The organism is Collinsella sp. AF23-2, assembly GCF_003459245.1.
Taxonomy (GTDB): Bacteria; Actinomycetota; Coriobacteriia; order Coriobacteriales; family Coriobacteriaceae; genus Collinsella.
On the sequence record NZ_QRVG01000006.1, the window covers coordinates 30,943 to 88,613 of the forward strand.

A 57,671-nucleotide genomic window follows, 5' to 3' on the forward strand; every position below is an offset into this window, starting at 1 on the left:
GGCCAAGCGGAGCGACTAGCGCTCGCGAGCAACGATGAGCTGGTCCATCTCCTCGACATGCTCGCCAACGGAGCCCTTGATGCTCGAGAACTCAACAGAGTTGCACACCAAGATGGGAACCGTCACATCGTAACCCTCGGCAGCAATTGCCTCGCGATCGAACTCGATGAGCACGTCGCCCTTATGGACGACATCACCCACCTGTGCATGCACGCTAAAATGCTTACCCTCAAGCTGGACAGTGTCCAAACCAACATGGATGAGCACGTCTAGACCATCGACCGTGTTGAGCGCAACGGCGTGACCCGTGGGAAAAATGGCCTCGACCTTGGCGTCTGCCGGCGCAATCACACGCGTGCCGGTAGGCTGAATCGCCACGCCCTGGCCCAAAAGGCCGGTAGCAAACGTCTGGTCTTTGACCTCGGATAACGGAATGACGTCGCCCGAGATGGGAGCATCCAGCGTAAGGACTCGACCACGCATACCAAAAGACCTCAGGACTTTAGTGAACATGCTCCCCCTCGGACATACCAATCAATCAAAATAACTTTAACAGTTTACCACTTGGCACCCGTTTTTGACCATTAGGGAAGTTCGCGCTTGACAACCTCGACGATGTCGTCAACCACACGCTGGGTCAACTCGTGCGTCTCGGCCTCGGCCATCACACGGACCAGCGGCTCGGTGCCACTCGGACGTACCAGAATGCGGCCGCGACCGTTGAGCTCCTTCTCGGCGGCAGCGACGGCGTCCCAAATGGGCTGACAATCGTCCAGGCCGGCCTTATTGTCGGAATGTACGTTGACAAGTACCTGCGGGTACTTCTTCATGATGCCGGCAAGGTCGGTGAGGGTGCGGCCGGTGCGCTTGAGCACGGCCAGAAGCTGCAGGGCCGTCACCAAGCCGTCGCCGGTGGTGTTGTGCTCCAGGAAGATGATGTGGCCGGACTGCTCGCCGCCGATGACGGCACCGTCCTCGAGCATACGCTCGAGAACATAGCGGTCGCCCACGGCGGTCTGGACCATCTCGAAGCCCTGCTCCTTCATGGCGATGGAGAAGCCTAGGTTGCACATAACGGTCGAGACGATCTCGGAGTTGGCGAGCTTGCCGCGAGCGGCCAGGTCGGAACCGCAGATGGCCAGGATGTAGTCGCCATCGATCTCGTTGCCCTCGCTGTCCACGAACAGCACGCGATCGGCGTCGCCATCGTGGGCCAGGCCGATGTCGGCGTGGGTACGCAGTACGAGCTCACGCAGGGGCTCAAGATGAGTGGAGCCGCACTCGACGTTAATGTCGGTACCGCAGTAATCGGTGTTGATGGCATGGACCGTAGCGCCCAGGCGCTGCAACGCGGCGGGCGTGGTCTGACAAGAAGCGCCGTGGCCGCAGTCGACGGCAACAACCAGGCCATCGAGCTTAAGGCCGTCGAGCGTGCTGATGGCATGATCGACATATGCCTTGCGGGCGTCCTTCATCTTGATGATGTGGCCCACGCCGGCACCGGTCGGCAGCGTATCGGCAGCCATGGCCTCCTCGGACATGACCCAAGCGCTGATCTCTTCCTCGACAGCATCGGGAAGCTTCATGCCCTTGCGGCTAAAGAACTTGATGCCGTTGAACTCCGGCGGATTGTGCGAAGCAGAAATGACGATGCCGCCGTCGAGCTCGTTTTGGACGGTGAGCAGCGCCACGGCCGGCGTAGGGATAACGCCGCAGCAGTGCGGGCGGCCGCCCTCGGCCATAATACCGGCGGTCAGAGCACTCTCGAGCATGGTGCCCGAAAGACGCGTGTCACGGCCGATGCAAATGTCCGGACCAAGGAACTTGGTCGCCGCACGGCCAAGACGAAACGCGAGGTCGCACGAGAGGTCGGCGTTGGCGACGCCGCGGACGCCATCGGTACCGAAGATGTTCTGGGGCATAGGATCGCTCCTTCCCAAGTGGGCAAAACGCAGTCGCCCACCCTAGTCGAAAAAGAAAAGCGGGACCCGCCGAGCAATCGGCAGGCCCCGCTTGTACATTGTATCTCGTAAGGAGATAAAACCTTAGCGCTTGGAGAACTGGGGAGCGCGGCGAGCCTTCTTGAGGCCGTACTTCTTGCGCTCGACCACGCGAGCATCGCGCGTAAGGAAACCGGCCTTCTTGAGGTCAGCACGGTAGTCGCCAGCATTCAGAAGAGCGCGAGCGATGCCCAGGCGCAGAGCGCCGGACTGACCGGAGATGCCGCCGCCATCGCACAGAGCGATAACGTCGAACTGACCGGCGGTGTCGGTCACCTTGAAGGGAGCAAGGGCGTTCTCAACGAGCTGATGACGGCCGAAATACTGCTCGGCGTCACGCTTGTTGATGGTCACCTTGCCGGTGCCGGGGACGAGACGGACGCGGGCGACGGCGTTCTTACGACGGCCGGTACCCTGGTAGACAACGGTGTTCTCAGCCATCTTTAAGCCTCCAGCTCAATCTTCGTGGGGTTCTGGGCAGCGTGCGGATGCTCGGCACCAGCGTAGACCTTAAGCTTGGTCATCTGGGCACGGCCGAGGGTGGTCTTGGGCAGCATGCCGCGAACGGCGCGCTCGATGACCTTCTCCGGGTGCTTCTCCATAGCCTGGCGGAAGCTCTCAGCCTTGAGGCCGCCGTTGTAGCCGCTGTGGCGATAATAGGTCTTCGTGTCGGCCTTGTTACCGGTAAGCTGGACCTTATCGGCGTTGATGACAACAACGAAGTCGCCGCAGTCGCTGTTGGGCGTGAACTGGGGCTTGTTCTTACCGCGCAGAATCATTGCGATCTGGGTGGCAAGACGGCCCAGGACAGCACCATCGGCGTCGACGAGAACCCAGTTGCGCTGGACCTCGCCCTGCTTGGCGTAGTGAGTCGATTTCGAAATCACTTAGACTCCTCCATGTACAGTACGTGTTGTTACAGAGATTCACGGGGCTCTGCAAGTAACCCGTCCATATTACCCCGCTCGCCGCCCGAGTCAACAGGTATTTTGGTTCTGACCAGACTTTCTGCACATGTCGTCCATGGGTCATGACGTCGCGACACTAGCGCTCGACAAATGCCTCGATATCTCCCAGCAAGCGCTTTGCCTCCTGGCGGCCCTGAATATACAGGTCGAGGAGCTTTGCCGGATCGTGCTCAACGTGGCCGACCTCGACCGGCTTTTGCGGAGCAACGACCAGTGCGCGGCCCTCGCGCTCATACTTCCACAGATGCATGCGCTGGATGTTATAGCGCTCGTGGCGCGTCTCGATAGCCTCGAGCAGGTAGGGGTAGTCGGCATAGCGGGCGCGCGCGGCGGGCATAAACTCGTAGGGCTTTTTCTCGTACGAGCGGTCCTGCGTGACAATGACAACCGCGCGATCGAAGCCCGCCTCCTCCAGCACGTGCTCGATGGGAACCGAATCGGCTACGCCACCGTCGACGTATTTGTGCCCGTCAATCTCGACCGGCGGCGTCACCAGCGGCAGCGACGTCGAGGCGCGCACGGCATCGAGGTCGAGCACGGCGCTTTTGACCGGCAGGTACGCGGCGGTTCCAAAGAGCATGTCCGTCGCGACGGCGTACATCTCGATGGGGCTCGCATCAAACGTCTCGTTGTCAAAGGGATCCAGGCGGTCCTGGACATCGTTGAAGATAAAGTCGTAGCCCACAATAGAACCCGTGGACGCAAACGATGCGGCACCCATGAAGCGGTTGTCGTTGCAGAAAGCCAGGTTGATGCGGTTGGCACGGCCGATCTGGTGCGACTTGTAGTTCACGCCGTTGAGGGCGCCGGCCGATACGCCATATACCGCCGGAATCTCGACGCCGGCCTCCATGAGAACGTCAAGCACGCCTGCAGTAAACTGCCCGCGGAAGCTGCCGCCCTCCAAAACGAGCGCGACTTTGCCGGCGTTCTTTGCCCTATCTTCTGCAGTCATATTGACCTCCTGCGATTGCGTTTTGGCTTTCTTCTACCCAGTTTTACGGAGGAGAGCGCCCGGGTTTTGGAGCAGAGTTCGATTCTCCGCGGTTTGGGGGATCCGCTGATGGGTTGAGGCCGGGGCAAGACGCCCGATCGGCATCGCATCTATATCTAGCTGGGACTTTGCGCGGAGAATCCGCGTATTTGCTTCGCAAATCCGCACCGGCTTCGGGCGCCTGCCGGCGCCCTCGCCCGCGGGCTAAAAACGCTCACGCGTTTTCTTTACGCCCGCGCCCTGCATAGAGTTCGATTCTCCGCGGTACGGACAAGAAATAAAAAGGCAGGTAGATATAAGTATCTACCTGCCTGTAACTATTGGTGGAGGCGCGGAGAATCGAACTCCGGTCCACGAAAGCCCCCTGATTGGCATCTCCAAGCTCAGTCGCTGGTTTAATCTCGGACGCTTTGCGCGCAGCGACACGCTCGCGGCATCCCAACCGGTTCGGTCTTAGCCCGCGCCATACCGATTACGTGCGCAGGAGCATTCCCCTAACATGACGTCGCGCCGGTGTCGGGGAAATCACCGGGTTGACGCGCCGCTATAAACTAAGCAGCGAGAGCCATAGGCTCAAAAGAAGAGTTGTTGTCAATTCAATTTGACGGTACCCCTGTTTAACGAGGCGAGGAGACCTCGGCTTGCTTCCTCTCTCAGAGCTATCGTGTCGAAACCAGTCGCCCCCGAATGTCGGGAAAGTCTGGATGGTATCGGGCCTGCAAACACCCGATAACCGTCGACTTTTCAAGGAACACGCGGGGCGAACCCCGCTCGTGGATAGCTATCTTACCACGTTCTAAAGGCAGAAAGCTGCTCTATGCACGAGCTGTGAAGACCCCAATGTGCGCTGCACTTCGCACTTTTGCTACCGATCGCGTCACGTATATTTTCGCCAAGCACAATTGACCCTTCGAAAGGACCGTTATGGATACCAAGCAGCAACTCGTCAATGCCCTCGCAGGCCTGGGCTCAACCATTACCGAAGCTATGGATGTCATCGAGGGCTTTGTCCCCTGCGGACATCCCGCCCTCGTGGTCACGGGCGCCCTCAACGCGCTCACCGACGGCGCCGATGAGGCCACACTCGCCGAGCACGTTGAAACCGTCCGCGGCTTCATCGACCACGTAAGCGAAAACCGCGGCGTCACCGCACATCACGACATCGAGCTTGGCGAGCTCACGGGTGCAAAGGCCGAACTCTTTGCCGAAATCAGCGCTATAGCCATCCTCACCAAAACCGCTGGCGTCAAGAACACCCAGGTCAACGAATGGCTCTACCGCAGTCTCGCTGCCCTCAATCAATCCGATGTCACAGCAGCAGATAAGCTCGCCGAAGCCGCTGCCATAAAAACGCGGCTTTAAGACTTAGTTCTCATTTCGAGCCATAATTGAAGAGCAAGCCAGATACAGCACATAGTCACATGAGAGATTTGAGAGATCCAGCTTGCTCTTCGACTAAAAATGATATCTGTCCAGGCTAATTAACGCTTTGCTTTTCGCACAATCCAACGTACCAGCCTAAATCCGAGCACGATAAGCGCAATTAGTATCGCAAGTAAGACGATTTCGGGACCGCGCACAAAACCACCGCCCTAGTATGCATAGGTGTGCAGAGTCGTTCCCTGCATTTCTGCGCCCAAGAACACATTTCCAGTATACAAGCCTGGTATAGACACATTCACGCGCTGTAGCGCTCGTGTACTATTCCAGGTAAAGGAATCAGATGCCGTTCCCAGGGGAACAGAATAATTCGAACCCCATGCACTCGTTATCTTATGATTGCCGATTTTAATGTAGAACTCCTGAAATATCACCGAGTTATAGTAAACCCTCCATGTGCCAGAGGCGTTTTGATAATAAGAATCCCACGCGTTACACGGCTCAATAGTCGGAATATATTCAATTCCAATTTTGCCTTCAGTTCCATCCGGCAAAATAACGGTATATTCCTGACTCGCACGATCTTTCAGTTGAAATGAAACACTCACTGGATATTCGCTATTGTCATTAGTCAGGAAATCATCCGCAAACCCTATTGAGGGCGTAAACAGCGATAGGGCAGCCACTAACAGTAGTAATGCAACAGGTAAAGATAGGCGCTTGTTCATAATGCTCGCTCCTAAAATAAATTCAGCTCCATCAACTAAGCACATCTAAGACGCTTATTGCCAAATATGGTTCCGAATCTTGATAGCATCATGAACCTCCATATGTTTCTTTTAGCGTATCGCTTTATGTACCCGTACGCAAGCACTCTAACTTTGTTATTTGGGAGCCAGCCGGCGAAAGGATAGAAGTAAACTGTCCCTGGAACTTGCCGAGATAAACGCTTTGGTTAGAAGCACTTGGCCTCATCAATCCATCGGAGGCTCCCCCAACAAAGCACATCTCCGAAACAGATTTCCGACCATCTGACCCAAAATATCGAGTCGACAGGACTGAGAAGGCTTCTAGAGGGGCGGCGTATTTAAGAAATTAGGCAGTCCATGGCAAAATAGTGTGCACCCTTTGGGGTGACGGAGCTCCAGGGGACGCACATATAGGTTTACGTTAGCGGGACACCCGCCCACCGCGTTCTGCCAGCGCGAGAATCGGCATCATTTGGCGCGGGGTCTTCGCTGCAAGATCGGCATGTTCGAGCAGCTTGCGATTGTTGGTCACCAAGTAATCGACCTGGGCGCGTTTGCATGCGGCGAGCACCAAGTTGTCCTCGTAATCGCGATGGAGCGTCAGGTATTTGTCGGCCAGCCAAAGGTCCGACGCATCTGCACCCACGGCCGTGGCGTTTTCGGTCATGTCCCGAACAAACGCCAACGCTGCATCGCCAATTGCACGGGCAGATGTCTCGTCAAGCGCTCCCCCGCTGGCAAGAACGCTACGCTTGAGCTCGTGTTGGACAACGTACAGCACGTCCTTAGCGATATGCACCGGGAAGAACAGCAACGCCCCTGCCTCCGTCGCCTGTCCAATAAACGTACGCGCAGCAAGCGACTCGGCATGGTCGGCGCAAAACGAATCAACCCATACGTTGGCGTCCACCATGATCTTGAGAGGCGCCCCACTCACTGGATCATCCCCTTTTGGCGATAGCGCTCGTCCATGGCTTCGGAATAAATTGTGTCCCAATCGCGGTCGTTGGATACGGGCGACGTAGCGATGCCCAGGTCCGCGTAAAGCTGATCCGCCGCCGCCCATGATGCGGCGAACGGAGTATCGGGCGCGACGGACTGCTGCCGGTCGTCGACGGCCGCAAGCACTTCCTCGCACTGCCCGCCACCCTGCGCGACCTTAGCCACCACCTTTTTGATGAGCTCGGGCAGTGACCCGCCCGAAAGCCGCAGCGCCTCCTCGGCACGGTTCTTGACCTGGCGATCCACGCGAACGTTCACCTGCGCCATGCCGCTAACAGCACCCACGTTGACCCGCTCCCTTCAATTGCTAGCCTTGCTAGCAACACTATATTAATAAGCTAGCAGATGGTCAAATGCAAAAGGCCTGCGCCCAGACGACAGCCGTCTGGGCGCAGGCCAGATAACGTGGGCGAACACGTCTGCTAACGCAGGTAAGCCTTCGCGTTGCTCAGGCTGTAGGCAATCGTCGAGCCGTTGTGCAGCAGCGACGACGCCTGCGGGGTAATCGCGCCTGTAATGCCCAGCGCCAGGAGCGCTGAGTTGGTGAGCATCACCTTAGAGTAGGAGCTCGTCAGACGATCAATGAGGCCCTGGCTCATGCGGCGTAGGCGCACGATTGCAGCGAGATCGGTATCCGCCAGGATGATATCGGCGACCTCCTTAGCGATGTCGCTTCCTCCACCCATCGCCAGGCCCACGTCGGCCAAACCGAGCGCCGGCGAATCGTTGACGCCGTCGCCCACCATGGCAACATGGCGCCCCTCGCTCTTAATGCGCTCCACATAGGCGTACTTGTCCTCGGGCAGCAGCTCGGCCTTAAACTCGTCGACCCCTGCCTCGCGCGCAATGCGCTCGGCCGTGCGTTCGGAGTCGCCCGTAAGCATAACGACATGTTTGACGCCCAGCGCATGCAGGTCGGCGATGGCCTCGCGGACCCCGGGCTTAAGCGGGTCCTCGATACCGAGCACGCCCACAACGGTGCCGTCGACCGCCAGATACAGCGGCGACAGGCCCTGCATCTGGGACTCAATGCGCTCCTTAATGTCGGAATCGAGCTGCGCGCTCTCGTCCTCAAACACAAAGTGTGCCGAGCCGATAATCGCGCGACGCCCTTCGATGGACGAAGCGATGCCGTGCGCCACAATATACTCGACCGCAGCGTGACGCTCGCGGTGCTCGAGCCCGCGCTCGCGGGCGGCGTTGACCACGGCACGCGCCACCGGATGCGGGAAATGCTCCTCCAGACAGGCAGAAAGGCGCAGGACCTCGTCCTCGCTCCAGCCGTCGGTCGTGAGCACGCAAGCTAGGCGCGGCTGGGCCTCGGTCAGCGTACCGGTCTTGTCAAAGACAATGGTATCGGCCTTGGCAAACGACTCAAAGTACTTAGCGCCCTTGACCATAACACCCATCTTGGCAGCGTCGCTCATAGCGGTCATGACGGCGACGGAACCCGTGAGCTTGAGTGCGCACGAGTAGTCGACCATCAGCGCCGCCGAGGTCTTGATGAGGCTGCGGGTGGTAAGCGCTACTAGGCCCGCGAGCAGGAAGTTCCACGGGACGATCTTGTTGGCAAGGTCCTCCATGTGCGACTGGCCCTCGGACTTGAGCGAGTCGGCCGTCTGCACGAGCGAGACGATCGAGCGCAGCTTGGTCTGCGCCGTGTTGGCACGCACGCGCACCAAGATGCTGCCGTCTTCCACGACGGTACCGGCGAACACGTCATCGCCCACGCTGCGCTCAACGGCCAGTGGCTCGCCGGTCAGGGTCGCTTGGTTGACCATAGCGCTCCCCTGCTCGACAACACCGTCGATGCAAATGGACATGCCAGTGCGCACGGCCACCAAGTCGCCGGGCTCAAGCTCGGTGGCGGCAACGCTCACCTCGGTGTCACCGACGACCTTTTGCGCCTTGTCGGGCACGTCGAGCAGCGAGTTGATGAGTTCGTTTTCGCTCATGGCGCGCGTGTAGTCCTCGAGCAGCTCGCCCACGTTGAGTAAGAACATCGTCTGGCCCGCGGTATCGACGTCGCGCTTGGCAAACGAGATACCGATGGCAGAGGCGTCGAGCACGGGAACAGTCAGGCGCGGCTGCGCGAGCTCACGGAAGGCGGCGCGCAAAAAGGTCATGTAACCGGCCACGACAAACACCGCGCGCAGGGGCGTGGGCAAAAACCATCGGCGCGCATAGTGAGCGCCGACAAGTGTGGCAAGATCCATGACGAGCTTGCGCCTGCGTGGCTCAAGCTGCATCACGTAACCCGTCTTTGCGTCGGCAATGGCCTGGGAGTCGAGTGCGCCCAGGGCATCGAGCACGCCCGCACGACGTTGCTCGTCATATTCGAGCGCCATCTGGCCAATACGGCCGTAGACGCGCACCTTGTGCACGCCGTCGATGTCGCCGCTGAGCTTAAGAAGCGCATCGAGATCGCCCTCTGGCACAGGACCCGCCAACTGGAGGCGGGTCCTGCCGGGGATCTCGTTGATAATCGAGAATCTCATTGTTTATGCCCGGGAGCGCTACTCAGCTGCGTTGTCCACAGCGGCCTCGCTCTGGGTGATGTAGGCAGCCTCGGCAACCATGTCGTCGACCTCGGCCTTGGCCTGCTCGACCATGTCCTGGTAGCCGTTCTTGATGCGCATGCCGCACGCGATACCTTGCACGCAGGCATTCTTTACCGGAGCGCTGGTGAGCAGCTTGATGCCAGCCGTACCAAGCAGAAAACCGCCACCGACAAGCAGGGTGTTAAACGTCGACTTCTTCATGTTGCTTCTCCCTTTTGCCGCATCGGACGCGGCACGGTGCCTCAGCACTCGAGTAAATAAGTTTGCTCGAGCACACTTTTGGAAAATAGTTTAGTTTATCTAACTATTGAGGTCAACACAGGTTAACTTTTTGGAAATCTTATGGTGCGGACCAGCCAGCTTCTGGCGATCCGCCCGCCGCTATGTACATCCGTTACGCCAAAGAGGAGGCCCTATCCTCTCCAGCAAATTGAAGGTGAATAGTTTTCCGCGAAGTGAACGAGCAAAATTGGACCCCCGAAGCATCCGCATTTTTTCGCAGCAAAACCGCAGGAAACACTCGACAAAACCGCAGGAAACCGAGCCAAAAAAGCATTGATGTTTCAGGGGTCCAAAATAGGTCGTTCACTTCGCGGAAAAGTATTCACCTTCGTTTTCAACATCCACAAAAAATGAGGGCGCCACCGGCGCCCTCATTCACCAAATTCCATTCAGCCCACCTGACCCGGAAGGCCGAGTCGTCAGGGCGGAGAAAACCCCCGGAACGGCGGGGCGCTTGCTCAAAATGAGTTCCGCACGCAAAGAAGGCCACTTAATGTGGCCTTCGTCTTGCGCAGGACTGTTTGAAATTTTGAGGAAGCACCCGCCCTGCCGGGGCTCCCGGGTTCCCGCTTACGAGAGCGACGTTCTCAGCAACTCGTTGAAGAGCTTCGGGTTGCCCTTGCCGCGGCTCGCCTTCATGCACTGGCCCACCAAAAAGCCGATGACCTTCTGATTGCCGTCACGATACTGCTGCGCCTGATCGGCACAGCTTGCCAGCACCTCGTCCACAATCGGCTGCAGCGCGCCGGCATCGCTCACCTGACGCATACCGCGCTCGTCGACGATCTTGTTGGGATCGTCGCCGGTCTGGGCCATGGCCTCAAAGACCTCGTGCGCCTGGTTGGAGCTGATGGCATCGGTCGCCAGCAGCTTGGCCAGCGCCGCCACCTGAGCCGGTGCAATACCGGACTCGGCCAGCGAGACGCCCGCGCCCTTAAGGTAGGCGATCATCTCGTTCACCAGCAGGTTTGCGACCGTCTGGGCCTCTTTGCCAGCCATACCGGCAGCGGCGGCCTCAAAGAACTCGGCAAACTCCGGATCGCCAGCAATCTGCTCGGCGTCGGCCGTCTTAATGCCAAAGTCGGCCTCAAAACGAACGCGCTTGGCATCGGGCAGCTCGGGAATCTCGCCACGGCAGCGGTCGATGAACTCGTCGTCCAGATCGAACGGCGCCAGATCGGGGTCGGGGAACAAACGGTAGTCGTCAGCCGTCTCCTTCACACGCATGACCACGGTACGCTTACGGCTAGGCTCCCAGTGGCGGGTCTCCTGATAGATGATGCCACCCTCCTCGAGCACCTCGGCCTGGCGGCAGATCTCGTAGGCAAGGCCGTCGTGTAGGCTCTTAAACGAGTTGAGGTTCTTGAGCTCGGTCTTGGTGCCCAGCTTGGTCTCGCCGCGGCGGCGCAGCGACACGTTGCCGTCGCAGCGCATGGAGCCCTTCTCCATGGAGCAGTCCGAAATGCCCAGCGTCACAAAGATGCGACGGAGCTTTTCCATAAACAGGCGAGCCTCCTCGGGCGTACGCAAGTCGGGCTCAGTCACGAGCTCAATCAAAGGCGTGCCGCAGCGGTTGTAGTCGACGAGCGACTCGGCCGCGGCGGTAATGCGGCCCTCGGCACCGCCCACGTGCACCATCTTGGCGGCGTCCTCCTCCATGTGGATGCGCAGGATGCGGATGGGCACCGTGTAGGAACCGTCCTCGCGACGCTCGGGCATCTGCAGGTTGGACGCGTCATAGCTGGCCAGATGGCCGGCGCGCTGATTGCCTTCGCGCATGGTCGACGTCATGGACGTGGACAGGCCCTCGGCGTTGGCCGAGGCGCTCGCCAGACTCTGGGCCTCGGCCTCGCCAAACGCGCAGTCGGGGCGCTCGGCGGCACCGCGACCGGTCACATCCAGATCCAGGTGACCGTACATGGCAAAGGCGACCGGACCCTGCGTGGTCTGGAAGTTCTTGGCCATATCGGGATAGAAGTAGTGCTTACGGTAGAACATCGAGTGGCGTTGGATCTCGCAGTTGGTGGCGAGACCTGCCTTGACGATGCTCTCGATGGCGCGCTTGTTGGGCACCGGCAGGGCGCCGGGCAGGCCCAGGCACACCGGGCACACATTGGCGTTGGGCTCGTCATCGTGGCTGAGTTTGCAGTTGCAGAACATCTTGGTATCGAGTGCGGTGAGCTCGGTATGGATCTCTAGGCCGATCACGGCCTCCCAATCCTGCAGGACCTCGGAAAGCTCCTTCATTACAGCTCGCCTCCCTTCCCGGCAAAATCGGGCGCGACGGAAAGCGCGGGCGCACCCGTGGCGGCATCGGCAAAGCCGCGCTCCAGGGCGCGGGCAAATGTGAGCAGCTGACGGTCCTTAAAGGCCGGACCAACCAGCTGGGCTGAAACGGGCAGCTTGCTGTCCTCGCCCAAGCCCAGCGGCACCGAGATACCGCCGTTGCCGCAAATGTTGAGCGAAATGGTGTACAGGTCGGAGAGATACATCTGCGTGGGGTCGCTGATCTCGCCAAACTTAAAGGCCGTACGCGGCGAGGCGGGCATGAGGATGGTGTCCACCTTGGCATACGCGGCGTCGTAGTCCTGCGTGATGAGCGTGCGGGCCTTTTGCGCGGCATAGTAGTACTTGTCGTACACGCCCGAGCTCAGCAGGTAGGCGCCGAGCATCTGACGGCGCTTGGCCTCGGCGCCAAAGCCGTGGGCGCGCGAGAGCGAGCTCTGGTCGGAAAGGTTGGCGCAGCCCTCCTCCTGATAGCCGTAGCGAATGCCATCGAAACGGGCCAGGTTGGAAAACGCCTCGGCCGGACCGATGACATAGTAGGCGGCGATGGCGGCGTCCAGGTGCGGCAGGTCGACCTCGACCAGCTCGGCACCCTGGTTCTGCAGTTCCTGGGCGGCACGCTCAACAGCGGCCTTGACCTCCGGCGTCAGGCCCTCGGCCTCCATAAACGCGGGAATGATGCCCACGCGTTTGCCCTCGATGCTGTCGTTGAGATGCTCGGTAAAGTCGACGGCGCAATCCTGGCTGGTGCAGTCGTACGGATCGTGGCCCGCGCCGGTAAGCGCGTTCATAGCCAGCGCGACGTCCTCGACCGTGCGGCCAAAGGGGCCCACCTGGTCGAGCGACGAGCCAAAGGCAACCACGCCGTAACGGCTCACTGCGCCATACGTGGGCTTAAAGCCCACCACGCCGCACAGCGACGCCGGCTGGCGAATGGAGCCACCGGTGTCCGAGCCCAGCGAGAGCGCGACCTCGCCCGCGGCGACGGCTGCAGCGGAGCCGCCCGAAGAGCCGCCGGGCACGCGCTCGGTATCCCAGGGGTTGTTGGTGCGGTGGAACGCCGAGCTCTCGGTGGAGCTGCCAAAGGCAAACTCGTCCATGTTGGCCTTACCCATGGGCAGGCAGCCGGCGTCGAGCATGCGCTGGACGCAGGTGGCGGTGTAGACGCTCTGGTAGTTCTCGAGCATGCGGGAAGCGCAGGTGGTGCGCGTGCCCACGAGGTTCATGTTGTCCTTGATGGCCAGCGGCACGCCCGCGAGCGGGGGCAGCGGCTTGCCTGCGGCACGGTCGGCATCCACGCGCGCGGCGGCCTCGAGCGCAAGCTCGGGCGACACCTGCAGGAATGCCTGGACCCCGCCCTCGCGCGCCTCGATGGCGGCAAGGGAGGCCTGGGCCACCTCAGTGGCGGTAAAGTCGCCGGCGGCAACGCCCGCGGCGATCTGAGCGGCGGTAAGGGAATCGAAGCTCTGCGCCATTACTCGCTCTCCCCCTCTCCCAAAATGGACGGCACGCGGAAGTAGCGGTCGCGCGCGCTGCCGGCGTTTTCGAGCGCAACGTCGAGCGGCAGGTCGCGCTCGGGCTCGCGCAGGTCATCGCCCATCACGTTGGACAGGCCTCCGATAGGATGGAACGTGGGCTCCACGTCGGGCAAGTCATATTGCAAGACGGGCTCGAGCATCTGGACGGCGTCGTTCATGTAGGACGTCATCTGGGTGAGCTCGTCATCGGTCAGTGCGATCTTTGCGTACTCGGCGATACCGCGCACGTCTTTCTCGCTGAGTGCCATAGGCGCTCCCTTCCGCATAACAGTTAAACCGCTCTAGTATACAAGGCAACGCCGGCTTGGGCAGGCGCTTTACCCAAATGCAGCGAAAACGTAACGAGGACGGCGGACTGGCAGGCGGCGGGCTGGCGGTTCTGCAGCGAAACCGCACCGTCCATAGCGAAAACCGTCTCGCCCACAACGAAAAGCATCACAACATTCGATGTTTTTCGTCAAAATCGCGATTTTCATCGAATGTTGTGATGGTTTGGAAGTCCCGACCACCACAAAGGTGCCTGTCCCCATTGTGGTGGTTCTGAAGAATGTCTTATGCCGAGGCCTTGGCCTTGCGGCGCTTGCGGACCGCGTGAATCACGATGTCCAGCAGCAACAGCACAATGGCCACGACCACAATGAGCACGGCAAACTCGCGCTTGCCCCAGTGGCGGCCGGCCAGCGACTTTTGCTTGTCGACGTCCTTCTTGTTGTACTTGGTGCGCACGCAATGCACCAGCAGGCGATGGTCGTTCACGCCGTAGGGTGTGCAGGTGACGAGCGTCACCTTGTCGGCGCCCGGCTCGATGGTCAGCGACTCCATCTCCTCGGGCAGCACGACCTCGGAGTCCACCATCTTATAGGCGAGCGTCTTGTTCATGGTGTGCAGCAGCACCAGGTCGCCGGGCTCCAGCGAGTGGATGTCGTCGAACATGCTCAGGTTGCGCATGCCCGAGTGCGCGGTGAGCACGCAATGCGTTGAGGTGCCGCCCACCGGCAGGCTCGTGCCCTCTAGGTGGCCGACGCCCGCCATAAGGACCTCCTCGCTCGTGCCGTGGTAGATAGGCATGCTCACGTCAATGGAGGGAATCTCGACCCAGCTCATCATGGGGTCGCGGTCAAAGATGAGCTGCTGGGCGTAGGGCTCAATCTGGTCGGCGGGAAGCTCGGTGGCCTCGCCGGCAAGTTGCTCGTTATAAGAGCGCGCCTGGAGCAAGATGCGCTCGCGCTCCTCCTCCGAGAGCGCATCCACGGTGCTAGACACGGTGCTGATCTGGTTGAACACGCCCGAGGCCTCGAGCCGGTCCAAGATCCACGGCCAGGTCATAAGGCCCACGCCAATAAGGATGATAACGATGGTGATGAGCCGGTCGGCCCAACGCGGCAGCCGCTTGCGACGACGCTTGGGCTTTGGTTGAGGTTTGGGTTGAGGGCTTGAGCCACCGTTGGCCGCGGCGTTATTGCTCTTCATATGTTTGGCGCCCTGCACCATCGCCGGTCACTCCTCTATAGCTCAGGTTGTCTAAACAAATAATAGCCGATTCGCGAGCTCGTACGCCGGACAACGCAGCTAGGCAGCATTGCGCAGTGCGAGTATGGGCCAGCATTTGCGTTTTCAAAATGTCCCGGATCGGCGGGGCGATTCGGGATACAATATCAATAGAGAACGACGCACCCCGCGTAAATGTTTGGGAGCGCGGGCGGCCTAGTTTTCTGGTTTTGTTAAATGCCCGGGATCCTACCCCCGGGCATTCTTATTTGCGCTTGCGGCGCAAATGCCTTCTACCGTCCGCACCGCGCGTGCGCCTACGGACCTTAAACCGAACCTCATACGAGTCAAGAAACGCGATGACGAACGTGCCCACCGCCGCGAGGGCGGCGAGCGCGTTAAGGAATTTCAGCATTTGGGGACCTCCGATCGAGTCGTCGGCCGCCCGCGCACGGGATGCGTCGCAAGGGTATTTTACTGCGAGCACTCGCACTTACAGCTGGTAAACGCAATATTTGCAAACATTTGTTCGCTAATCATACACTCGATCATACAAGCGATGGAGGCTGGCTGCGTTATCCAAAAAACGGGGCAGACTCCAGCGCGGAGTCTGCCCCGAAAAGAGAATGGCAAAGCAAGAACGTGGATGGACGAGAAAAGTGTCCGCAAGTCTCATGGCCATCACATCCCACCTGCCAAAGGGATGGGTGAGCGAGCGTTACTCCTGCTCGGACTCCTCAGCCTGCTTACGGCTGCGGATGAGGTGCGCCACGCCGATGCACAGCACCGCGCCACCAGCAATCCAAGTGAAGGTCACGCCGTTGAGGCCGGTGAGCGGGAGGCCAACGGACTTGGTGTTGCCGACGGTGATGTTAATTTCACCGGTTTCGACATTAGCAGCAGTATCATTCTTGGCGGTTAGTTCGTTGTCGCCCGGAGTGTTGTCGAGCGCGCCGAAAGCGACATCGGAACGATGGTCGGCATTTTCAGAGGGAGCGATCGTAATCTCATCAAGCTCCGTCGGATTATTCTTATACGTTGCCGTGATAGTAAATGTGAAGGGTTTAGCGACGGTATATTTGTCGTTCGGTGCCTTAATCTCAGTCACTGTGTAGGTACCGGCATCGAGACCTTTCACAGCAATCTTGCCATCGTCCGTAGACGTGAACTTTACATGCTCGGGAAGGTCGTTGTTATCGGTAACGTCCACAAGTTGGCCTGCGACAAAACCATTCCCGTCTTCTGAAGCAACATATTTGTTGTTAGACTTGATGGTAAAGACGGCACCCTTAAGGCCCTTTTCGGTGCCTTGGTCAACCTTATTGAGGTTGAGCTTGAAGGTAAAATCTCCAGCGCCGCTCTCGACAGACGTGCCTGTCCCCTCGGTAGAAGGGTTGTTGGAGTATTCGAGCTTTACAGTGTTGTAATTGCCTTTCTTTCCCTCACTGTCACCATTGCCGGTAACGGCATTCTTATTGAGCTTTGCCCTGTAAAAGACAACAATCTGTGTGTCGGCGTCTACGCCCTGAACATCCTTGAGGCCCTTTTTGTTGTTGTCCTTGTCAACGGCAAAGTTAACTGTCAAAACGCGGCTGCTCTCATTTGGAGGAGTAACTTCATAGCCGTGCTCGATGAGCGTATAAGCGCCCTTGTTCACCGCATAGACCTTAAGCGAACCAGCTACGTAGTCGAGGCCATCCGAAAGAGTATCCGTAAACTTATATGCATAGGAATCGTAGGTGGCATAGTTATCGGCGACCGATCCGGTAAGCTTGTAGGTCACTTCCTGGCCGATTTGGGAGTCGATAACGCCAGCCCAATCAGTTTCGCTCTTGGGATCATCCGGCGCCGAAGCAAGTACCTGCTTGCCGACGGTAGGGATACTGGTCTTCTCAGTTACAGTTACAGCACTACCGCCAACAACAGCAAAAATCGGGGACGTGCCGGTATCCTTCTTGGACGAATCGCTGAGAGCATTGGTCACAAACAGGTAATAACCGCTACCGTTCGAAGTTTCGGGAGTCCAAGCGGTGCCAGCGACGATATCCGAGTTGACCGGCGCCTCATCCCTGATGGCATTCGCAACTGCATAGAGAATATTATCGGTCGCGATTCGTGTTCCTTTGGTCGATTCCGACCCCGCGGTGCAGTCTCCCGCATGCGCAGTGATGAAATCCGCGACTTCCTGAGGCGTAGGCTTGTTAGGCAGCTTATCCTCAGCCTTCAAGTTGTGATCATTCTCCCAGCTATTAATGGCATTAATCACCTTCGTGTCAACCGTATCGCTTGCCCACGTAATGTTCTGAGCGGTCTTGCCGCCGTTTTTAGAGTCGGTCACCGTGGCCTTAAAGATCTGGTACGCCTTGAACGTAGTGTTCTCGTTACCCTCAACTTGGCTGATCGTGATACTGCCCGTGCCGCCCTCAGCAAACGCCATCGTGACGGGCGCCATGACGCCACCAAAGCTCAGCGCTGCCGTGAGGCCTGCCGTTACTGCCAGGCGTGCGATGTTCTTGCTCATGCTCATCTTCTTTTCCTCCGTTTTCCGGTTGGTTCTCATTCGATCGGTCATCATCTGTCTGTGTCTTAGCATCTGCTTCGCTACGTCTCGCCCCGCTCTCTGTGGGGCTGCCAGCTACTCTTTATGGCTGCCACCTCCCCGCTTGACCAGGAGCGCAACCACGATGAGCGCGGCTCCGACGACCGCTGCGGCGGCCGCGGCGTACATTGCCATATCGCCAGTCGAGGGCATAAAGCCTCCGGTGGTAATGCTAGGGGGTGTGCCGGTGGGCGTGTTGATGAGCGACGCCTCCAGGCTGCCCGTCGACCCGTCCGCGCTGTCGGCGCGCAGGGGCGACTCGGCCGTGATGGTGAGCTTGGGCTTGGCGGCGGCCACCTGGTCGACGTCCAGGCCCTCGGCCTTGACCGTCACGGAGCGCGTGCCCTCAAAGGCGGTGTAGCCCTTGGGCGCCTTGGGCTCGCGGACCTCCAGCTTGCCCGAGTCCACGCCCGAAACGGTCACGCGGCCGTCCTCGCCCGTGGTGACGGTGGCCTTGCCCTCCGCGTCCCACGTGCCATCGGCCGCCAGTGTGCGACCGCGGTCGTCGGCGATGCTCAGGACCGCCCCAGCAAGCGGCTTGTCGCCGTCGCTGCCGCGCTTGGTGAGCGCGAGATCCCAGGTGTAGACGCACGCGTCGTCGCTCGGCGTGCGGGTGAAGCCGGCGTCGCCGGACTGGTCGGCAAAGGGAGAGCGCGGGTAGCGCAGGTAGACCTCGTTGGGGTTGCCCTTCGCGATGCCGTGGTTGCACGCGCTGTTGAGCGGCGCGTTGTACACGGCGACCACGCGGGCGCCCGCGGCGAAGGCGTCGGCCCCGCCGAGCGCGGCGATGAGGTCGCCGGTGCGCGCGGTGAAGGTCTTGCCGTCGGCCGCTACCTTGGTGGCGCACTGGGCTGTGATGTCGGTCCAGCCCTGCGCGGGCTCGGCGCCGACGCGACCGTACTTACCGGTCGAGACGGCGTCGAAGCCGCCGTCCGCGCCCGCCGCCACGTACACGCGCATGCTCGCGGCGACCTTGGAGGGGTCGAGCCCCGCGCTCATGGTGTCGACGAACTGCACCGCGTAGGTGTCGTAGGCGGTAAGACCCGCCGGGACCGTGGCCGAGAGGCGCCAGTACAGGTCGTCGGCGACCGTGGCGTCGGCGGCCTTCTGCCAGGCGGCGGTGCCGTCCTCCAGCACGTGCTTGGCGACCTTGGGGGTCGCGGCCTTGGGCTTGACGGTGACGGCGCTGCCGCCGACCAGGGCCATGATCGGCGCGGTGCCGGCCTCGCCCTGGGCGATGGCGTCGTCGTCGGCGACCATGAGCCAGTAGCCACAGGGCAGCTCGGACGCCTTACCCGCGTTAAGGGCCACGGACACGGCGTCAGAGCTCTGGAGGGAACGAGCGAGCCGTGCGCTCAGCGCGCCCGTAAGGTGGGAATCGGCGTTGAGCCATTCGGCAGCTTCCTGCGCGGTGGTCTTTGAATTGGGCATGCCGGCGCTGTGCAGCACAGGCAGCGCGGCGTCGCGCACGGCGTCGCTTGCCCAGGCGAGGTCGGTGGCAATCTTGGCGTCGTTGTCGCCGTCGACGACGTTGGCGCTAAAGATCTGGTAGGCGTCGTAGCTGCGCGCCACGGTGCCTCTCACCGTGATGGAACCGGTCGAGGTCGGCGCGGCCTGCGCGGAAGCGGGGAACACAACCGCGCAGGTGCCGATCAGGAGGGCAAGCAGCGCAAACAAGATCGGGAAGGAGCAAACTTTCTTATTCACGACGCTCGCCTCCCTTCGCATTCGCCTTGCGACGAATGTGCATCCAAGCCGCAGCAGCGCAAAGCACCGCCGCGCCGGCAAGGTACGTCAGAGTGACGCCCGACATACCAGAAAGGGGCAAAGAGGTGGAGAAGGTGTTGGTGAAGGTGGGGATGGAGGTGTCGGTGGAGTTGGGGGTGGAGGTGTCGATGAACGTCCGTTCTTTGGCATTGGGGTCTGCTGTCCAATTGCCTTCGGAGTCAACGGTTCCCTTCTTGTAGGTCACCCTACAGTTGATCTCTCCTGTTTTGGTGTCATACGTTGGCTTAACCGTGAACCCATAGACCGAGTGGTCGTACGTGTAGTGCGAGAACTGCGAACCGTCGGTTTTCTCGCGCACATAGTACGTAAAGGTCTTGAAAGAGCCACCCGTGAAGCCGCCCGGGTCGTCGGGATTATTGCTGATATCAGAGAGCGAGTACTTGAACTCAACCGTATTATCTCTGGTGTCCTTGAACGGAAGCGTCTGCGTCTTATCAGAACCAGAAGTCACGGCAGTACCGATGATGTCTTCGTCTTTAAAATGGCTGTCTTTCGCGAGCTGAAGTGTAAACTTCTTCATCTCGCCACCCTTAACGACCTTAGTCGCCTTAGGAGTCCAGGAAACCTCAGGGTCGTACGTGTTGGTGAAGGTCTTTTCCCCGTCGGGGCCGCCAATCGAATAATAGCCCCCAATAGCATCTAGTTGCACATCAGCGTTCCGGTGGTCAGTTTTGCCCTCGGAATGCTCGACCGCGCTCACATTTTTGATCTCGTAGTTATGGATTTTGATCTCTATGGTCTTGTTCGGATCGTTCCGAGTCGGAACAGTCATGAGCACAGTCGAGTGGTCTTCGACTGTCACCTTAATCTCGTACACGGCGGGGTCGTATGTGATGCCGGAAACCTTTCCGGCATTTTCGACTAGGTAGTATGTAATCGTGCCAGCCGTACCGTTCGCTGCAGACTGCTCACCCAGGTTAAACGTGATGTTGCCTCCATCAACATTACTTGCAGTTCCAACCGGGGTGCAAACGTCATGATTGAATACCCCGCTAGCGAAAGGATCAACCGAATCCTTGCGGTAGACCGTAAAGGAGAACTCCCCCTTATTGATCTTGCGGCCGGACAGCGCCTTGGTCGCCTTCAGCTTAAGGCTCGGATAGACATACGTGTCTGCTGGCTGACCCAAGTACAGGTCGCCATTCGACATGATGCCGCCACCATGGTTCCAGGAATAGTTGTCCGTGATGAAAGTTGTCACTTTATTTTTCTGTACTGCCTCAGTCACCGCTTTATCCGTGGCACTAACAGCCGAAGTCAGACCGATGCTATTTTTTACCTGAGCAACACCCTTGGCGGGGATGGTAATGGGATCATTTAGCTCAATGCTTCCCGAATACTTGGCGTCTATATCGCCAAGCATCTTGCCGCTTACCACTGCAACCGGCGTTGTGTGACCTGTCGCTGCGAGGAAGAAATCGGCATGACCGTACGTGCGAAACGTCTCCGAATCGTATGCATCTCTATCTTCAGTCTTATTAGTACCTTCAGCACCACCAGCTGAAAGATGGGGCGTACCATCATTACCACTACCATCTACCCGATTGTATTCTTTGAAATTTTGATCACTGTCAGCAGACGAATTGCCAAAGATTGCCGTGCCCTCAGTGTTCGTTACCAACGTCTTGCCCGTGGGGCAGACTGCTACGCCGCCGCCATAGCCGCCAGCGGTATTGCTGCTAATGTACGAGTTGTATACAAATAATCTACCAGCGGTCTTTTCCATACCCTCATTCGAGTTTCCCTGGACGAAGATACCGCCACCGCCCCAGTCAAAGCGAGACATGCAGCGGTTGTGAGTGATGTAGACTTTGCTGTTTGGAGTGCCGTTAATCATCGCGTCAACTTGCTGGCCCACTCGGATACCGGCACCTTCAGATCGGTAGCTCACGTTAGAGGCAATAATTCCTCCCGTAATGTCGAGCCATGCCATACCTGATTGATCTTGATTGGTAACGTAAACGCCGCCACCAGCTTCTTCAGAATAATTGCCAGTAATCTTGCCACCAGAAATGGTGACATGGGCGCCGTTATTGGCAGCAAGCCCAGCGCCGCCATGGTTACCCCAGCCATCGTGGCCGCAAAACTTAGCGTATTTATTGTTAGTGATGTAGCCACCAGAAACGGTCACACTACCGCCCGAAACCAAGATGCCGCCACCGAGACCATCCGCCTCGCCGTACGTAGCGTTGCCAGAGATGATTCCACCCGTAAGCTTCAAGGTGGCTCCGTTGTCAGCATAGACGCCGCCGCCAGAAGCTGCCTTGTTTCCCGCGACCACGCCGTCTGTCATTTCGAGGCTGGCATTCGCGCCCGTTATGCACAGACCACCGCCCCAGCCACCGCGGTTGCCGTTGGTGACGTAACCGCCTTCGATTTTGACCTTACCCGTAGAAAGAATCACATGGCCGTTATCGCTCAGATTGGCGGCCGTGGTAATCATGCCGCCCTTGAGATCGAGCATGCCGCCCTCATTAACGGTGACCACTTGCTTTACGGAACCGTGGTCCGATGCCGCAACGATAGCGCCAAAGCCCGTAACGTCATGCCTGTACGTAGTCTCGGTGGTGCAAAGTCCATCTGTATTGGGCGTGCTCTTAGTCTCATAGTAAGTAAGACTCTTAGGAGCGCCGTTATTAGAGCTAGACTCGTCTCCCCTTTCCCATGTCATAATCGCAGGCTGACCCGCCGGCGCATTGTCGACCGGAGTCTTTTCGTCTTTTGTGCTATCTGAGCCCTCGATAATGTTCTCGATGGTGAGCGTGACTCCGTTTTCGACCACAAAGAAGGAGTCTAAGCCGCCGGAGCGGTTGTAGAGCATGTTTCCCGCAAGATTAATGGTGGTGTTTTTTTTGATGTCAATCTGCTGACTCGAATAGGCGGGACCCGTCAGTTGAAACTTGCCGCCGTTGTCGAATTTCCCAGAAACATCACCATTTACCTTGTCATAGTCATCGTCACTGACGCTGGCGGGAGCAATTGCGTTTTCGTCGCTATTTTCATCATCAGAAGTCTGTGCGTCGGAAGGCTGCGCGGCGCCCTCGGCCTCCGCGTCATCGGCTGTCGAGTCTGGTGCAACGGTATCCTCGTTCGCCTCATTCTCGGCATCGCTGCTATTCTGCTTTTCGGTATCCCAGTTGTTGGTGTTGTCTACATCAGTAGACTCACTTGAGGAACCCCCCCCCATCACAGTTTCCTCGGCAGAAACCGTCTGGGCATCGTTGGCAATAGCCTGAGAGATCGGGGGCATGACGAGCGACAGTACCAGGCTCAAAACGGAGGCTCCGCACAAGACGCCTGCCAGTACACGGCGCGTCGCTTTATTACTCTGTTTAGATTTGTCTGAATTTGCTTTCATCGATGTCTCCTCCCCAAGAGACCGCGATCTTGCTCTTTCACTATCAAACGTATCTGCGCAATCTGTAATTGCGCACGCTTAGTGATCCATATTGTAGCGATTGTTTGAACATCTGAACAAGATAACCGATTGTTTTGTAGCGAATTCTCAATTCTCTTGACATTTGCTCAGATTTACCTTCGTTTATTCGCTATCTTTTTTTTGTTTCTGCTGGTAATATAGTTGTCAATAATTTTTTAATGGCATTAGATTTATTTGCACAACATTTTGCTCAAGAGTAAACATCCTGTAAACAGTCGAAAATCGACCATGAGCGGTAGGTCATTTACCGGGAGTAATACCCTGCCAAGCTGATGAGAATATCTTTAGCCCATCGGTGGTTGGAAGCGTAATGTTCAGACAACCAAATTTGAATTTGCGCGCAGATTGTAGGCATCAACTCGCCCAAATCGCCTGAGGCCACCACGAAGGTGCCCGTCCCCTTTGTGGTGATTCTGCCCCGGCACTACAGCAGATGTTCCTCGATAAAGATCGCAATGCCGTCTTTGTCGTTGCTGGCGGTTACAAAATCGGCGGCGGCACGGGTGGCGTCGCTGCCATTTGCCATGGCCACGCCCACGCCGGCGTCGGCCACCATGCAGGTGTCGTTATCGGCATCGCCAAACACGCAGATATTCTGCAGCTCCATGCCGTTGAGCTCCGCCACGCGCACCAGGCCGCGCGTCTTGGACACGCGCGGATCCATGAACTCGTAGAGTCGCTGTGTGGTTTGCAGAGCAGCCGCCTTAACGGTGTCATCGCCGAGCGTCGACGCCCGCTCGATAACCTGCGGCATCACCTCGGGCGCCATGGTGAACATCACCTTGGCCTGCGGATCGCGCAGGAACTCGGCAAAGTCGACCACCTTGTAGGGCACGCCGTCGACACGCGACAGGTGCTCGACGCACGCATTGCTCTCGGGCACATAGAGCACGCCGTTCCGAGGGCAAACGGGCGTTGCCGGCAGGTCTGCCATATGCTCGCAGATGCGCGCGATGGTCTCGCCCGGCAGCGGGTAGCTCAGCTCGTTGATGCCGTGCGCACGGTCGATGACCTCGGCGCCGCCACAGCCCACCAGCACGTCTACCAGGCCGTCGATGCCCCAGAGCTCAAACATAGCCTCGGTCGCCTGGGCGTCGCGCCCGGTGCACAGGCCAAACAGCACGCCGCGCTCGCTCAGGGCGCGGATCGCCGCCACGGTGCGCGGGGACACCGTGTGCTCGCTCGTGAGCAGCGTGCCGTCAAGATCGCAGAGTACGGCTTTGATGTGGCTGAAGGTGGCGTCCATGGGGGCCTTTCTGGGCAGTGCATTGGTGTGGAGTGTATCTGGAAGTGGCGTTCATGGTATACCAAGGCTCGGTCGCGGCCTGCCAAAGCAAAAACCACCACAAAGGTGCCTGTCCCCTTTGTGGTGGTCGGATCCACGATGCAAACCGTCCCAACATTCGACGTTTTTCGGCAAAATCGCGATTTTCATCGAATGTTGTGATGGTTTTTACTGCTTTGCGGCACAATCCAGATGCCGACGTCCAAACAGCAGCAGCGCCGCGGGAACCGCCGTCACGACCATACCCGCTCCCACGAGTGTCCGTTGTACGCCAAATGTTGCCGCCAGCCACGGGGCAATCGCCAGAGGGGCCACGCCGGCGAACATATTGCCAAAGCCCATGACCGAGTTCACACGGCCAAGCTGCTCGAGCGGTGCCGTCGTCTGCACAATGGTGTTGTGGAGCGGGTTGACGACACCCCAAGCTATGCCCAGGGCGATCTGGCCGACGAGGGCCACGCCCACGTACGGCGTCCCCACATAGAGCAGACTTCCCAGGCCCACGGACATAAGTGCCACGAGCAGCGTTTTTAGGTTTACCAAGTGCAGCGGCAAGCGGAGCGCGAGCACGGCACCCAGCACCGCGCCCACGCCCGAGGCCGACGAGAGCCAGCCCATCCATTCGACACCGACATGCAGAATATCGCGGTAGAAGAACGACTCCAGCGGGTCAAAGGCGCCATAGCCAAAGTTCGAGAGAAAGATAATGCAGAACAGCAGGGCGAGGACGCTGTTGGTAAAGACCGTCTTGATGCTGATCGCGAAGGTAACGCGGGAAGATGTGTTGGGGTTGGGGCTTTGTCCCGCACGCTCCCCTTCCTCTGCCGAATCGGCATCTGCATGCCCGGCGATATGGCTGGTCTGCGGCCCAAAGCCCCAACCGACGACGAACGCCAACACGGTAGAGAGCATCATGAGCACGAAGACCGCGCGCGACGATGCAGCCGCCGCGACAAAGCCGCCCAGCATGGGGCCAACAATGATGCTCACGTTTGAAAACATGGCGATGGCGGAGTTGATGTCTTTGAGCTCGACAGGATCGTCGGTGAGGTAGGCCGGATAGGACGTGGCGATGGGCTGGGCGAACCCCATCACAAAGCCCAGAAACACCGCGCCGAGTAGGACGACGCCGGTCGCGCTGCCAAAGGCGATGATTGCCGTGCCGGTTGCCAGCGTGCCCACAATGCTCAGCAAGAAATGGCGGCGCGGACCCCAGGCGTCGAGCGCCGCGCCGCCCGCAAAGGATCCCAGGATCACGAAAACGTTCATGAACAGGACGGCCAGCGATGTCGCGACGACCGAAGCGCCGTCCGCATAGGTGAGTGTTCCGATAACGCCGATAAAGTAGCTGGTCTGAAAACCGGTGTAGATGAGAAAGCGCATCGCCACCAGGCGCTTGGCCTGCACGGAAAGCGATGATTGAGGCTTTGAGAAAAGAGATGTGAGCATGGAGACTCCTTGTTTCATACGAATACGGGCGGTGGGTATTCGCCACCGTCTGTCAAATCAATCTATCCGCATGAAACATTAAGGACGCATCGAGCCCCTTCTCTCCGTTTTTCGCCCGTCATGAACTACTTGGTAGATTGTAAGGCATGTTCCACACATCTACCAAAGCAAAAACCACCACAAAGGCGCCTGGCCCCTTTGTGGTGGAAATGACGTTTGCCCAGATAAACCTGCCAAAATAAACCTGTCCCTTGTTGGCAGGTTTTAGGCCAGATGATCTTGGATGAGGTCGCAGATGGCTCGGGCATCGTTGATGTTGATGGCTCGGGTCGCAAAGCCGGCATCGAAGGCCTGACGCGCCAGGGCTTCATTGCAGGCAAGGGCCAACGTGCGACCGTCGACTAGGTCAAGCGAGCTCTTGCCGCGCAGACGGTCGACACCGGAGCGCGCGACCACGATGTTGTCGAAGCCCTCGGTCTTGTAGCCCTCGATGATCACCACGTCGACATCGTTGTAGCGCGACAGCAGCTCACGCGCGAGCATCTCGTCCTCCTCGCGCGTATCGGCGTACTCCGCCCAGCGCGTGGCGCAGATGAGGCCCACGTGCTTGGATCCGGCTTGGTGATGGCGCCAGGTGTCCTTAGCGGGCACATCGATATCAAAGCCGTGATGCCCATGATGCTTGAGCGAACCCACGCGCAGGCCGCGGCGGGTGAGCTCGGCGATAACTTTCTCGACGAGCGTGGTCTTGCCCGAGTTTTGGTAGCCGATAAACGCGATCGCGGGGACGGCCGGAGTGGGAGCTGCGGGCGTGACGGCGACGGGTGCGCTCGCGAGCGCGTTGCCCGCGGCTCCCACGGCCTCAACAGCTGCGGCCTGGCGTTCGGCACGATCCCACACGCCCGAGCGGCCGCCTTCCTTGTGCAGCAGACGTACGTCGACGATCTCCATGCCGCGATCGACGGCCTTGCACATGTCGTAGATGGTCAGACACGCGGCACTCGCGCCGGTCAGGGCCTCCATCTCGATACCCGTCTTGCCCGTCACGCCGGCCGTAACCAGTACGTGAAAGCCAACCTGCCCGTCCGCGCGCGCCGGCGCCCAGCCCTCGGGCACGTCCTCGGCCGGCGTCCCCGCCGCAGCGATGGGCGCAATGTCGCACTTGCTCTTGGTAATGAGCAGCGGATGGCACATGGGAATGATATCGCTCGTGCGCTTGATGGCCATAATGCCCGCCACACGCGCGCAGGCAAGCACGTCGCCCTTTTTGGCGCGGTCCTGCAGCACCATGGCTTGCGTCTCGGGGTGCATGAGGATGGTGCCCTCGGCGATGGCGATGCGATGGGTCTCGGCCTTGTCGGACACGTCGACCATGCGTACCTCGCCCTTGGCATCCACGTGCGTCAGCTCGTCGCGGCGGGCGTCGCGGGCGGGCTCGGTGGCAGCGCCGGCAGACGGCTGTGCGGGCGCGGACTCGGCGGCATTGCCGGCCGCAGCCGTAGCTTTATGGGCAGACATCGCGGCCCTGCGAGCGGCCTTGGTGGCATCGGCGTACCTGCTCTTGGCCATATGATCATCCTCCGATTTGGGACATAAATCGTTGCGTGCCCTCAATTATCGCGTGTTCCTGCGGTTTGTGGGCCACGGCATCGCGCCAAATCGAAAGTACCTGCATATCATCACCACGGCGCAGCGCCTCACGCACCGAATACTCGGCATCGCTGAACAGGCACGGACGCACGTTTCCGTCAGCCGTCAGGCGCAGACGGTTGCAATTCGCGCAAAAATGGTTGGACATGGCGCTAATGAAGCCAACCGTTCCCGCCGCGCCCGGAAAATGCCAATAGCGCGCAGGGCCCGCGCCGGCAGGAGCGTCGTTGATGTCGAGCGGCTCGAGCTCGCCCAGACCCACAGCGGCGGCCCCGGCATTGATGCGCGCCCGCAGCTCGTCGCTCGGAACGGTGTCACTCGCATCCCACAACTCGGGATTGAGCGCGGGCGCGTGAGGGTCTACGGCACAATGCGAGCTCGTGCGCTCGTCGCCGATGGGCATGTATTCGATAAAGCGCAGGTGGATGGGGCGGTCGACGGTCAGTCGTGCGAGGGCCGCCACATCCTGGTTGAGCCGGCGCACAACAACGCAGTTGACCTTAACGGGCTCAAAGCCCCAAGCCAGCGCCGCGTCGATGCCAGCCATGGTCTGCTCGAGTCGACCCAGGCGCGTGATCTTTCCAAAGAGCGTAGGGTCGAGCGTGTCGAGCGAAATGTTGACGCGGTTAAGCCCCGCGTCCTTGAGCTGCGGCGCCAGCTTGGGCAGCAGGGCTCCGTTGGTGGTGAGCGAGATGTCCTCGATCCGCGGAATCGCGCGGATGTCGCGAATGAGCGGGATGATACGGCGGCTGACCAGCGGCTCGCCGCCCGTCAGGCGTACGCGGCGAATGCCCTCCCCCGCCACCAAGCGCACAAAGCGGGCGATTTCCTCGGCGCTGAGTAGCTCGTCGTGTGCACGGGGCGCCACGCCATCGGCCGGCATGCAGTAAATGCAGCGGAAATTGCACTTGTCGGTAACGGCAATGCGCAGGTAGTTGATATCGCGGCCAAAGCCGTCATGTTGCACGTGCCCGTCCACGCAGCCCTCCCCTCACGCGGCGTTTTATTCTTCGGAAAACATAATACCCCACGAGAGAATCATGCCGACACCCGTACGACAGGACAGGTCGCTTCGAGCAAAACGGACTTCCCAAGCCCATCCTCAACACACAGACCATCACAACATTCGATGCTTTTCCCGTTTTTGGCATAAAACGTCGAATGTTGTGATGGTTTGCCTGCCCACGGCACCCCGTAGAAAGACCAAAGCGCCCCTAGAGGCCGCCGTCCCAGTGGCGAATCACGAATTCTCGAAGGTCGTTCTGCCGCTTTTGGAACGCTTCGCTTCGGTCGCACTTGAGGCCCATAGCGAGCGCAATGGCGTTCATCGCCCGGTGCAATTGCAGCTGATGGGCAAACTGAGTCCCGGTGAGGACGATCATCCTAAAGCCCAGCGCGCTCAGTACGGTCATACGCTCCGCATCCGACGCGCTGCGCTGTTTATCAAGATGGTCCGAGCCGTTGTATTCAATCCCCGTACCGCTCGCAGGCGCATATACGTCGATCTCGAAATACCCGGCCTTTGCGAGACACTTGAACTCGTTGGGAACATCGACCCTATGGTTGAGCTCGATTTTGGCGTATCCCAGCCCGCCCTGGAAACGTTTTGCTACGACCATGATTGCGGTGGCCGTCTCCATGGGCGACCGCGCGCCATCGTGCACGCGCTTGAGCACGGCGGCCGCGCGTATAGCCCCCTGACGAGATCGGTTCTCATTGCAATAGGCAATCAAGTCGGCAACGGTATACCTCTGCCCCATCTCGATATAATCGCCTGTCGACAGATGATTCAAATGGTATCGGGCGCAGATTTCGTAGCCATATTCCAGCTGCTCGGGCTCACTCATCCACGAACCCGCCTGGACAAAGCACATGGCCTCATCAACCACCAGAAGGCCCTCTGCCACCTCGATAAGATGGCCTGGAGGTACCGGCGCCCCAAACACGTGGCACCTAAATCCAGCCGGCGTCGAGCGCTCAAAATCGAAGTTGACGAGCGTGTCGATATGATCGAGCTCTTCTCGTGGAATACCGAGCGCAACCAGATAGTCGGTAACGATCCCAACTGCCGTTGAAGCCCTCAGCCCCTTGGCATCGAGCCCCAATTTGGGCAGGCTCGCGGTCGGCTCCGCCTCGTTAGTAAGCGAGTCCTCATCGTATAGGCTGCTTGCTCGCGAGAGCGGCTCGGACGGGCGCGCCACGTTGTGGTACAGCCAGGCAGTCTTATGGGACAGGACGATCGGCAGGTCCATGAGCCCTCCAATGGAGTCGGATAACCAACCTTATTCCCCTGCCCACGGGTCCGCACACCTTCGTGCGCAAGAAAGCGATTCCACCCGGTCGAGTGGCAGAAAAACCATCACAACATTCGATGCTTTTCCCGATTTTGGCAAAAAACGTCGAATGTTGTGACGGTTTGAGGCGAGGTGAGGGGCACGGAGGAGTCAAAGTATCGTGCTCGAACGGGTTAATCCAGCTCTTTTAAGCCATGCGCCAGCTGCCAGTACTCGCCGTGCTGGGCGAGTAGCTCTTCGTGCGTGCCGCGCTCGATGATGCGGCCGTGTTCGAGGACCATGATGGCGTCGGCGCCGCGGACAGTGGACAGGCGGTGCGCGATCATAAACGTGGTGCGACCGCGCATGATGCGGTCCATACCGCGCTCGATGAGCTTTTCGGTACGCGTGTCAATGGAGCTCGTGGCCTCGTCCAGGATGAGCACCGGCGGATCGGCGACGGCCACGCGCGCGATGGCGAGCAGCTGACGCTGACCCTGCGACAGGTTGGCGCCGTCGGCCGTGACCGGTGTGTCGTAGCCCCGCGGCAGACGGCGGATAAACGAGTCGGCGCAGGCGGCCTCGGCAGCGGCGCGTACCTCCTCGTCGGTCGCGTCGAGCTTGCCAAAGCGGATGTTCTGCGCAATGGTGCCGCTAAACAGGTGCGTGTCCTGCAGCACAATGCCGAGCGACCCGCGCAGGCTGGCCTTGGCAATGTGCTTGACGTCGATGCCGTCGTACGTGATCTCGCCGTCATCGACCTCGTAGAAGCGGTTGATGAGGTTGGTGATGGTCGTCTTTCCGGCGCCCGTCGAGCCAACAAAGGCGATCTTTTGCCCCGGCTTGGCGAACAGGTTGAGGTCCGTGAGCACGCGCGTGCCCGGCACGTAGGAAAAGTCCACGGCGTGGAAACGCACGTCGCCGGCGAGCGGGACCAAGCCGCACGTGAGCTCGGTGCCGTCGGCAGCCACCGCACGGCCCGACTCATCAACGGCAGCCACATCATGCAGGTGCCCGTACGCGCCCACGCCCTGGCCCTCGGGAATCTTCCACGCCCACGCGGCGTCGCCCGTCTGCACCAGCTCCACGCAGCCCTCGTCCACCTCGGGCTTAAGGTCCATAGCCGCAAACAGGCGCTCGGCACCGGCCAACGCGTTGAGCAAGAAGTTGCCGAGCTGCGTAAACTGGTTGATGGGCATGGCAGCCTGACGCACAAAGACCAGGTAGCTTGCGAGCGCACCTACGTCGGCGAGTCCCTTGATGCAGAGCATGCCGCCCGCCACGGCAACGATGGCATAATTGACGTAGCCAATCACGACGGTCATGGGCACCATGGAGTTGGCATAGCTCACGGCGGCGGTGCCGGTGCGGCGCAGTTCTTGGTTGCGCACGTCAAAACCAGCCACGTTGGCCTGTTCGTGATTAAAGACCTTGATGACCTTTTGGCCCGAGACCATCTCTTCGATATATCCGTCCAGGTCGCCAAGCGATGCCTGCTGGGCGGCAAAGAAACGCTTAGAACGCGCGCCCGAGTAGCGCGCATACAGCACAATGGCCGCATCGCACACGAGCGTGATAATCGTGAGCTGCCAGTTAAGGATGATGAGCATAGCCGTAGTGCCCACAACCTGAATGGCGGCCTGAATCACGTTGGCAAAACTGTTGTTGAGCGCCTCGGAGACGGTGTCGACGTCGTTGGTAAAGAAGCTCATGATGTCACCCGAGCGCGTGCTGTCAAAATAACTGAGCGGCAGCATCTGGATGTGCGCAAACAGGTCGCGGCGGATATCGGAGACCACGCGCTGGGCCGCGCGCACCATAATCTGTGAGTAGCCCAGAGCCGAGAGCACGCCCGCGGCGTAGATGGCAGCGGTAAAGATAACCTGCCTGGTGAGCAATTCCTCGCCGCCCGTTGCCAAACCGTTAACGATAGGGCGCACCATGTAGGTGCCGGCGAGGCTCGCGATGGCGGCGACGGAGGCGAGCACGCCCACCGCGAGCAACGAGAACTTGGCGTGACCCATGTAGGAGAGCAAGCGGCGAAGCGTCTGCGTCAGATTGGTGGGACGGGCCTGAGCGGATGTCTTAGGCATGGCGCTCACCCCCTTCCGTGGCTTGAGGTGATCCACTGGGGCCAGAGGAAGACAGGGCATTTGCGCCGTCCGCGACGCCCGCATCCCCCGCAAACTCCATCTGCGAGGCATAGATCTCCTGATAAATGGCGTCGCCCGCCAGCAGCTCCTCGTGCGTGCCCACACCGTGGACACGGCCGTCGTCCAGCACAATAATGCGGTCGGCATCCATGACGCTCGCAATGCGCTGTGCAATGACAATCACCGTCGTGTTGGGAATCTGAGCGATATGCTCGCGGATCTTGGCGTCGGTCGCCATATCGACCGCGCTGGTCGAATCGTCAAAGATGAGCACACGCGGATGCTTGAGCAACGTACGCGCGATGCACAGGCGCTGCTTCTGCCCGCCCGAGACACCGGCACCGCCCTGGCCCAGATAGCCGTCAAGACCGCCGATGCGATCCAGGAACTCGTCCACGCATGCCGCCCGGCAGGCCGCGAGGAGCTCATCGTCCGACGCCTGCGGATTGCCCCACTGCAGGTTCTCGCGCACGGTACCCGTAAACAGCACGTTCTTTTGCAGCACGATACCCACGGCGTCGCGCAGGGCAACCAGGTCGTAATCGCGCACATCGCGCCCGCCCACGAGTACGGCGCCTTCGGTGGCGTCGTACAGGCGCGCGATCAGCTGCACAAGCGAACTCTTGCCCGAGCCCGTACCGCCGAGCACGCCCACCGTGGAGCCCGCCTCAATGCAAAGGTCGATATGCTCGAGCACGTCCTCGGCAGCATCCGCGCGGTACTTAAACGACACGTCGCGAAACTCGATGCTTCCGTCGGCCACTTCGCGCACGGCAGCGGCAGCGTCGGGCGCTTGGATAAGCGAACGTTCGTCGAGCACCCGCGAGATGCGCTCCACGCTGGCAAGTGCGCGTGTGAGCAGCAAAAACACGTTGGAAATCATCATGAGCGAGTTCATGATCAGCAGCACGTAGCTCATAAAGCCCGTGAGCGAGCCCACGCCGAGCTCGCCGGCAAGAATCATGCGCCCGCCGATCCACAGAATGGAAAGCGCCGCCACGTACATCGACAGCTGAAACACCGGCAGGTTGAGCACAGCGTTGCCAAAGGTCTTCGTCGCGGTGCGCGCAAGCTCGGTATTGACGGCATCGAACTTGGCCTCCTCGTGCTCGGCGCGCACGTACGCCTTGACGGCGCGCACGGCGGTGAGGTCCTCCTGCACCACGCCGTTGAGATGGTCCATCGAGGTCTGCAGCTGGCGGTAGAGCGGACTGACACGGTAGGTAATAACGCCCAGCACGATCGCCAGCACCGGCAGAATAATTGCGAATACCGTAGCGAGTGGACGCGACAGCACCAGCGCATAGGCCAAGCCGACGATAAGCGTCACGGGGCCGCGCACCATGGGGCGAAAGCCATTGCCGATAGCGTTTTGAATCACGGTGATGTCGGTGGTCATGCGCGTGACGAGCGAGCTGGCGTCGTAGTTGTCCAGATTGCCAAAAGCGAGCGTCTGGATCTTGCGATACTCCGCCTCGCGTAGGTTAGCGCCCAGCCCCGAGGCAACGCGGGCGGACGTGCGCGCATAGCCTAAGCCAAGTACCAGCGAACATGCGGCGCATGCCAACATATACGTGCCCTGCAACAGCATGTAGTTGATGTCGCCCGCGGGCACGCCCACGTCGATGATATTTGCCATGATGACCGGGATAAACAGCTCGAGCGCCGTTTCGGCCGTCACAAAGAGCACGCCGAGTATGGCATCGCGGCGGTATGCCCCCAGATAGGAAAACAGAATCTTGAGATTGCGCACGCAGGTTCATCCCCCATCAAACGTTGTTCGCAAACCCACGTATTATGGCGCGCCGTGCGGCGGTGTCAAGTGTTCCGAAATCGATTTCTGCAAGGCTAGTGCAGGCGCTAAGCTCGCAAGGTGCATCTCTGCATTCAATTGGAAATGAACGCGAGCGCGACTTTTTTCGCCCCGCTGCCAACATAAACCTTGACTCTACAATCGTTGTAGGGTTTTCACTACACTGGTAGCAAAACGAACCCAGCCAGAAAGCCCCGCCCATGGAACACGACCTCACACGCGGCAATGTCCTCAAGACCATCGCGGTCTTTGCCCTGCCCTATATGCTCTCGTACTTTTTGCAGATGCTCTACGGCATGGCCGACCTGTACATGATGGGGCAGTTTAGCGGCGCCGCCGGCATCACCGCCGTGGGCAATGGCGCGCAGACGCTCTATATCATTACCGTAACGCTCGTGGGCCTGGCCATGGGAACGACGGTCATCGTCGGCCACGCCGTGGGCTCGCGCCGGTTTGACCGAGCCGAGACCGCCATCGGCAACACCATCACGCTCTTTATGGGTGTCTCGGTGGTGCTGGCCGCTGTCCTGCTCGCACTGTGTCCGCAGATTGTGGCGCTCATTGGCACTCCCGCCGAAGCCGTCGAAGGCACTGCCGCCTACCTGCGCATCTGCTTTGTCGGCATTCCCTTTATCGCCGCATACAACATCCTCTCGGCCATCTTTCGCGGGCTGGGCGATTCGCGCTCGCCCATGTACGTGATTGGCGTGGCGTGCATCATCAACATCGCGCTCGACTTTCTGTTTATCGGCCACATGGGGCTCGGCCCCGTAGGCGCCGCACTCGGCACGGTGACCGCCCAGACAGCCAGCGTTGCCCTCGCGCTCGTGTGGCTCAAGAGCCGCCGCACGAACATCCACGTTAAGCGTAGCGACCTGCGCCCCCAGCCCGAGGTGCTCGGCAGCATTCTTAAGATCGGTGTGCCCGTGGCCGTGCAGGACGGCTGCATCCAGGTGGCGTTTATGTTCATCACCGTCATCGCCAACCACCGCGGTCTGGTCGACGCCGCCGCCGTAGGCTTGGTCGAAAAGATGATCAGCTTTTTGTTTATCGTGCCGAGTTCCATGGGCGCTACCGTCAGCGCGCTCACGGCGCAAAACGCCGGCGCGGGCAAGGGTGACCGCGCGCGTCAGGTACTCAAGGACGCCATGACCATCTCGGCGGTGTACGGCTGCCTGATCACGGTGCTGATGTGGCTGGTGGCGCCGGCGTTTATCGGCTTTTTTGCCAAGGACGCTGCAGTAGTCGCCGCCGGTACCGGCTATATGCGCAGCTATATTTTCGACGCGATTTTTGCCGGCATCCACATTTGCTTTAGCGGCTTTTTCGCCGCATACGGCAAGAGCTACATCGGCTTTGCGCACAACGTGCTGGCCGTGGCCCTCATTCGCGTGCCCGGCGCTTGGCTGCTGTCGAACGCCTATTCCGACACGCTGTTCCCCATGGGTATCGCCTCGCCGTGCGGGTCGATTCTGTCGGCGGTCATCTGCGTGATTGCATTTACCGTGCTCAACCGCCGCGGAACTTTTGACAAGCTGGTGGCGTAGCGAGGCGACGCATGCCTAGCACCTCTCCCCTGTTTTTACCGAAAGGAGTGGTCCTGTGACCGACATGCCAAGCGAACACACCGAGGGCCTGCTCCGCATTGGCGAGGTGGCGCGCCTGCTCAATTTGAGCGTGGGCACACTGCGCCATTACGAACAGATGGGGCTGTTGGAGCCGGCATATGTCGATCCGGCAAGTGGGTACCGCTACTACGGATCGCGGCAGCTCTCCACCCTCAACACCATCGGCAACCTGCGCGTTCTCGACTTGCCGTTGACGCAGATTCGCGAGTTTGTCACTACGCGCGATATGGATTTGATACAACGGCAACTGACCAAGCAACAGGAGTTAATTGAGCACAGGCGACGTGAGTTGGAGCGCATGTCGCGCAAGATTGACCAGCGGCTTGCCTTGCTTCACGGCGCTTTGAATGCTGATCTCGACACCATTAGCGAAATCGAGGAACCCGAACTTCGCTGCGCCGCGCTGCACGAGCGCGTCAATCCCACCGACGCCTATTCGCTGGGATGGCATATCCGCCAGCTTCAGCAGGGACAGCACGAAACCTTTGCCTATCTTGGCAATCTAGGTGTGGGCATCGCGCCCGAACGCCTGGCCGCCGGCGACTTTGATGGCTACGACGAGGTCTTTCTGCTGCTCGACGACACCGACGACTACCTGGGTGAAATCGAGACGCGGCCTGCCGCGCACTGCCTGACCATAAGTTTCCGTGGCACGCACGGACAAGCAGCCCCGCGCTACGAGCGGCTGCTCGGCTACATGCACGAACACAACCTGACGCCCGCCGGCCCCTCGCGCGAGATCGCCCTCATCGACGATATCATCAGCGACGACCCGACAACCTACGTAACGCAGATCACGGTGCCGGTTGCCCCAGCAAAGTAAGAACCGCCCGGAAGGCATCATGCTTCCCGGGCGGTTCTTCAATTAGGCTATCAATGCGCTAAGCCTGGGGCACCTGACCAGTCGCCAAGATCTGCTCGAGTGCGTCCTCATCCAATACAGGCACGCCCAGCTGCTCGGCCTTGGTGAGCTTGGAGCCCGCTTTGGGGCCGGCGACCAGATAGCTCGTCTTCTTTGACACGCTACCCGAAACCTTGGCGCCGAGCACCTTGAGCGCCGCGCCCGCCTCGTCACGCGTGCGGTTGACGAGCGTGCCGGTGAGCACGAAGGTCAGACCCGCGAGCGGCTGCGCGTCGGCGAGCTCGTCCGCCACGCCAGCGTCGGCTGCGGCCTGCGCGTGCGCGGCGCCCAAGTCGACCTCAAGCGACAGACCCGCCTGGCGCAGACGCTCCAGCACGGCAAGGTTCTCGGGCACAGCCAAGAACTGCTTGACGCTCGCCGCAATCTTGGGACCGATGCCCTCGCACTCGGCGATGTCCTCTTCGCTCGCCAGGATGAGCTTGTCGATCGACAGGAATCGTTCGGCGATGACCTCGCCCACACTCTTGCCCACGTGGCGGATTCCCAGGGCAAACAGTACGCGACCGAGCGGCTGGCTCTTGGACTTGCTGAGCTCGGCGATGATTTTTTCGGCCGTCTTGAGGCCCACCGGGATGGGGTCGCCCTTCTTGACGCCCTTTTTGCTGTTGGAGCTGGCATAGGTGCGCCCCGTGTCGAGCGCCGCGATGTCGTCGACCGTGAGCTGATAGAAGTCCGCGACATCGTGGATCAGACCGGCGGCGATCATCTTGTCGACGATCTCATCGCCCAAGCCGTCCACATCCATGCAGCCGCGGCTCACCCAGTGGAGCAGGCGCTCCTTGAGCTGCGCGGGGCAGTCGATGGACACGCAGCGATAGGCAACCTCGCCATCCTCGTGCACCACGAGGCTGCCGCACACGGGGCAAACCTCGGGCATTTGCCAGTCAACGCTGTCCGCCGGGCGCTTGTCGAGCACCGGCCCCACAACCTCGGGGATCACGTCGCCGGCCTTGTGCACGATGATGGTGTCGCCCTCGCGCACGTTTTTGCGGCGGATCTCGTCGATGTTGTGCAGCGTGGCGCGTGCGATGGTGGAACCCGCGACTGTCACCGGGTCAAACTCGGCGACCGGCGTGAGCACGCCCGTGCGGCCCACCTGGATGCGAATCTCGCGCAGGACAGTCTGCTTTTCCTCGGGCGGAAACTTAAAGGCGATGGCCCAGCGCGGCGCGCGGGCGGTAAAGCCCAGGTCGAGCTGCTGCTGGAAGCTGTCGACCTTTACGACCACGCCGTCGATGTCGTAGTCCAGGTCGCCGCGATGCTCGAGCGCCTGGGCGCAGAACTCGTGGACCTCGGCCGGCGTGGCGCAGCGAGCCACGTTGGGGTTGACGCTAAAGCCGGCGCTGCGCAACCAGTCGAGGAACTCGCGCTGGCTGTGGACATGCAACGGGTCGGTATCGGCGATGGCGTAGATAAAGGTTGCCAGGTCGCGACGAGCCGTGACTTTGGGATCCTTTTGGCGGAGACTACCTGCGGCGGCGTTGCGCGGGTTGGCGAAGGGGTCGCGGCCCTCGGCATCGGCCTCATCGTTTAGGCGTACAAAACTGCCCTTGGGCATGTAAACCTCGCCACGTACCTCGATGGTACGCTCTCGGTCGGCGCCCATGTGGGCGAGCGCCGGCTCGGACAGGTGCATGGGCACATCCTTGATGGTGCGCACGTTAAGCGACACGTCCTCGCCCGTGGTGCCGTCGCCGCGCGTGGCCGCGCGCACGAACGTGCCGTTTTGGTAGGTAAGGGCTACGCCCAAGCCGTCGATCTTAAGTTCACAGGTATAGGTGACACTACCGGCGCCAAGGGCGTCCTCGGTGCGCTGCAGCCACGCGTCAAGCTCGTCCAGGTCCATGGCATCGTCCATCGAATACATGCGCGCCATGTGCGCGACCGGCGTAAACTGTTCGCTCACGTAACCGCCCACGCGCTGGGTATAGCTATCGGGCGTTACCAGATCGGGATAGGCTGCCTCGATTTCCTGTAGCTCAACGAGCATCTTGTCAAAGGCGGCGTCCGTGATCTCGGGCGCGTCGAGCATGTAATAGCGGTAGGCGTGGTAGTCGAGCTCGTGGCGCAACTCTGCCGCCCGCACTGCCGCCTGGGCACGGGCATCGGTCGGTGCGGCGACGTCCACACTCGCGGGCGTTTCGGTATCGATGTCCACACCGTCACCAAACAGGCTCGATTGCTCCATAGCGGCACTCCTTCGCTCGATTTCAAACGGATACTAGAGTACCACCGGTCGCAATGAGGCCGAATAGCCCTTTCGAACCGCACCGAATCGGCAGCCGTCAAACTGGGGCGGACAGTTAGTTCAGGCCCTTCCGAACCAAGCTCCTTGCCAGCTCAAAATAATCCGTTTCCCCCGTTCCCGGGATCCATCGCAAAAAGAGGGGCTGTCCTGCGTTGGCGGGACAGCCCCTCTGGCTTCAAACTATGCGAAACGGCTGGTTAGTAGCCCTGGCCGTAACCTTGACCCTGGCCCTGGCCCTGCTGACCGAGCAGCTCCTCCAGGTACTGGCGCAGCTGATCTTCGGTAATGCTACCGTTGCCGGTGTCGGTCGCGCTATCGTTCTGCTGCTGGTTTTGCAACTCCTCATCGGAGCCCAGCTCGACGGTAACCGTCTTCTCTTCCTTGCCGCGCATGAGCGTGATCTCGACCTTCTCGCCCACCTCGTGGCTGCGCAGTGCGATGATCAGGCCGTCGGCGCTCGTAATCTCGTCGTCGCCCAGCTTGGTGATGACATCGCCTTCCTGAATGCCGGCCTTGGCTGCGGGACCGTCCTCGACGACGCTCGCCACATACGCACCGCTATCGGTGCTCAGCTTGTTAGTGCGGGCATTGAGCGCGTTAACGCTCGAAAGCGTGGCGCCCAGATACGGATGAACCGGCGTCTTGCCGTCAATGATCTGGTCGGCAATCTTCTTAGCGTAGTTGACGGGAATGGCAAAGCCCACACCCGAGCTGGAGCCCGAGTAGCTCTCGATGAGCGAGTTGATGCCCACGAGCTCACCATTGTCGTTAACGAGCGCGCCGCCGGAGTTGCCCGGGTTGATGGCGGCATCGGTCTGGATCATGTTGGCATAGATGGTGTTGCCGCTGGTAGAGCTCATGGCCGTGGAGCGATACAGTGCCGACACGATACCCGTGGAGACAGACTGCTCGTTGCCGAAGGGCGAACCGATCGCCATGACCCACTCGCCCACGTTGAGCTTATCGGAGTCGCCGATCTCGATCGGGGTGAGCTTGGAGGCATCGGCGTCCTTGAGCTTGATGACGGCCAGGTCGCTCGAGGCATCGTTGCCCACGAACTCGGCCTCGTAGGTGGTGCCGTCGTCCATGGTTACCACGTACTGGTCATAGCCATCGACCACGTGGTTGTTGGTGAGGATATGGCCCTCGGTATCGAGCACAACGCCCGAACCGACGCTGCCCGAGCTATCGGAATCGTCAGCAGACTGCGAAAGCGAGCCATTCTGGCTGCCGCTCGAGGTGGCGGTGATGGAAACGACGGAGGGCAGCGCCTTGGCGGAGACAGCCTCGGCCAGCGTGGTGTCCTCGGAATCGATGGTGATCTTTTGCGTCGACGAACCCGAAGCGCCCGCCGTCACGGCATTCTTTCCGCCACCGATATCGAGCGTGCCGCTCATAATGAGTGCGATGACCAGCAGAGCGCCGCAGGCGCAACCGGCGAGCGCCGTAATAAAGATCGGCAGCTTTTTGGTCTTGGTCTTGACCACCATGTGCTTGTTCACAACCTGCTGGCCGCCCAGCGGCTCGCCGGTCTGCGTGTCATAGGCCTGCACGTAGGGAATGTTGTTACTGTCGGCAGGCGTCGACTCCACCTGCACGCGCGGCTGCTGCTGAGTCTCGCCGGCGTTGCCCGCATCCTGGGGACGCTGAGAATCGTTCTCACTCATAGCTGCGATCCTTTCGTCAAATAACCAAAGGCCCGCCAAACATGTGGCGGGCCATCATTGTTCACGTTGAGTTGTACCCCAATACGCGGGATCAAGTGTATGAAAACGCAATCTTTTAGGAAGGCTTAAGTTCTGTTGCAGACTCGAAAGGAATCCTTGCCTGCGGCAAAACCACCACAAAGGTGCCTGCCCCCTTTGTGGTGGAAATCTAGCCCTTAAACAGATAGCCCACGCCGCGGACGGTGGTGATGTGCGCCGCGATCTGCGGGCCCACCTTGGAGCGGATGCGTCGGATATGCACGTCGACGGTGCGGGTGCCGCCGCAGTACTCAAAGCCCCACACGCGGTGCAGCAGCACCTCGCGGCTGTAGGCACGATTGGGGTGCGTGGCCAAAAAGCTCAGCAGCGAGTACTCCATCAGGGTCAGATCGATGGGTTCGTCATCGAGCGTCACCTGGTAGGTAGCCAAGTTGATCTCGAGGTTATCGATGTTGAGCACATCGTCGGCGGTGACGGTCTCCTCCTCGCCCATCAGGCGCTGTGCGCGCGCCTTGAGCTCGTTGGGCGTCGCCGTGGAGCATACAAAGTCGGCATGCGAGTGATTCGGCAGGCGCAGGGTGCCGAGCGCCTCGTCGTCGACGATCACCAACATGGGAACGCCGCCACGATCGTCGAGCCACTTGGCAATCTGATCGATGCGATCGCTACGAATGCCATCGGAATCGAGGATCAGCAGGTCAAAGTCGTGCGCAGCAGTCGGCGAATCGGGGGTGGCCAGGCTCACCTCGACACCCAGGGTGGTCGTCAAGCTGCGGGCAAACTCGTGGAAGCGCGTCGTGCGCGCCATGAACAGGGCACTCTTTTCGGACATGTCGGCCTCCAAAGAAATGAGCTCAATCGTGCTGGAACAAGTCAGCGCGATTAGGAGTTCGCCAGGTAGTGCTTGATCTCCCACTGGGTGATCGTGGACTCAAACTTATGCCACTCATCGCGCTTCTTTTTAAGAAAGAAGCTATGGATGTGATCGCCGAGGGCGTCCTTCATGAACTGCGAGTCCTCAAAGACGTCGAGCGCCTCTTTGAGCGAGCGCGGCAGCGGCGTATAACCGGCCTCGACCATCTGACGGTTGGTGAGCTTGAGCGTCTCGGCCGTAGCCTCGGGCGGGAGCTCCAGCTTGCGCTCGATGCCGTCGAGACCTGCCGCCAGCGTGACGGCGTTGACCAGGTACGGGTTGGCCATGGGATCGGGGCTGCGAAGCTCAATGCGTGTGGACAGCTGCTTGCCGGGCTTGTAGACCGGAATGCGGATCATGCTCGCGCGGTTGCGCAGGCCCCACGTGGCATACTGCGGCACGGAGTCGCCACCCGTGGTGATGCGCTTGTACGAGTTGACGGTGGGGTTGGTGATGGCGCTGATCTCGCGCGCGTGCGCCAGAATGCCGGCCATGTAGTGCTTGGCGATATCGGAGAGATGGTACTTCTCGTCGTCCTCGCCCCAAAAGACGTTGTTGCCGTCGTGGTCGAACAGCGACTGATGCAAAAACATGGCGCTGCCGTCCTCGCCCGCCAACGGCTTGGGCATAAAGGAGGCATGGCAGCCGCTTTCGTAAGCCTGCTGCTTAATGATGAGCTTTGCCGTGGTGATGGCGTCGGACATGCTCAGGGCCTCGGCGTGGCGCAGGCTCATGCCGTGCTGCGAGCGGCCGGCGGCGTGGAAGGTGTACTCCACGGGCACGGACATCTTCTCGAGCGTAAGGACCGTGTTGCGGCGCAGGTCGCGCGCGGCGTCGCTCACCGAAAGATCGAAGTAGCCCACGTTGTCGAGCGGCTCGGGGGTATGCTCGTCGGGGAAGTAGTAATACTCCAGCTCGGCACCAACGTTGAGTAGGTAGCCGGCCTTCTCGGCCTTATGGAACATGCGACGCAGCGCAGCGCGCGGATCGCCGGCGAAGGGCTCGCGATCGGGAGTACACACGTCGCAGAACACACGGGCGACGCCGTTATGGCTCGGGCGCCACGGCAGAATCTGGAAGGTCGAGGCATCAGGGAACGCCAGCATGTCGGCTTCCTCGGGCGTGGCAAAGCCCTCGATGGCCGAGCCGTCAAAACCGATGCCCTCCTCAAAAGCGACCTCGAGGTCCTCGGGGCTAATGGCAAAGTTTTTGAGGCGGCCGAGAATGTCGACAAACCACAGACGCACAAAGCGGATGTCACGCTGCTCTACGGAGCGGAGTACGTAATCGATGTTCTGCTGGTTCATGTCGCTCCCCTTTCTTTCGGGCGGGTTTCGACTGGTCTATATCGCAGATACTATCGCAGAAAAATGTTTCCGCAGGGTTAAAGCGTATCAAGCGCCCAAAAAACGTGCGTGGGCAGGCAGGTATACCTTACGCGCGACCGTAGGCTAGCGCGAGGTTGAGGCGCGGTGTTCGATGTGGCCGGGGATCTCGATGCGCTTGGGAGCCAGCCTTGCGGCCTCGCCCACCGTGGTGGTGACGACATCGATGCGCTCGGACAGGCGCTCGACTACGCGCTCGGCAATGGTGAGGGTGTCCTGCGCTGCCGTGGTCACACCGCCAAAGAGCACGTGGTTCCAGGGGTAATCGTCAAACGCCGCAATCTTGAGACCTGCCGGCAGCGAGGGACCCAGCTGTGCTAGCGCCTCGGTCAGGCGCAGGAAAACCAGGCCGTTGACGGCGATAAGGCCGAGTTTTTTGCCCGCATAGTCGCGGATGGTCTCGTCCAGGCGGCCGACGCCCGTGACGCCACCATCGGCCAGGGTAACGACCTCACCCGCAAGGCCGCGTCGCGAAAGCTCGTCGGCAAAGGCCTCGGCACGCTCGCGACGCACAGGGCTGTCGTCGCTTGCCTCGGTGAGCAGGCACAGGCGCTCGCTGCCCGCGACAGCCAAGGCGTCTACCAGGCCGGCGACCAGCTCGCGGTTGTTGGAGGTCACCAGATCGACACCGCCGGCGGCAATATCGCGGTCGAGCAGCACGACGGGCAGGCGCCCCGCGGCCGCGGCGATTGCCTCGTCATTGCCGCCACAGGTGTTGACGACCAGGCCGTCCACGCCGGCATCGATAAGTCTGGTGAGCGACTCTGCTTCCTTGGCGGGGTCGTTGCCGCTAATGGCCGTCATGAGCGAGCAGCCGCGCGCGGCGGCGCTGGCGGAAAGCCCTTCGAGCATGGCGCTGGAGAACGGGTTAGCAATGTCGGCCAAGATCACGCCGATGAGGTTGGTACGTGAGCTGCGCAGATTGCGCGCGGCGGCACGTGGACGATAGCCGGTGCGCTCGATAACTGCCGCGATGCGAGCACGGGTTTCCTCGGTCATCTGCCCAGGGCGGTTGTTGAGATAGCGCGAGACCGTGGCCGGGCTCACGCCCGCCTCGGCAGCAATGTCCTTAATCCTCATCTGCGCCATAGCGCACCCCGTTTCCCAATTGTCGGCAGTCTGAGCCATTTTAGGCATTTTTTTAAAAATCTCGCTTGCAAAACGTTGTAGATGAGTATACTACAACTCGAAACGAAACCGATTTCGTAAACCGATTTCGGCAAGCGTTGGCACGGAGGTGCAAAGATGTACCCTACCGTCTTGGCACCTCCGTGCCAACGCCATATCAAAGGTGTACGCACGAGCAAGAAGGAGCTGCGCGACCATGGGTAAAACGGTTCTTACCTTCGGCGAGATCATGATGAGGCTCTCGCCCAAAGATCATCTGCGCATTGAGCAGGCGACCGAGTTTGATGTCCGCTACGGCGGCGCCGAAGCCAACACCGCGCTTTCCCTGGCCTACCAGGGTGACAAGGCAGCTTACGTCTCCGTTGTCCCGGCCAACCGTCTGGGCGAGTGCGCCCTGCGTTCGCTGAAGGTCTACGACGTCGATACCTCGCGCGTCGTGCGCCAGGGCGACCGTCTTGGCTCCTATGTGTTTGAGGTCGGCGCCTCGCAGCGCGGCAACGGCTGCGTCTACGACCGCAAGTACTCTGCCATCAACATGGCCAAGCGCGACGTCTTTGACTGGGATGAGATCCTCAAGGGTGTCGATGTCTTCTACTTCTCCGGCGTGACGCCCGCCGTCTCCGACGAGATGGCCGCCGCCTGCAAGGATGCCCTCACCGCCTGCCGCGCCAAAGGCATCGCCACCGTGTGCGACGTGAACTATCGCGGCAAGATGTGGTCGCCCGAGAAGTCGCAGGCCACCATGAAGGAACTCCTGCCGCTCGTTGACATCTGCATTGCCAACGACGAGGACGCTCCTGCCGGCCTCGGTATGACCTGCGTCTCCGGCTCCCTTGCCCACGGCATCGAGGAACGCGACACCTACGTCGAGATGGCCCGTCAGATCTGCGCCGAGTACGGTTGCAAGAAGGTCGCCTCGGTCGTCCGCAACATCTCCTGCGTCGAGCGCTCCATTTGGATGGGCATGCTCTTTGACGCCGAGAGCGGCGAGCACTGGTTCTCCCCCGCTCACGACGTGCACGTGCTCGAGGGCGTTGCCGCCGGCGACGCTTTCAACGCCGGCCTCGTCCATGCCCTCATCAACGACTTTGACCCGCAAGACGCCGTCAACTACGCGATTGCGGCCTCGATCCTCAAGCTCACCATCAAGGGCGATTCCAACCTGGTGACCGCAGACGAGATCGCAGCCGTGGCATCCGCCGCCGACGGTGGCACCCGCGTCGCCCGTTAATTCGTTCCCCATTCCGCGGACTGCAGCTTTCCATACCCATACCCCTGCAGCCCGCTCCCCGATTCCTCCGGCCAGGTAGAACCACTTAGTCCCATTCCGGTTTTGTCTGGCATTCCTTCACGACTGGCCTCGTAGCCGGTTCCGAAATTGCTTGTGACCCAAGCAGTGCCTCCGATAACCAATCCGGAACCGGCTCATGGCCAATCTTCTTTGGCAATCACGCGCCCGTGCGCGCCTCACATCGAAAGGAACACTATGTTCGATCAGTTCTACACCACGCTTGAATCCCTGGGCATCGTGCCGGTCGTCGTGCTCGATAAGGTCGAGGACGCCGCACCGCTCGCCCACGCCCTTATGTCTGCCGGCATGAAGTCCGCCGAGGTCACCTTCCGCACCGCCTGCGCCGCCGAGTGCATCGCCGCCATGGCTGAGGCCGAGCCCGAGATGTGCGTCGGCGCCGGCACCGTCCTGACTGTCGAGCAGGTTGAGCAGGCCCGCGCCGCCGGTGCCAAGTTCATCGTCTCCCCGGGTTACAACGAGGACGTCGTGAAGCACTGCATCGACATCGACTTGCCCGTCCTTCCCGGCACCGTGACCCCCTCCGAGGTTACCGCCGCCGAGAACCTGGGGCTCAAGGTCACCAAGTTCTTCCCCGCGGCTCAGTATGGTGGCCTGAACACCATCAAGGCCCTCGCCGCTCCGTTTGTCGGCCATCGCTTTATGCCCACCGGCGGCGTGAGCACTGCCAACGTCGAGGAGTACCTGAGCTCCTCCGCCATCATCGCCTGCGGTGGCACCTGGATGGTCAAGCCCGCCCTGTTCGCCGATGGCGACTTCTCCAAGGTCGAGCAGATTGCCCGCGAGGCCATGGACGTCGTCAAGAAGGTCCGCGGCTAGGTTTAGCTCTCTATCGTGAAAGGGGGCGTGCCCTAGACCTCGCCCCCTTTCTTTTAAAGCGGCTCGGAAGCGCGCCGTTTCCGTCACGAACAAGAACCAAAACCGTCTTGTATGCTGATAGAACGTGACGGAAGCGACACGCGCCCGAGCCGCTTTGCCTACTCGGCTGGCAGTCGCGCCCAGCTGAGCCACTTCGACAAAAGCCGAGCCACCAAAACAGCTGCGGCGCCGTCTGGAGGAATGGACCCTTGCTTCCGGTTTTTTCCTCCAAGCGGCGCCGCAGCCTTTTCATGCCCCGATTGCACCCCCGCACTTGCGGTGAAACACGGACTGCTTACGCCGCCAAAGCCGCAAAACAGCCCCTATTTAACCGCAACTAATGTAGGGAACGAGTTAGATGGCCGAGTCTTTAGGCAGCTCAAAATAGTCGGGATGCAAGGCGATAACCGGTCCCTGTTCCTCGGGCATCAGATGCAGGTGTGTCTCTGCCAGATAGCTCGCCGTGTCGGTATCGCCCCTCTTAATGGACTCGAGAATCCGGCGATGCTGACGACGAATCGGCTCCCAATCCATATCCTGCGACACCATACGCAACCAGTTGTACCGCTCAAAATGCGTATTGACGCTCTTCATCCAATCCCACAACATGTGGCGGCCGGCAATCTCAAAGCACGTCTCGTGGAATAGGTTGTCCAGATCGAAAAAGCGACGCGTTTCGCTATGGTCGAGCGACTCGGACTCGGCAAGAATCTGCTCGAGCCGATGTTTTTGCTCAGGCGTGGCGGCAGAGCAACATTTAATGAGTACGCTTCTCTCGAGTTTCTCACGCAAGAAACAGGCGTTCTCGGCGCGCTCCATGCTGATTTTTGAGACATAGGTGCCGCTTTTGGGACGCGTTTCCACTAGCTCCTGCTCACGCAGGCGCACAAAGGACTCGCGAATGGGCGTGCGCCCGATTCCCGCCTCCTTTTCCAGACCAATCGCCGAAAGGCGCGTGCCGGGCCTGAGCTCGGCATAGATGATCTTAGAGCGCAGTGCGTTGTATGCCTGATCTTGCAGGCTCTGATAATGCTGGTGCTGTTCCATAAAGCCCTCGGATGAAGCCCACGGTTTGTCGAATATCACCACGTAATACTATCGCATCGACACGCCCCAGCTCCCAATCAGTCTTTTTGGGACGGGGCTCTTTTAGCTACCCTGGCCCGCAGATCGGCCCCCCTTGCCACAAAAGTGGCCCATCTACTACGTTAACACGGATAGCCTCGGCCATACCGAAAACCGTGAAAACAAAACCGCAGGTAGATAGCTTGTCGATTTTCGAAAAAACCGACTATGGTTGACCCCTGCGGCTTAAACGTAGTAGATAGGCCCTTTTCGTGGCGCAGCACTACTGCACCCCAAATTGGCACCCCGAGCCTGTTATAAGTTGCTGTGAAATACGGACGGTTGATAATCAAGGGTTGAAAATCAAGGCGCGCTATACGGCTTGCTATATCTCACTATACTTTGCTGTACGTCGCTGTACTTTGCTTTAACTTGACAATAATCGGCCCGTTACCATCCGGGATATAACGGACCCCAAGCCAACGCTGGCTTGGGGCCCGTCTTGTACCATGGCTCTTTTGGACTATGAGCGCTCGTATTTCGTGGCCCGCCCGGTTCCCTGCCTTACGATTGCATTCCGTTCAAGCAGAGATTCGAGTGCCGCCAACGTCCGCATGCGGCTCAGCCCCGTCTGTTTTTCAATCTCGCTTCGCGACATAATTCGCCCGCCCGACAAGGCCTTGAGAACCTGGACCTCTTCCTCGGACCCTTCAAAGGCATCGGTAACGGGCAATGTGACGGCCACCATGCCGCCGCGAACATCAAAAATTGGTTGATTGATCGAATCGCGATAGGCACGTCTAATGCGCGCGATTCCCGTACCAAATTTCTCGATGTAATCCAGCTTTAAGAAGGCCTCTGCAACGATGGGGTTTCTGAGCACGGATATCTGCCCATACAGGTATTGTTCCGTCGTCAACCCGGCGGGCAGCGATCCAGGGGAGGTCACAACGACACGATCATCGTACAGGGCAATTTGAACGTTCGCTCGAACGTCCCACGTCCGATGCACCAAAGCGTTTGCAACAGCTTCGCGGAATGCCTCAAGAGGAATTCGATCGGTTTGGACGCGCTCCATCCCTTCGATACGCTCATAACGGTAGTAGCGTGCAAACATAGCCACCGCCCTGTCCGCCTGCTCAATTGCGGATACATTTGTCGCCGCCTCGCGATCCAAGATCACATCCTCGGTATCGCCAAAACGGACGCAGTCGATGCCTGGAAAATCATTCTTATCCGCTAAAATCGCCGCGGCATTGGTATAGCCATCCTTGCCGAGCAAGCGGAGCGTACGCATGATATCCGGCGTTAGCTCGGAAATGCCGAGGTGTTCAACACACTTATGCTCGAGCGTATGAAAGCCCAAGTCCTGGCGAGCCGACGTGAGCGCGTCGAACGTCACGTTGCTGCCTTCGAGCGTCAGCCTGCCATACTCAAACCGGTCGACCTCCACCGTTGCCGAATCGTTTCGTCTGTAGGCCTTTCCCTTGCTTCGATAGGGTTTGTCCCGTCCCTCATAAACCGTAAGGATTACGGTCCCGTGTTTCTCATCGGACTCGAGCGTGTAACGGGGAGCGGGATCCAAGCTGTCATTAATCATGTTCTCAATGCGGAGACACTCTGCGACCGGATCTGCAAGGCCGACAGCCACGCCCTCGTCATCAACGCCAAACTCAATCTTGCCCGTCCCGTAGTTTGCATAGGCGCTCACCGTTTTAAGAAACGTCGGCGTAACGCTTTCCTTGTATTCGACTGTAGGGCTCTCTCTAACAACCATATGCACAACCCCCTCGTTTCGTACCATTCATAACCGTATTATAAGACGAAAACCGTTTGCGTACTGATTTATATAAGACGCAAACTGTTTTCGTCTTGATTTGCGTACGGAATTAAGACGCATAATTTCGCTTTCGTATGGCTCAATACCGGACGCAGACTGTTTTCGTCTGTCAATACGTCTGAAATCCAAACGAAAAGAGCCCCGAGCTCGTATGAACTCGGGGCTCTTTGTGCCGCACATCTATGAGAGGAAAAATTCGATGCGTACGGGCGCTACCCCATGAAGCCGCCCTGGGATGGCGGCAACCTCGCCGTTACCCGTCTGATGGGTGTGCTCAAGGCATCCGTTCCCCTCTTTATCGACGTAACGGGCAAAAAAGTTCGTCGAGGAGACCATCCGCACGCACCACGGTGTGGCCGACGCCATTGAGACGCGCAACCCCACCGCCGCTCACGATGCGATGTATCTGCACCTGGTCTACAACCGCAATATGATTGCGGAAGGCACACAAACAAAAGGCATTTAAGGCTCGACAATAATCTTTCTTTGATAAAACGCAGGCAGCGAGCGCTTGCGTTTTATCAAATGGTGCAATGGGGTCAGGTTTACATGCATCAACTTAGCGCAAAGTAACCTGGCCCCCATGCGCCAAGGGGTTGACTAGAGTTCGCAGGCGATCTTGTAGCCATCGCCGATAGCGTCGCGGATGTTGCCGCACTTCTGGGCATCGCCCAGCACGTGGGTGACAACGCCGGCAGCGGCAAGGTCATCGGCCAGCTTGGTGTTGGGACGGTAACCCATGGCAAGCACCAGCGTATCGGCGTCGGCGATGGTATGGACTTCGCCGTCCTTTTCGTAACTGATGGTGTCCTCGGTAATCTCGGTCACCTTGGCCTCGGTCAGCACGTGAACGCCCTTGGAAAGCATACGCGTGATGAGCACCGCGCGACCGGCACCGCCCTCGTTGGCGGCAAGCGTCTTGGTCATCTCGATGACGGTGACATCGCGGTTGGCCGGCGACAGGTCGTTGACCAGCGGGGCCAGGTAGTCGGCCGTCTCGCAACCGACGGTTCCGCCGCCGACGATGACAATCTTCTTGCCCGGGAAAGCCTTGCCGCCCAGCAGGTCATCGGCCGTCATAACTTGCTTAAAGCCCTGCATAAAGGCTGGAGCAATGGGCTCGGCGCCATAAGCCAGGACAACCTCGTAGCCCGCGTAGTCGCGCTGAATGTCCTCGGCCGAAAGCTCGGTACCAAAGACGCACGCGACGCCGGCCTCGGCCAGGCGACGATACTGATACTTGATCACGCGGGTGAGCTCCTGCTTTGCCGGCGGAACGGCCGCGATGCGCATCTCGCCGCCCGGCTCGTTCTGCTTATCCACGAGCACCACGTTGTGGCCGCGCTTGGCGGCAATATAGGCCGCCTCCATGCCCGCGGGACCGGCACCCACAACGAGCACGTTCTTGGCCTCGGCGGCAGGCTCGTAACCGGCCTCGTCGCGCTCCACGTCCGGGTTGACGGTGCAGGAGATGCGCTTGCCAAACATGATGCCGTTCAGGCAGCGCAGGCAACCGATGCAGGGGCGGATGTCGTCGGCGTTGCCGGCAGCGGCCTTGTTGCAGAACTCGGCATCGCACAGATTGGCACGGCCCATCATGCAGATGTCGGCAGCGCCGTCCTCGATCAGCTCCTCGGCGATCCAGGCCTCGTTGATGCGGCCGACGGTGGCGACGGGAATGTTGACGTGCTTCTTAATCTCGCGCGAGCAGGCGGCGTGCGAGGCCTGCTGGGTGCCGGCGGCGGGAATCGCAGAGCCACGCTTGATAGTGGTGCCGCCCGACACGTGAATCATGTCGACGCCGGCCTTCTCCAGGCGACGCGAGACGTAGATCATGTCGTTGAGGGTCAGGCCGCCATCGGTGTACTCATCGCCCGAGATGCGGACGTCGATGATAAAGTCCTTGCCGCAGCGCTCGCGAATCTCGGCGATGACCTCGAGCAGGAAGCGCATGCGGGCGTCGAGTGAGCCGCCGTACTCGTCGGTGCGCTTGTTGTAGAGCGGAGTCAAAAAGCCGCCGAGCATACCGTGGGCGTGCGCCGCATGAACCTCGACGCCATCGACGCCGGCCTTCTGCATACGCACGGCAGCGTCGCCAAACTGATGCGTGAGCTCGTGGATCTCATCTACCGTAATGGGGCGCGGCGCCTCGCGAGCATAGGACGGGCCCACAAAGGACGGAGCGATCAGGCGCGGGGTGCCCGGAATGTTAAAGGCCATGTAGGCGGGGTGGAAGAGCTGCGGCATGATCTTGCAGCCGTACTCGTGGACGGCGGCGGCGAGCTTTTCCCAGCCAGGGATAAACGTGTCGTCGTAGCAGCACATGTCACCCGGCAGATAGGTATAGGTAGGCTCGACCGTCACGACCTCGGTGATGATCAGACCCACGCCGCCCTTGGCACGGGCGCGGTAATGGTCGACCAAATCGTCGGTCACATAGCCGTGATCGGCCAGGTTGGTAGACACCGGCGGCATAAAGACGCGGTTCTTGACCTCGGTCGTACCGACCTTGATCGGGCTAAAGAGCATCGGGTAGGCGGAGGACTCCATACAGGGTTCCTTTCATTTGAGCCGCTCGGCGGCAGTTGCTAACGTACCTATCGTATCAGCAACCGCGCTGTACCCGACCGTACACGCTCCCCCGGCTTTTACTCAACCCACAAAAAGTTGCGGTGGAATACGGAGTAGATAAGGCCTTTGACAGCCAAAACGGTCCGTATTTCACCGCAACTGATGGGCGGGGTGGAATTGAGGGCTCAGATAGTCAGTCATGCCCTCATCCGCCACTCCCTCACCTACAGCGCGCCGTCCAGCATAAGGTTCACCTTGAGCACGTTGACCGTGGGCTCGCCGAACACGCCGAGGAAACGGCCCTTGGTGCACTGGGCGATGATGTCGCGCACCTCGCCTTCGCTCTTGCCCGTGGCCTTCGCCAGGCGCGGTACCTGGTACTCGGCGGCATCGGGGGAGATCTCGGGGTCGAGCCCTGAGCCAGAACACGTCACCAGGTCGACGGGCACGGCATCCATGCCGGCGTCGGGGTTGGAGGCGCGAATCTTCTCGACGCGCGCGTCCACAAGCTGCCGGTACTCCTCACTCGCCGGGGACAGGTTGGACGGGGCACCATACGCCACGAGCTCGCCGTCTTCGCCTTCGACAATTGACACGTTCTGGATGCGGCCCCACATGTGGTCCTCGTCCTCGAAGTTCTGGCCGATGAGCTCGGAGCCCACAACCTTGCCGTCGACCGTAATGAGCGAACCGTTCGCCTGATACGGGAACGCAACCTGGGCGATGCCGGTCACGACGAGCGTATAGCCCAGGCCGCAGACAACGGTAAACAGCGCGAACACGCCAAGTGCGCGCGATGCAACACCTTTGAACATACAAACCTCCACTTACATAATGCCGCAGAACGCGAGCAGCATGTCGATGAGCTTGATGAATACGAACGGGGCAACAATGCCGCCCAGACCCCACACGAGTAGGTTGTGGGTCAGCAGCTGTCCAGACGGGACCTCGCGGTACTTAACGCCCTTCAGCGCGGCCGGGATCAGCGCGACGATAACGAGCGCGTTATAGATGATGGCCGAAAGAACCGCGGACAGTGGGCTTGCCAGACCGAGGATGTTGAGCGCGCCAAGGCCCGGGTAGATCGGCGAGAACAGGGCCGGGATGATAGCGAAGTACTTCGCCATGTCGTTAGCCACCGAGAAGGTCGTGAGCGAACCGCGGGTCATGAGCAGCTGCTTGCCAATACGCACGACCTCGATGAGCTTGGTGGGGCTGGAGTCGAGGTCGACCATGTTGCCGGCCTCCTTGGCAGCCTGGGTTCCGGTGTTCATGGCCACGGCGACGTCCGCCTGGGCGAGCGCCGGCGCGTCGTTGGTGCCGTCGCCGGTCATGGCGACCAGGTGACCCTCACGCTGGAACTCGCGGATCTTCTCGAGTTTGCCCTCGGGGGTGGCCTCGGCCAGGAAGTCGTCAACGCCGGCCTCGGCGGCGATTGCCGCGGCGGTGAGCGGATTGTCGCCCGTCACCATGATGGTCTTGATGCCCATCTTGCGCAGGTCGGCGAACTTCTCCTTAACGCCGGACTTGATGATGTCCTTGAGGTACACAACGCCCAGCACGCGGCAGTTCTTGGTCACGACCAGCGGGGTGCCGCCGGCCTTGGCGATGCGTTCGACGGCCTCGTCGCACTCCTGGGAGAACACGCCGCCGGCTGCCTCCACATAGGTGCGCACGGAATCGGCAGCGCCCTTGCGGATCTCATTGCCCTCGTAGTTCACACCGGACATGCGAGTCGCCGCGGTGAAGGGGATGAACTCCATGCCCTTATCCTCGAGTGTGCGGCCGCGCAGCCCAAACTGCTCCTTGGCGAGCACGACGATGGAACGACCCTCGGGGGTCTCGTCGGCCAGCGAGGAAAGCTGAGCGGCATCGGCCAGCTCCGCGGGATCGACGCCGTCGACCGGGATGAACTCGGCGGCTTGGCGGTTACCCAGGGTGATGGTGCCGGTCTTGTCGAGCATGAGGATGTCGACGTCGCCGGCGGCCTCGATGGCGCGGCCGGACATGGCCAGCACGTTGGCCTCGTTCAGACGGCTCATGCCGGCGATGCCGATGGCGGACAGAAGGGCGCCGATGGTAGTGGGAGCCAAGCACACGAGCAGTGCCACGAGCGTGGTCACGGCCGTGGGGTTGACCATGTCGTTAAGACCGGCCGAGAAGCAGGAGTAACAATACAGGGCCAGCGTGACCAGGATAAAGACGATGGAAAGGGCCACCAGGAAGATCTCCAGAGCGATCTCGTTAGGGGTCTTCTTGCGCGCGGCACCCTCGACCATCGCGATCATCTTGTCCAGGAAGCTCTGGCCGGGCTCACTGGAGATCTTGACGATGATCCAGTCGGACAGCACCGTGGTACCGCCGGTAACGGCAGAGCGGTCGCCGCCGGCCTCGCGGACCACGGGGGCGGACTCGCCGGTGATGGCGGACTCGTCAACGGAGGCAGCGCCCTCGATGACGTCGCCATCGCCGGGAATCTGCTCGCCGGCGCGTACGATCACCAGGTCGCCGCGCGTGAGCTCGGTGCCGGGAACGACGGTGAAGTGCTCCTTGTCCTCAACGGACTCGATACGATGGGCCTCGACATCCTTCTTGGCCGCACGCAGGGAATCGGCCTGAGCCTTACCGCGGCCCTCGGCAAGCGCCTCGGCGAAGTTCGAGAACAGGTCGGTGAGCCACAGGATGACCGCGATGGTGACCACATAGTAGGTGGGCACACCCGCGTCCTGCACACCGAAGATGGAAGCGACGGCCAGGACGGAGGTCATGACGGCGGAAAGCCACACCAGGAACATGACCGGGTTTTGAATCTGGACGCGAGGATCCAGTTTGGCAAACGAGTCGCGGACCGCGCGGCCCATCATGTCTTTTTGCATAGCCATAAATCTGCGTCCTCCTTTACGCAATCATCTGGAAGAACTCGGCAACGGGGCCAAGCGCCAGGGCCGGGAAGAAGCTCAGGGCACCGATCAGCAGAACGATGAACACGAGCAGGAATACGAACATGCCGTTGGTGGTAGACAGGGTACCGGCGCTCTCGGCGACCCTACCCTTCTTGGCCAGCGAGCCGGCGATAGCCAGCGTACCGATGATGGGCATGAAGCGGGCAAACAGCATCTCGAGGCCGAGCATGACGTTGATCCAGGGATTGTTGCAGTTCATGCCTGCAAACGCCGAGCCGTTGTTGCCACCGCATGAGGTGAAGGCATACAGCACCTCGGAGAAGCCGTGCGCGCCACCATTGTTGAGCTGGTCGGCAAGACCGGGCACCATGCAGGCGATGGCCGAGCACACCAGAATGGCAAACGGAGTTGCCAGGCACAGGACAACTGCCCAGCGCATCTCGCCCGGCTCGATCTTCTTGCCCAGGAACTCAGGCGTGCGTCCGACCATAAGGCCGGCGATGAACACTGTGAGGATGGCGAAGCCGATCATGCCGTACAGGCCGCAGCCCACGCCGCCGAAGACGACCTCGCCCAGAGCCATCTGGAGCATCTGGACAAACCCGCCGAGCGGGGTGTAGGAGTCGTGCATGGAGTTGACCGAGCCATTGGAAGCAGCCGTCGTGAAAGCGGACCAGGTGGAAGAGGAGGCGATGCCAAAGCGGCTCTCCTTGCCCTCCATATTGCCGCCCGCCTGGCCATCGGTCATCTCGATGTTGACCGCGCCGCCATCGGCCAGCTGCGGCGTACCCATATGCTCGTTAACGGCGATGATGCCGGTAAAGACCACGAGCAGGATAAGCATCGCCGCGAAGATGGCCTTGCCCTGCTTGGTGTTCTTGACGCCGATACCGAAGGTGAAGCAGCAGGCGGCCGGGATCAGCAGCAGGCTGGTCATCTCGATGATGTTGGTGAAGGCACTGGGATTCTCATACGGATGGGCGGAGTTCACACCGAAGAAGCCGCCGCCGTTGGTGCCGGACTGCTTGATGGCGACCTGAGGAGCCGCGGGCCCCTGGGGCAGGAACTGCTCGGTGACCACGCGCGCGCCCTCGACAACCTTGCCGTCGACCTTGACCGTGTCGCCCTCGATCTGGGCGCCGTCGATGACGCTCCAGCCGCCGTCTGCATTAGGCTGGACAGCGACGGGCTCTACGAGCTCAGCCTTCTGAGCCGGCTGGAAGTTGGAGATGACGCCACCGGCAGCCAGGCAGATGCCGAACACGAGGTTCAGCGGGATGAGCACATACAGGACGGTGCGGGTGAGGTCGACCCAGAAGGAACCCAGACCCTGCTCCTTGATCTGACGGAAGCCGCGGATCAGCGCGAACATGACCGCGATACCGGTACCAGCGGAAACGAAGTTCTGCACGGTGAGGCCCATGAACTGCACGAAGTAGGACAGGGTGGTCTCACCGGAGTAGGACTGCCAGTTGGTGTTGGTTATGAAGGAAGCAGCCGTATTGAACGACAGGTCCCATGGCACACCCGGCAGGTGCTGGGGATTGCCTGGCAAGAAGGACTGAAGCGCCTGGAGTGCCACAAGAGCCACGAGGCCGATCCCCGAAAAGGCCAGCACGCTTGCCAGATAGCGCCTACACCCCATCTGCTCTGCCGCGTCGATGCGAAGCAGACGATAGACGCCACGCTCCACAGGAGCAATCACAGGCGACAGGAACGTATGCTCACCATCCATGATATGGGCCATGAACCGACCGAGCGGAACGGCCAGGACGACGAGCACGGCAAAGTACAAGATGTACTGAATCGCAGCGTCCATAGTTTACGAATCACTCCTCATCAGAATGTAGATGTAATAGATAAGGAGTCCAATGCAGACGACTCCGATAATGGGAATGAGGATGTCCATTACCGCCCCTTTCACGCGCGGTCCGATGTCTCGGACGCCTGCCCTCGCAAGCGTCTGGGGACAGTAAACGCTTCTAGGTGTTAAAGAGGCGTGAGGGCTGGGGCTCACGACCTTAAGATGCCGTAAAGATGCAGGTAGAAAGCACTATTGCGGCTGCAGTGCGCCTATACTCGACCTCGCGAGCATACAGTGGCGTCCTCACCGCGTATGCACGCATGGACAACGCTTCAGAAAGGCTACGCTATGCAGCGCGACGCATCGGACACTCGCGTCAATCCAGACCTCATCCTCAAGGCAATTGAGAAAGACGAGGCCGCCGATGACGCTCGAACCAGCCGGGGACACCTCAAAATTTTCTTTGGCTACGCTGCTGGCGCAGGCAAAACCTATGCGATGCTTCAAGCCGCCCACGCCGCCAAGCGGCGAGGTGTCGACGTCGTCGCGGGATACATCGAGCCGCACGAACGTCCGGCAACTGCCCATCTTGCACAAGGGCTTGAGAACGTGCCCTGTAAACTCATCGAGCACAACGGCATTGCGCTCAGCGAGTTCGATCTAGATGTGGCTATCGAGCGCGCCCCTCAGCTCATCCTTGTCGACGAGCTCGCCCATACGAATGCGCCGGGGTCTCGCCACGACAAACGCTATCAAGACGTCGAGGAACTTCTACATGCGGGCATCGACGTCTATACGACCGTAAACGTTCAGCATATCGAGAGCCTAAACGACATGGTTGCATCCATCACCGGCGTTGTCGTGAGCGAACGAATCCCCGACCGTATCTTCGATGATGCCGACCAGGTCGAGCTCGTCGACATAGAGCCCGAAGACCTACTTGAGCGCCTTCGCGCCGGCCTCGTCTACCGTCCCGCACAAGCCGACCGAGCGCAACAGCATTTTTTTACCGTCGAAAACCTCACCGCACTCCGAGAAATCGCGCTGCGCCGCTGCGCCGATCGCACCGGCCACCTCACAGACGCCGCACGCGTGCTGGGAAACCGTGACTACTACACCAAGGAGCGTATCTTAGTCTGTGTCTCCCCGGCGCCGACCAATCCCCGCATCGTCCGTGCCGCCGCACGCATGGCGAAAGCGTTTCGCAGCGAGCTCGTCGCCCTGTTCGTAGAAAGCCCGCGCACGCAAGCCATGAGCGATGATGAGCGCGCCAAGCTTGCAGCCAATATCGCCCTAGCCGAGCAGCTCGGAGCACATATGGAAACCGTCTATGGCGACGACGTCGCGTTTCAGATCTCCGAGTTCGCGCGCCTGTCGGGTATTTCGAAGATCGTCATGGGGCGCACGGGCGAGCACAGCAGCGTCCGTCAGGCCCTCTTTGGCCGCAAATCTCTCGTAGAACAGCTCATAGCATTCGCCCCGAACCTCGACATTTACATCATTCCAGACCAGTCGACTCCGCCCTCCCGACCCAAAGGACGCCGCCATGCGCTCGCTCTGCAGCCGCCCAGCAGCCGAAACGTGCTTCGCACGCTGGCCCTCTCTCTTGTCGCCACGGCGATCGGCACGGCTTTCCGCCATCTGGGATTTGCCGATTCCAGCATCATATCCCTCTATATCCTCACGGCCCTGCT

At 60.2% G+C, this 57,671-nt stretch carries 41 protein-coding genes and 1 other RNA gene (1 of these 42 running past the window's edge); 6 read left to right on the plus strand and 36 right to left on the minus strand.

Going from position 1 to position 57,671, the window contains the following annotated elements; all coding sequences use genetic code 11:
* Positions 1 to 15: 15 nt before the first annotated feature.
* The 6 genes from DWY03_RS04070 to ssrA form a co-directional block, all read right to left on the minus strand.
* Positions 16 to 513, minus strand: coding sequence for a PTS glucose transporter subunit IIA (locus tag DWY03_RS04070; RefSeq protein ID WP_117839977.1), 498 nt, complete (start codon positions 511 to 513; stop codon positions 16 to 18).
* 71 nt (positions 514 to 584) lie between these two features.
* Entirely contained in the window at positions 585 to 1,922 is a 1,338-nt protein-coding gene (gene glmM / locus DWY03_RS04075) for a phosphoglucosamine mutase (protein ID WP_117583337.1), read from the minus strand.
* 123 nt (positions 1,923 to 2,045) lie between these two features.
* Positions 2,046 to 2,441, minus strand: coding sequence for a 30S ribosomal protein S9 (rpsI, locus tag DWY03_RS04080; RefSeq protein WP_022094634.1), 396 nt, complete (start codon positions 2,439 to 2,441; stop codon positions 2,046 to 2,048).
* Positions 2,442 to 2,443: 2 nt separating this feature from the next.
* On the minus strand, positions 2,444 to 2,887 hold the full coding sequence (gene rplM / locus DWY03_RS04085; RefSeq protein WP_022094635.1) for a 50S ribosomal protein L13: 444 nt from the start codon (positions 2,885 to 2,887) through the stop codon (positions 2,444 to 2,446).
* A 157-nt stretch (positions 2,888 to 3,044) separates the two neighbouring features.
* Positions 3,045 to 3,923 carry a patatin family protein gene (locus DWY03_RS04090; RefSeq protein ID WP_117839978.1) on the minus strand — a complete coding sequence of 293 codons (879 nt, stop codon included), beginning with the start codon at positions 3,921 to 3,923 and terminating at the stop codon, positions 3,045 to 3,047.
* A gap of 360 nt (positions 3,924 to 4,283) precedes the next feature.
* Positions 4,284 to 4,647: a transfer-messenger RNA gene (gene ssrA, locus DWY03_RS04095) on the minus strand.
* A 239-nt stretch (positions 4,648 to 4,886) separates the two neighbouring features.
* On the opposite strand from ssrA, the gene DWY03_RS04100 reads away from it, so the two are divergent.
* Positions 4,887 to 5,324, plus strand: coding sequence for a hypothetical protein (locus DWY03_RS04100; protein WP_117775976.1), 438 nt, complete (start codon positions 4,887 to 4,889; stop codon positions 5,322 to 5,324).
* Between the two features lie 230 nt (positions 5,325 to 5,554).
* On the opposite strand, the gene DWY03_RS09995 is transcribed toward DWY03_RS04100, so the two are convergent.
* The 19 genes from DWY03_RS09995 to DWY03_RS04185 all read right to left on the minus strand — a co-directional run bounded on the left by DWY03_RS09995 (position 5,555) and on the right by DWY03_RS04185 (position 33,637).
* Positions 5,555 to 6,070 carry a DUF5626 family protein gene (locus DWY03_RS09995; RefSeq protein ID WP_147335437.1) on the minus strand — a complete coding sequence of 172 codons (516 nt, stop codon included), beginning with the start codon at positions 6,068 to 6,070 and terminating at the stop codon, positions 5,555 to 5,557.
* Between the two features lie 442 nt (positions 6,071 to 6,512).
* Positions 6,513 to 7,028, minus strand: a complete 516-nt coding sequence (locus DWY03_RS04105) for a PIN domain-containing protein (RefSeq protein ID WP_158558614.1) — start codon at positions 7,026 to 7,028, stop codon at positions 6,513 to 6,515.
* Entirely contained in the window at positions 7,025 to 7,378 is a 354-nt protein-coding gene (locus DWY03_RS10065; protein WP_158558615.1) for a hypothetical protein, read from the minus strand. Before DWY03_RS10065 ends, DWY03_RS04105 begins: the two co-directional genes overlap by 4 nt.
* 137 nt (positions 7,379 to 7,515) lie before the next feature.
* Entirely contained in the window at positions 7,516 to 9,531 is a 2,016-nt protein-coding gene (locus DWY03_RS04110; RefSeq protein WP_231500769.1) for a heavy metal translocating P-type ATPase, read from the minus strand.
* Positions 9,532 to 9,609: 78 nt separating this feature from the next.
* Complete coding sequence (locus DWY03_RS04115; RefSeq protein ID WP_117821015.1) at positions 9,610 to 9,855, minus strand: DUF6110 family protein; 246 nt, start codon at positions 9,853 to 9,855, stop codon at positions 9,610 to 9,612.
* A gap of 651 nt (positions 9,856 to 10,506) precedes the next feature.
* Complete coding sequence (gene gatB, locus DWY03_RS04120) at positions 10,507 to 12,183, minus strand: Asp-tRNA(Asn)/Glu-tRNA(Gln) amidotransferase subunit GatB (protein ID WP_117821016.1); 1,677 nt, start codon at positions 12,181 to 12,183, stop codon at positions 10,507 to 10,509.
* Positions 12,183 to 13,697 (minus strand): Asp-tRNA(Asn)/Glu-tRNA(Gln) amidotransferase subunit GatA, encoded by a 1,515-nt coding sequence (gatA, locus tag DWY03_RS04125; protein WP_117821017.1) that lies wholly within the window; start codon positions 13,695 to 13,697, stop codon positions 12,183 to 12,185. Before gatA ends, gatB begins: the two co-directional genes overlap by 1 nt.
* The gene (gene gatC, locus DWY03_RS04130) at positions 13,697 to 14,008 is read right to left on the minus strand and encodes an Asp-tRNA(Asn)/Glu-tRNA(Gln) amidotransferase subunit GatC (RefSeq protein ID WP_117821018.1); all 312 of its coding nucleotides are present in this window, start codon (positions 14,006 to 14,008) and stop codon (positions 13,697 to 13,699) included. The genes gatA and gatC overlap by 1 nt, the downstream gene beginning before the upstream one ends.
* 304 nt (positions 14,009 to 14,312) lie before the next feature.
* A complete protein-coding gene (locus DWY03_RS04135) occupies positions 14,313 to 15,230 on the minus strand; it encodes a class C sortase (protein ID WP_158558616.1) in 918 nt (305 codons plus the stop codon).
* Between the two features lie 736 nt (positions 15,231 to 15,966).
* Entirely contained in the window at positions 15,967 to 17,769 is a 1,803-nt protein-coding gene (locus DWY03_RS04140) for an isopeptide-forming domain-containing fimbrial protein (protein WP_158558617.1), read from the minus strand.
* 114 nt (positions 17,770 to 17,883) lie between these two features.
* Complete coding sequence (locus tag DWY03_RS04145; protein WP_158558618.1) at positions 17,884 to 19,554, minus strand: SpaA isopeptide-forming pilin-related protein; 1,671 nt, start codon at positions 19,552 to 19,554, stop codon at positions 17,884 to 17,886.
* Complete coding sequence (locus DWY03_RS04150) at positions 19,547 to 22,993, minus strand: Spy0128 family protein (RefSeq protein ID WP_117839980.1); 3,447 nt, start codon at positions 22,991 to 22,993, stop codon at positions 19,547 to 19,549. Before DWY03_RS04150 ends, DWY03_RS04145 begins: the two co-directional genes overlap by 8 nt.
* A 505-nt stretch (positions 22,994 to 23,498) precedes the next feature.
* The gene (locus tag DWY03_RS04155) at positions 23,499 to 24,320 is read right to left on the minus strand and encodes a Cof-type HAD-IIB family hydrolase (RefSeq protein ID WP_117821025.1); all 822 of its coding nucleotides are present in this window, start codon (positions 24,318 to 24,320) and stop codon (positions 23,499 to 23,501) included.
* Positions 24,321 to 24,527: 207 nt separating this feature from the next.
* Positions 24,528 to 25,808, minus strand: a complete 1,281-nt coding sequence (locus tag DWY03_RS04160; RefSeq protein WP_158558619.1) for an MFS transporter — start codon at positions 25,806 to 25,808, stop codon at positions 24,528 to 24,530.
* A 264-nt stretch (positions 25,809 to 26,072) separates the two neighbouring features.
* Positions 26,073 to 27,377 (minus strand): molybdopterin-guanine dinucleotide biosynthesis protein B, encoded by a 1,305-nt coding sequence (gene mobB, locus DWY03_RS10320; RefSeq protein ID WP_117839981.1) that lies wholly within the window; start codon positions 27,375 to 27,377, stop codon positions 26,073 to 26,075.
* 4 nt (positions 27,378 to 27,381) lie between these two features.
* A complete protein-coding gene (gene moaA, locus DWY03_RS04170; protein ID WP_231500768.1) occupies positions 27,382 to 28,437 on the minus strand; it encodes a GTP 3',8-cyclase MoaA in 1,056 nt (351 codons plus the stop codon).
* A gap of 235 nt (positions 28,438 to 28,672) precedes the next feature.
* On the minus strand, positions 28,673 to 29,710 hold the full coding sequence (locus DWY03_RS04175) for a hypothetical protein (RefSeq protein ID WP_117839982.1): 1,038 nt from the start codon (positions 29,708 to 29,710) through the stop codon (positions 28,673 to 28,675).
* Positions 29,711 to 29,925: 215 nt separating this feature from the next.
* On the minus strand, positions 29,926 to 31,824 hold the full coding sequence (locus DWY03_RS04180) for an ABC transporter ATP-binding protein (protein WP_117839983.1): 1,899 nt from the start codon (positions 31,822 to 31,824) through the stop codon (positions 29,926 to 29,928).
* Entirely contained in the window at positions 31,817 to 33,637 is a 1,821-nt protein-coding gene (locus DWY03_RS04185) for an ABC transporter ATP-binding protein (protein ID WP_117839984.1), read from the minus strand. Before DWY03_RS04185 ends, DWY03_RS04180 begins: the two co-directional genes overlap by 8 nt.
* Positions 33,638 to 33,897: 260 nt before the next feature.
* Here DWY03_RS04185 and DWY03_RS04190 point away from each other — a divergent pair, with 260 nt between their 5' ends.
* Together DWY03_RS04190 and DWY03_RS04195 are read left to right on the plus strand one after the other, a co-directional pair.
* Complete coding sequence (locus tag DWY03_RS04190) at positions 33,898 to 35,244, plus strand: MATE family efflux transporter (RefSeq protein ID WP_117839985.1); 1,347 nt, start codon at positions 33,898 to 33,900, stop codon at positions 35,242 to 35,244.
* A 64-nt stretch (positions 35,245 to 35,308) separates the two neighbouring features.
* Positions 35,309 to 36,148 (plus strand): MerR family transcriptional regulator, encoded by an 840-nt coding sequence (locus DWY03_RS04195; protein WP_231500771.1) that lies wholly within the window; start codon positions 35,309 to 35,311, stop codon positions 36,146 to 36,148.
* Between the two features lie 58 nt (positions 36,149 to 36,206).
* On the opposite strand, the gene ligA is transcribed toward DWY03_RS04195, so the two are convergent.
* From ligA to DWY03_RS04220, 5 genes are all read right to left on the minus strand, one after another.
* Positions 36,207 to 38,435: an NAD-dependent DNA ligase LigA gene (ligA, locus tag DWY03_RS04200; protein ID WP_117839987.1), complete on the minus strand. Its 2,229-nt coding sequence runs from the start codon at positions 38,433 to 38,435 to the stop codon at positions 36,207 to 36,209.
* A gap of 257 nt (positions 38,436 to 38,692) precedes the next feature.
* On the minus strand, positions 38,693 to 40,162 hold the full coding sequence (locus tag DWY03_RS04205) for a S1C family serine protease (protein WP_117839988.1): 1,470 nt from the start codon (positions 40,160 to 40,162) through the stop codon (positions 38,693 to 38,695).
* A gap of 208 nt (positions 40,163 to 40,370) precedes the next feature.
* Positions 40,371 to 41,033: a response regulator transcription factor gene (locus tag DWY03_RS04210; RefSeq protein WP_117839989.1), complete on the minus strand. Its 663-nt coding sequence runs from the start codon at positions 41,031 to 41,033 to the stop codon at positions 40,371 to 40,373.
* Between the two features lie 50 nt (positions 41,034 to 41,083).
* On the minus strand, positions 41,084 to 42,421 hold the full coding sequence (locus DWY03_RS04215) for a glutamine synthetase family protein (RefSeq protein WP_117839990.1): 1,338 nt from the start codon (positions 42,419 to 42,421) through the stop codon (positions 41,084 to 41,086).
* Positions 42,422 to 42,565: 144 nt separating this feature from the next.
* A complete protein-coding gene (locus DWY03_RS04220) occupies positions 42,566 to 43,588 on the minus strand; it encodes a LacI family DNA-binding transcriptional regulator (protein WP_158558620.1) in 1,023 nt (340 codons plus the stop codon).
* A 235-nt stretch (positions 43,589 to 43,823) separates the two neighbouring features.
* Between DWY03_RS04220 and DWY03_RS04225 the strand changes: the two genes are divergently transcribed.
* Both DWY03_RS04225 and eda read left to right on the plus strand, forming a co-directional pair.
* Entirely contained in the window at positions 43,824 to 44,858 is a 1,035-nt protein-coding gene (locus DWY03_RS04225; RefSeq protein WP_117647999.1) for a sugar kinase, read from the plus strand.
* A gap of 255 nt (positions 44,859 to 45,113) precedes the next feature.
* A complete protein-coding gene (gene eda / locus DWY03_RS04230) occupies positions 45,114 to 45,755 on the plus strand; it encodes a bifunctional 4-hydroxy-2-oxoglutarate aldolase/2-dehydro-3-deoxy-phosphogluconate aldolase (protein WP_117839992.1) in 642 nt (213 codons plus the stop codon).
* A gap of 393 nt (positions 45,756 to 46,148) precedes the next feature.
* Here the strand turns inward: eda and DWY03_RS04235 are convergent, their stop codons facing one another.
* From DWY03_RS04235 to kdpA, 6 genes are all read right to left on the minus strand, one after another.
* Positions 46,149 to 46,841, minus strand: a complete 693-nt coding sequence (locus DWY03_RS04235; protein ID WP_117839993.1) for a GntR family transcriptional regulator — start codon at positions 46,839 to 46,841, stop codon at positions 46,149 to 46,151.
* 541 nt (positions 46,842 to 47,382) lie between these two features.
* Positions 47,383 to 48,636: an ATP-binding protein gene (locus DWY03_RS04240; protein ID WP_158558621.1), complete on the minus strand. Its 1,254-nt coding sequence runs from the start codon at positions 48,634 to 48,636 to the stop codon at positions 47,383 to 47,385.
* Between the two features lie 663 nt (positions 48,637 to 49,299).
* Entirely contained in the window at positions 49,300 to 51,249 is a 1,950-nt protein-coding gene (locus tag DWY03_RS04245; protein ID WP_117647993.1) for an NAD(P)/FAD-dependent oxidoreductase, read from the minus strand.
* A gap of 245 nt (positions 51,250 to 51,494) precedes the next feature.
* Positions 51,495 to 52,085: a potassium-transporting ATPase subunit KdpC gene (gene kdpC, locus DWY03_RS04250; protein WP_117647991.1), complete on the minus strand. Its 591-nt coding sequence runs from the start codon at positions 52,083 to 52,085 to the stop codon at positions 51,495 to 51,497.
* A gap of 12 nt (positions 52,086 to 52,097) precedes the next feature.
* The gene (gene kdpB, locus DWY03_RS04255) at positions 52,098 to 54,152 is read right to left on the minus strand and encodes a potassium-transporting ATPase subunit KdpB (RefSeq protein WP_117647989.1); all 2,055 of its coding nucleotides are present in this window, start codon (positions 54,150 to 54,152) and stop codon (positions 52,098 to 52,100) included.
* A 16-nt stretch (positions 54,153 to 54,168) separates the two neighbouring features.
* Positions 54,169 to 55,992: a potassium-transporting ATPase subunit KdpA gene (gene kdpA / locus DWY03_RS04260; RefSeq protein ID WP_117773167.1), complete on the minus strand. Its 1,824-nt coding sequence runs from the start codon at positions 55,990 to 55,992 to the stop codon at positions 54,169 to 54,171.
* Positions 55,993 to 56,325: 333 nt separating this feature from the next.
* Here kdpA and DWY03_RS04265 point away from each other — a divergent pair, with 333 nt between their 5' ends.
* Positions 56,326 to 57,671, plus strand: partial view of a sensor histidine kinase KdpD gene (locus tag DWY03_RS04265; RefSeq protein WP_117647986.1) — the 5' portion only. 1,390 nt of this gene lie beyond the right edge of the window; only the first 1,346 of its 2,736 coding nucleotides appear in the window; its start codon is at positions 56,326 to 56,328; its stop codon lies beyond the right edge, outside the window.

What these genes read in the sequence shown, in the direction of transcription:
- DWY03_RS04070 (WP_117839977.1), bottom strand. Translation starts at nt 513, where the DNA reads ATGTTCACTAAAGTCCTGAGGTCTTTTGGTATGCGTGGTCGAGTCCTT.
- glmM (WP_117583337.1), bottom strand. Translation starts at nt 1,922, where the DNA reads ATGCCCCAGAACATCTTCGGTACCGATGGCGTCCGCGGCGTCGCCAAC.
- rpsI (WP_022094634.1), bottom strand. Translation starts at nt 2,441, where the DNA reads ATGGCTGAGAACACCGTTGTCTACCAGGGTACCGGCCGTCGTAAGAAC.
- DWY03_RS04090 (WP_117839978.1), bottom strand. Translation starts at nt 3,923, where the DNA reads ATGACTGCAGAAGATAGGGCAAAGAACGCCGGCAAAGTCGCGCTCGTT.
- DWY03_RS04100 (WP_117775976.1), top strand. Translation starts at nt 4,887, where the DNA reads ATGGATACCAAGCAGCAACTCGTCAATGCCCTCGCAGGCCTGGGCTCA.
- DWY03_RS09995 (WP_147335437.1), bottom strand. Translation starts at nt 6,070, where the DNA reads ATGAACAAGCGCCTATCTTTACCTGTTGCATTACTACTGTTAGTGGCT.
- DWY03_RS04115 (WP_117821015.1), bottom strand. Translation starts at nt 9,855, where the DNA reads ATGAAGAAGTCGACGTTTAACACCCTGCTTGTCGGTGGCGGTTTTCTG.
- gatB (WP_117821016.1), bottom strand. Translation starts at nt 12,183, where the DNA reads ATGAAGGAGCTTTCCGAGGTCCTGCAGGATTGGGAGGCCGTGATCGGC.
- gatA (WP_117821017.1), bottom strand. Translation starts at nt 13,697, where the DNA reads ATGGCGCAGAGCTTCGATTCCCTTACCGCCGCTCAGATCGCCGCGGGC.
- gatC (WP_117821018.1), bottom strand. Translation starts at nt 14,008, where the DNA reads ATGGCACTCAGCGAGAAAGACGTGCGCGGTATCGCCGAGTACGCAAAG.
- DWY03_RS04135 (WP_158558616.1), bottom strand. Translation starts at nt 15,230, where the DNA reads ATGAAGAGCAATAACGCCGCGGCCAACGGTGGCTCAAGCCCTCAACCC.
- DWY03_RS04140 (WP_158558617.1), bottom strand. Translation starts at nt 17,769, where the DNA reads ATGAGCAAGAACATCGCACGCCTGGCAGTAACGGCAGGCCTCACGGCA.
- DWY03_RS04150 (WP_117839980.1), bottom strand. Translation starts at nt 22,993, where the DNA reads ATGAAAGCAAATTCAGACAAATCTAAACAGAGTAATAAAGCGACGCGC.
- DWY03_RS04155 (WP_117821025.1), bottom strand. Translation starts at nt 24,320, where the DNA reads ATGGACGCCACCTTCAGCCACATCAAAGCCGTACTCTGCGATCTTGAC.
- DWY03_RS04160 (WP_158558619.1), bottom strand. Translation starts at nt 25,808, where the DNA reads ATGCTCACATCTCTTTTCTCAAAGCCTCAATCATCGCTTTCCGTGCAG.
- mobB (WP_117839981.1), bottom strand. Translation starts at nt 27,377, where the DNA reads ATGGCCAAGAGCAGGTACGCCGATGCCACCAAGGCCGCTCGCAGGGCC.
- DWY03_RS04175 (WP_117839982.1), bottom strand. Translation starts at nt 29,710, where the DNA reads ATGGACCTGCCGATCGTCCTGTCCCATAAGACTGCCTGGCTGTACCAC.
- DWY03_RS04180 (WP_117839983.1), bottom strand. Translation starts at nt 31,824, where the DNA reads ATGCCTAAGACATCCGCTCAGGCCCGTCCCACCAATCTGACGCAGACG.
- DWY03_RS04190 (WP_117839985.1), top strand. Translation starts at nt 33,898, where the DNA reads ATGGAACACGACCTCACACGCGGCAATGTCCTCAAGACCATCGCGGTC.
- DWY03_RS04195 (WP_231500771.1), top strand. Translation starts at nt 35,309, where the DNA reads ATGCCAAGCGAACACACCGAGGGCCTGCTCCGCATTGGCGAGGTGGCG.
- ligA (WP_117839987.1), bottom strand. Translation starts at nt 38,435, where the DNA reads ATGGAGCAATCGAGCCTGTTTGGTGACGGTGTGGACATCGATACCGAA.
- DWY03_RS04205 (WP_117839988.1), bottom strand. Translation starts at nt 40,162, where the DNA reads ATGAGTGAGAACGATTCTCAGCGTCCCCAGGATGCGGGCAACGCCGGC.
- DWY03_RS04210 (WP_117839989.1), bottom strand. Translation starts at nt 41,033, where the DNA reads ATGTCCGAAAAGAGTGCCCTGTTCATGGCGCGCACGACGCGCTTCCAC.
- DWY03_RS04215 (WP_117839990.1), bottom strand. Translation starts at nt 42,421, where the DNA reads ATGAACCAGCAGAACATCGATTACGTACTCCGCTCCGTAGAGCAGCGT.
- DWY03_RS04220 (WP_158558620.1), bottom strand. Translation starts at nt 43,588, where the DNA reads ATGGCGCAGATGAGGATTAAGGACATTGCTGCCGAGGCGGGCGTGAGC.
- DWY03_RS04225 (WP_117647999.1), top strand. Translation starts at nt 43,824, where the DNA reads ATGGGTAAAACGGTTCTTACCTTCGGCGAGATCATGATGAGGCTCTCG.
- eda (WP_117839992.1), top strand. Translation starts at nt 45,114, where the DNA reads ATGTTCGATCAGTTCTACACCACGCTTGAATCCCTGGGCATCGTGCCG.
- DWY03_RS04235 (WP_117839993.1), bottom strand. Translation starts at nt 46,841, where the DNA reads ATGGAACAGCACCAGCATTATCAGAGCCTGCAAGATCAGGCATACAAC.
- DWY03_RS04240 (WP_158558621.1), bottom strand. Translation starts at nt 48,636, where the DNA reads ATGGTTGTTAGAGAGAGCCCTACAGTCGAATACAAGGAAAGCGTTACG.
- DWY03_RS04245 (WP_117647993.1), bottom strand. Translation starts at nt 51,249, where the DNA reads ATGGAGTCCTCCGCCTACCCGATGCTCTTTAGCCCGATCAAGGTCGGT.
- kdpC (WP_117647991.1), bottom strand. Translation starts at nt 52,085, where the DNA reads ATGTTCAAAGGTGTTGCATCGCGCGCACTTGGCGTGTTCGCGCTGTTT.
- kdpB (WP_117647989.1), bottom strand. Translation starts at nt 54,152, where the DNA reads ATGGCTATGCAAAAAGACATGATGGGCCGCGCGGTCCGCGACTCGTTT.
- kdpA (WP_117773167.1), bottom strand. Translation starts at nt 55,992, where the DNA reads ATGGACGCTGCGATTCAGTACATCTTGTACTTTGCCGTGCTCGTCGTC.